The 55,481-nt window shown below is 65.1% G+C and carries 54 protein-coding genes and 1 pseudogene; 17 read left to right on the forward strand and 38 right to left on the reverse strand.

The window, feature by feature from the left end; genetic code table 11:
• Positions 1-289 precede the first annotated feature (289 nt).
• A complete protein-coding gene (locus AC25MA_RS21595) occupies positions 290-559 on the forward strand; it encodes a DUF3077 domain-containing protein (RefSeq protein WP_011534690.1) in 270 nt (89 codons plus the stop codon).
• Between the two features lie 164 nt (positions 560-723).
• On the opposite strand, the gene AC25MA_RS21600 is transcribed toward AC25MA_RS21595, so the two are convergent.
• The 4 genes from AC25MA_RS21600 to AC25MA_RS21615 form a co-directional block, all read right to left on the reverse strand.
• Positions 724-1,128 carry a DUF7878 domain-containing protein gene (locus AC25MA_RS21600; RefSeq protein ID WP_232853668.1) on the reverse strand — a complete coding sequence of 135 codons (405 nt, stop codon included), beginning with the start codon at positions 1,126-1,128 and terminating at the stop codon, positions 724-726.
• A 26-nt stretch (positions 1,129-1,154) separates the two neighbouring features.
• Positions 1,155-2,318: an AAA family ATPase gene (locus tag AC25MA_RS21605; RefSeq protein WP_232853669.1), complete on the reverse strand. Its 1,164-nt coding sequence runs from the start codon at positions 2,316-2,318 to the stop codon at positions 1,155-1,157.
• Positions 2,319-2,400: 82 nt separating this feature from the next.
• Positions 2,401-3,717 carry an APC family permease gene (locus AC25MA_RS21610; protein WP_486972375.1) on the reverse strand — a complete coding sequence of 439 codons (1,317 nt, stop codon included), beginning with the start codon at positions 3,715-3,717 and terminating at the stop codon, positions 2,401-2,403.
• 281 nt (positions 3,718-3,998) lie between these two features.
• Positions 3,999-4,811, reverse strand: coding sequence for a LuxR C-terminal-related transcriptional regulator (locus AC25MA_RS21615; RefSeq protein WP_062363637.1), 813 nt, complete (start codon positions 4,809-4,811; stop codon positions 3,999-4,001).
• 123 nt (positions 4,812-4,934) lie between these two features.
• Between AC25MA_RS21615 and AC25MA_RS21620 the strand changes: the two genes are divergently transcribed.
• The 3 genes from AC25MA_RS21620 to AC25MA_RS21630 all read left to right on the forward strand — a co-directional run bounded on the left by AC25MA_RS21620 (position 4,935) and on the right by AC25MA_RS21630 (position 6,910).
• A complete protein-coding gene (locus tag AC25MA_RS21620; RefSeq protein WP_028690513.1) occupies positions 4,935-5,750 on the forward strand; it encodes a carbon-nitrogen hydrolase family protein in 816 nt (271 codons plus the stop codon).
• A gap of 124 nt (positions 5,751-5,874) precedes the next feature.
• Positions 5,875-6,534 (forward strand): hypothetical protein, encoded by a 660-nt coding sequence (locus AC25MA_RS21625; RefSeq protein ID WP_051555662.1) that lies wholly within the window; start codon positions 5,875-5,877, stop codon positions 6,532-6,534.
• Complete coding sequence (locus tag AC25MA_RS21630) at positions 6,524-6,910, forward strand: hypothetical protein (protein ID WP_028690512.1); 387 nt, start codon at positions 6,524-6,526, stop codon at positions 6,908-6,910. Before AC25MA_RS21625 ends, AC25MA_RS21630 begins: the two co-directional genes overlap by 11 nt.
• Before the next feature lie 13 nt (positions 6,911-6,923).
• Here the strand turns inward: AC25MA_RS21630 and AC25MA_RS21635 are convergent, their stop codons facing one another.
• The 3 genes from AC25MA_RS21635 to AC25MA_RS21645 form a co-directional block, all read right to left on the reverse strand.
• A complete protein-coding gene (locus tag AC25MA_RS21635) occupies positions 6,924-7,466 on the reverse strand; it encodes a hypothetical protein (RefSeq protein ID WP_062363645.1) in 543 nt (180 codons plus the stop codon).
• Positions 7,467-7,584: 118 nt separating this feature from the next.
• On the reverse strand, positions 7,585-8,457 hold the full coding sequence (locus AC25MA_RS21640; protein ID WP_062363648.1) for a contractile injection system protein, VgrG/Pvc8 family: 873 nt from the start codon (positions 8,455-8,457) through the stop codon (positions 7,585-7,587).
• Positions 8,458-8,644: 187 nt separating this feature from the next.
• On the reverse strand, positions 8,645-9,748 hold the full coding sequence (locus tag AC25MA_RS21645; RefSeq protein ID WP_197866485.1) for a polyamine ABC transporter substrate-binding protein: 1,104 nt from the start codon (positions 9,746-9,748) through the stop codon (positions 8,645-8,647).
• A gap of 138 nt (positions 9,749-9,886) precedes the next feature.
• Between AC25MA_RS21645 and AC25MA_RS21650 the strand changes: the two genes are divergently transcribed.
• Positions 9,887-10,678 carry a helix-turn-helix transcriptional regulator gene (locus AC25MA_RS21650; protein WP_028690508.1) on the forward strand — a complete coding sequence of 264 codons (792 nt, stop codon included), beginning with the start codon at positions 9,887-9,889 and terminating at the stop codon, positions 10,676-10,678.
• 47 nt (positions 10,679-10,725) lie between these two features.
• Here the strand turns inward: AC25MA_RS21650 and AC25MA_RS21655 are convergent, their stop codons facing one another.
• Positions 10,726-11,157, reverse strand: a complete 432-nt coding sequence (locus tag AC25MA_RS21655) for an MAPEG family protein (protein ID WP_028690507.1) — start codon at positions 11,155-11,157, stop codon at positions 10,726-10,728.
• Positions 11,154-11,468 carry a hypothetical protein gene (locus AC25MA_RS21660; protein WP_028690506.1) on the reverse strand — a complete coding sequence of 105 codons (315 nt, stop codon included), beginning with the start codon at positions 11,466-11,468 and terminating at the stop codon, positions 11,154-11,156. The genes AC25MA_RS21655 and AC25MA_RS21660 overlap by 4 nt, the downstream gene beginning before the upstream one ends.
• A gap of 112 nt (positions 11,469-11,580) precedes the next feature.
• Here AC25MA_RS21660 and AC25MA_RS21665 point away from each other — a divergent pair, with 112 nt between their 5' ends.
• Positions 11,581-12,402: a helix-turn-helix domain-containing protein gene (locus AC25MA_RS21665; RefSeq protein WP_486972376.1), complete on the forward strand. Its 822-nt coding sequence runs from the start codon at positions 11,581-11,583 to the stop codon at positions 12,400-12,402.
• 85 nt (positions 12,403-12,487) lie between these two features.
• Here the strand turns inward: AC25MA_RS21665 and AC25MA_RS21670 are convergent, their stop codons facing one another.
• The 6 genes from AC25MA_RS21670 to AC25MA_RS21695 all read right to left on the reverse strand — a co-directional run bounded on the left by AC25MA_RS21670 (position 12,488) and on the right by AC25MA_RS21695 (position 19,784).
• Positions 12,488-12,937 carry a hypothetical protein gene (locus tag AC25MA_RS21670; protein WP_486972377.1) on the reverse strand — a complete coding sequence of 150 codons (450 nt, stop codon included), beginning with the start codon at positions 12,935-12,937 and terminating at the stop codon, positions 12,488-12,490.
• A 99-nt stretch (positions 12,938-13,036) separates the two neighbouring features.
• Complete coding sequence (locus AC25MA_RS21675; protein WP_486972378.1) at positions 13,037-14,389, reverse strand: spinster family MFS transporter; 1,353 nt, start codon at positions 14,387-14,389, stop codon at positions 13,037-13,039.
• A 179-nt stretch (positions 14,390-14,568) separates the two neighbouring features.
• A complete protein-coding gene (locus tag AC25MA_RS21680; protein ID WP_280092765.1) occupies positions 14,569-15,822 on the reverse strand; it encodes an OprD family porin in 1,254 nt (417 codons plus the stop codon).
• A 63-nt stretch (positions 15,823-15,885) separates the two neighbouring features.
• Entirely contained in the window at positions 15,886-17,190 is a 1,305-nt protein-coding gene (locus tag AC25MA_RS21685; protein ID WP_028690502.1) for a CitMHS family transporter, read from the reverse strand.
• Between the two features lie 124 nt (positions 17,191-17,314).
• A complete protein-coding gene (gene dctA / locus AC25MA_RS21690; protein ID WP_088851577.1) occupies positions 17,315-18,628 on the reverse strand; it encodes a C4-dicarboxylate transporter DctA in 1,314 nt (437 codons plus the stop codon).
• Between the two features lie 76 nt (positions 18,629-18,704).
• Positions 18,705-19,784 carry a 4-oxalomesaconate tautomerase gene (locus tag AC25MA_RS21695; RefSeq protein WP_028690500.1) on the reverse strand — a complete coding sequence of 360 codons (1,080 nt, stop codon included), beginning with the start codon at positions 19,782-19,784 and terminating at the stop codon, positions 18,705-18,707.
• Positions 19,785-19,930: 146 nt separating this feature from the next.
• Between AC25MA_RS21695 and AC25MA_RS21700 the strand changes: the two genes are divergently transcribed.
• The 3 genes from AC25MA_RS21700 to AC25MA_RS21710 all read left to right on the forward strand — a co-directional run bounded on the left by AC25MA_RS21700 (position 19,931) and on the right by AC25MA_RS21710 (position 23,482).
• A complete protein-coding gene (locus AC25MA_RS21700; RefSeq protein WP_028690499.1) occupies positions 19,931-20,824 on the forward strand; it encodes a LysR family transcriptional regulator in 894 nt (297 codons plus the stop codon).
• A gap of 142 nt (positions 20,825-20,966) precedes the next feature.
• Positions 20,967-22,220: an MFS transporter gene (locus tag AC25MA_RS21705; RefSeq protein ID WP_028690498.1), complete on the forward strand. Its 1,254-nt coding sequence runs from the start codon at positions 20,967-20,969 to the stop codon at positions 22,218-22,220.
• Positions 22,221-22,228: 8 nt separating this feature from the next.
• Positions 22,229-23,482 carry an arsenic transporter gene (locus AC25MA_RS21710; RefSeq protein WP_062363662.1) on the forward strand — a complete coding sequence of 418 codons (1,254 nt, stop codon included), beginning with the start codon at positions 22,229-22,231 and terminating at the stop codon, positions 23,480-23,482.
• A 9-nt stretch (positions 23,483-23,491) separates the two neighbouring features.
• Here AC25MA_RS21710 and AC25MA_RS21715 read toward each other — a convergent pair whose 3' ends face one another.
• The 3 genes from AC25MA_RS21715 to AC25MA_RS21725 all read right to left on the reverse strand — a co-directional run bounded on the left by AC25MA_RS21715 (position 23,492) and on the right by AC25MA_RS21725 (position 25,959).
• Positions 23,492-24,715, reverse strand: coding sequence for an amidohydrolase family protein (locus tag AC25MA_RS21715; RefSeq protein ID WP_236179935.1), 1,224 nt, complete (start codon positions 24,713-24,715; stop codon positions 23,492-23,494).
• Between the two features lie 84 nt (positions 24,716-24,799).
• On the reverse strand, positions 24,800-25,270 hold the full coding sequence (gene cynS, locus AC25MA_RS21720) for a cyanase (protein ID WP_028690495.1): 471 nt from the start codon (positions 25,268-25,270) through the stop codon (positions 24,800-24,802).
• 29 nt (positions 25,271-25,299) lie between these two features.
• The gene (locus AC25MA_RS21725; protein WP_088851574.1) at positions 25,300-25,959 is read right to left on the reverse strand and encodes a carbonic anhydrase; all 660 of its coding nucleotides are present in this window, start codon (positions 25,957-25,959) and stop codon (positions 25,300-25,302) included.
• A gap of 110 nt (positions 25,960-26,069) precedes the next feature.
• Between AC25MA_RS21725 and cynR the strand changes: the two genes are divergently transcribed.
• Positions 26,070-26,960, forward strand: a complete 891-nt coding sequence (gene cynR / locus AC25MA_RS21730) for a transcriptional regulator CynR (RefSeq protein WP_486972379.1) — start codon at positions 26,070-26,072, stop codon at positions 26,958-26,960.
• 3 nt (positions 26,961-26,963) lie between these two features.
• On the opposite strand, the gene AC25MA_RS21735 is transcribed toward cynR, so the two are convergent.
• Together AC25MA_RS21735 and AC25MA_RS21740 are read right to left on the reverse strand one after the other, a co-directional pair.
• Complete coding sequence (locus tag AC25MA_RS21735; protein ID WP_062363673.1) at positions 26,964-27,302, reverse strand: hypothetical protein; 339 nt, start codon at positions 27,300-27,302, stop codon at positions 26,964-26,966.
• Positions 27,303-27,381: 79 nt separating this feature from the next.
• On the reverse strand, positions 27,382-28,296 hold the full coding sequence (locus tag AC25MA_RS21740; protein WP_236248530.1) for a LysR family transcriptional regulator: 915 nt from the start codon (positions 28,294-28,296) through the stop codon (positions 27,382-27,384).
• 125 nt (positions 28,297-28,421) lie between these two features.
• Between AC25MA_RS21740 and lysA the strand changes: the two genes are divergently transcribed.
• Positions 28,422-29,651, forward strand: a complete 1,230-nt coding sequence (gene lysA, locus AC25MA_RS21745) for a diaminopimelate decarboxylase (protein ID WP_069016228.1) — start codon at positions 28,422-28,424, stop codon at positions 29,649-29,651.
• Between the two features lie 9 nt (positions 29,652-29,660).
• On the opposite strand, the gene AC25MA_RS21750 is transcribed toward lysA, so the two are convergent.
• The 14 genes from AC25MA_RS21750 to AC25MA_RS21815 form a co-directional block, all read right to left on the reverse strand.
• The gene (locus tag AC25MA_RS21750; RefSeq protein WP_062363681.1) at positions 29,661-30,356 is read right to left on the reverse strand and encodes a response regulator; all 696 of its coding nucleotides are present in this window, start codon (positions 30,354-30,356) and stop codon (positions 29,661-29,663) included.
• Entirely contained in the window at positions 30,353-33,007 is a 2,655-nt protein-coding gene (locus AC25MA_RS21755) for a DUF4118 domain-containing protein (RefSeq protein ID WP_280092762.1), read from the reverse strand. The genes AC25MA_RS21750 and AC25MA_RS21755 overlap by 4 nt, the downstream gene beginning before the upstream one ends.
• A 150-nt stretch (positions 33,008-33,157) precedes the next feature.
• Positions 33,158-33,721, reverse strand: a complete 564-nt coding sequence (gene kdpC, locus AC25MA_RS21760) for a potassium-transporting ATPase subunit KdpC (protein ID WP_069016226.1) — start codon at positions 33,719-33,721, stop codon at positions 33,158-33,160.
• A gap of 12 nt (positions 33,722-33,733) precedes the next feature.
• Entirely contained in the window at positions 33,734-35,788 is a 2,055-nt protein-coding gene (kdpB, locus tag AC25MA_RS21765) for a potassium-transporting ATPase subunit KdpB (protein ID WP_028690486.1), read from the reverse strand.
• Between the two features lie 10 nt (positions 35,789-35,798).
• On the reverse strand, positions 35,799-37,493 hold the full coding sequence (gene kdpA / locus AC25MA_RS21770; RefSeq protein ID WP_062363689.1) for a potassium-transporting ATPase subunit KdpA: 1,695 nt from the start codon (positions 37,491-37,493) through the stop codon (positions 35,799-35,801).
• Positions 37,494-37,502: 9 nt separating this feature from the next.
• The gene (gene kdpF / locus AC25MA_RS21775) at positions 37,503-37,592 is read right to left on the reverse strand and encodes a K(+)-transporting ATPase subunit F (RefSeq protein ID WP_011534724.1); all 90 of its coding nucleotides are present in this window, start codon (positions 37,590-37,592) and stop codon (positions 37,503-37,505) included.
• Positions 37,593-37,768: 176 nt separating this feature from the next.
• Positions 37,769-38,821, reverse strand: coding sequence for an AI-2E family transporter (locus AC25MA_RS21780; protein WP_028690484.1), 1,053 nt, complete (start codon positions 38,819-38,821; stop codon positions 37,769-37,771).
• Positions 38,822-38,833: 12 nt separating this feature from the next.
• Positions 38,834-39,628: a DUF4892 domain-containing protein gene (locus AC25MA_RS21785; protein ID WP_028690483.1), complete on the reverse strand. Its 795-nt coding sequence runs from the start codon at positions 39,626-39,628 to the stop codon at positions 38,834-38,836.
• Positions 39,629-39,730: 102 nt separating this feature from the next.
• Complete coding sequence (locus AC25MA_RS21790; RefSeq protein ID WP_241411870.1) at positions 39,731-40,585, reverse strand: alpha/beta hydrolase; 855 nt, start codon at positions 40,583-40,585, stop codon at positions 39,731-39,733.
• Positions 40,582-41,370 carry an alpha/beta fold hydrolase gene (locus AC25MA_RS21795; protein ID WP_028690481.1) on the reverse strand — a complete coding sequence of 263 codons (789 nt, stop codon included), beginning with the start codon at positions 41,368-41,370 and terminating at the stop codon, positions 40,582-40,584. The genes AC25MA_RS21790 and AC25MA_RS21795 overlap by 4 nt, the downstream gene beginning before the upstream one ends.
• A gap of 89 nt (positions 41,371-41,459) precedes the next feature.
• Entirely contained in the window at positions 41,460-41,816 is a 357-nt protein-coding gene (locus AC25MA_RS21800) for a hypothetical protein (RefSeq protein ID WP_486972380.1), read from the reverse strand.
• Positions 41,817-41,919: 103 nt separating this feature from the next.
• Positions 41,920-42,378: a phosphohistidine phosphatase SixA gene (sixA, locus tag AC25MA_RS21805; protein WP_062363695.1), complete on the reverse strand. Its 459-nt coding sequence runs from the start codon at positions 42,376-42,378 to the stop codon at positions 41,920-41,922.
• Entirely contained in the window at positions 42,375-42,722 is a 348-nt protein-coding gene (locus AC25MA_RS21810) for a DUF4389 domain-containing protein (protein ID WP_028690478.1), read from the reverse strand. Before AC25MA_RS21810 ends, sixA begins: the two co-directional genes overlap by 4 nt.
• Before the next feature lie 10 nt (positions 42,723-42,732).
• Positions 42,733-43,758: an NAD(P)H-dependent glycerol-3-phosphate dehydrogenase gene (locus tag AC25MA_RS21815; protein WP_028690477.1), complete on the reverse strand. Its 1,026-nt coding sequence runs from the start codon at positions 43,756-43,758 to the stop codon at positions 42,733-42,735.
• Between the two features lie 192 nt (positions 43,759-43,950).
• Between AC25MA_RS21815 and AC25MA_RS21820 the strand changes: the two genes are divergently transcribed.
• From AC25MA_RS21820 to fabB, 5 genes are all read left to right on the forward strand, one after another.
• On the forward strand, positions 43,951-46,098 hold the full coding sequence (locus tag AC25MA_RS21820) for a TonB-dependent receptor plug domain-containing protein (RefSeq protein WP_175406160.1): 2,148 nt from the start codon (positions 43,951-43,953) through the stop codon (positions 46,096-46,098).
• Complete coding sequence (locus AC25MA_RS21825; protein ID WP_069016225.1) at positions 46,098-46,988, forward strand: ABC transporter substrate-binding protein; 891 nt, start codon at positions 46,098-46,100, stop codon at positions 46,986-46,988. Before AC25MA_RS21820 ends, AC25MA_RS21825 begins: the two co-directional genes overlap by 1 nt.
• Positions 46,985-48,910, forward strand: coding sequence for a response regulator (locus AC25MA_RS21830; RefSeq protein WP_247284254.1), 1,926 nt, complete (start codon positions 46,985-46,987; stop codon positions 48,908-48,910). Before AC25MA_RS21825 ends, AC25MA_RS21830 begins: the two co-directional genes overlap by 4 nt.
• Before the next feature lie 206 nt (positions 48,911-49,116).
• Entirely contained in the window at positions 49,117-49,632 is a 516-nt protein-coding gene (gene fabA, locus AC25MA_RS21835; protein WP_028690473.1) for a 3-hydroxyacyl-[acyl-carrier-protein] dehydratase FabA, read from the forward strand.
• Between the two features lie 11 nt (positions 49,633-49,643).
• Positions 49,644-50,864 (forward strand): beta-ketoacyl-ACP synthase I, encoded by a 1,221-nt coding sequence (fabB, locus tag AC25MA_RS21840; protein ID WP_028690472.1) that lies wholly within the window; start codon positions 49,644-49,646, stop codon positions 50,862-50,864.
• Between the two features lie 70 nt (positions 50,865-50,934).
• On the opposite strand, the gene AC25MA_RS21845 is transcribed toward fabB, so the two are convergent.
• The 3 genes and pseudogenes from AC25MA_RS21845 to AC25MA_RS21855 all read right to left on the reverse strand — a co-directional run bounded on the left by AC25MA_RS21845 (position 50,935) and on the right by AC25MA_RS21855 (position 53,682).
• On the reverse strand, positions 50,935-51,798 hold the full coding sequence (locus AC25MA_RS21845; RefSeq protein ID WP_486972384.1) for a methyl-accepting chemotaxis protein: 864 nt from the start codon (positions 51,796-51,798) through the stop codon (positions 50,935-50,937).
• Positions 51,790-52,560 (reverse strand): annotated as a pseudogene (locus AC25MA_RS21850) (MCP four helix bundle domain-containing protein); the annotation flags it as partial. The gene AC25MA_RS21845 and the pseudogene AC25MA_RS21850, both read right to left, overlap by 9 nt.
• Before the next feature lie 114 nt (positions 52,561-52,674).
• Positions 52,675-53,682 carry an amidohydrolase family protein gene (locus AC25MA_RS21855; RefSeq protein WP_028690470.1) on the reverse strand — a complete coding sequence of 336 codons (1,008 nt, stop codon included), beginning with the start codon at positions 53,680-53,682 and terminating at the stop codon, positions 52,675-52,677.
• Positions 53,683-53,792: 110 nt separating this feature from the next.
• On the opposite strand from AC25MA_RS21855, the gene AC25MA_RS21860 reads away from it, so the two are divergent.
• A complete protein-coding gene (locus AC25MA_RS21860) occupies positions 53,793-54,656 on the forward strand; it encodes a pirin family protein (RefSeq protein WP_028690469.1) in 864 nt (287 codons plus the stop codon).
• A 29-nt stretch (positions 54,657-54,685) separates the two neighbouring features.
• On the opposite strand, the gene AC25MA_RS21865 is transcribed toward AC25MA_RS21860, so the two are convergent.
• A complete protein-coding gene (locus tag AC25MA_RS21865) occupies positions 54,686-55,411 on the reverse strand; it encodes a dienelactone hydrolase family protein (protein WP_028690468.1) in 726 nt (241 codons plus the stop codon).
• Between the last annotated feature and the right edge of the window lie 70 nt (positions 55,412-55,481).

Here is a 55,481-nt window from a genome sequence, read left to right on the forward strand (position 1 = left end):
GCAGACTATGAAGCGCTACTGCCGTGGAACTGCTCGCCGGAGATGCCACGATAACTGCGACTTCCTATTCTCGGTAGGTGGGGTTCATGGATCGCTTACCGTTGATTCAGGTGCAGATGCCGCAGGTGGAGCCTCGGACGTTGCATTAAGCCGGTATGTCATGAGTTGCCTGGACGGGCCCTGTTCGCCAGCAAGCTGGCTCCTACGAGGGGCGCGATTTGCCTGTAGGAGCCGGCGTTGCCGGCGAATGGGCCAGGCCTGGCACCGAAGATTTCAGGGAGATTGAGCCATGAGCACAGACGACACCACGCCCCACACCACCGTGGGCAAGACCAAGTTCTACCAGGGTGAGAAGCATACCGACCCGCTGTTCTGCATCGAACCCGGCATCCCTTGCCAGCACGCACGGGAACAAGCTTCGGAGTTGATGGGCTGCGTGTGCGACCTGACCATCACCGGGATCATGGAGGAGAAGCCTCAGCTGATCTGGGCGTCGTATTACCTGAGCGCGCTGGCCAAGGCGCTGATGGATGATGCGGAGTTGGGGATGAAACACTGACGCCACAGGTAAACGCGGGCCCTGTGGGAGCGGCCTTGTGTCGCGAAAGGGGTGCGTAGCAGCCCCGGCAATCTTCGCAACACATCAGAAACCGGGGGCCGCTTTGCGGCCTTTTCGCGACACAAGGCCGCTCCTACAGGTTGCGCGTAGGCTTGAATGGGTTGTCAGGGCAAAACGGCCTGCAGACGCTGGTCGATTGCCTGCCTCAAGTCATGAACATACCGCTCGAAACATTCGATAGCCTGCTCCAGCGTCACTTCGGGACCATGCTCGCACACCGCCCAACAGGACCATAGTGAGAAGACCGATCTTGCGTGGCAGTAGCGCAGCGCGAGGATCGGTTCCTCTTCTTCGTCCATCGAGGCGTAGTAGAAATCCTGAGCCCCACGGGTGGCCACGGCTTTCAACCAGTGCGTCACCATGTTCGCCAATTCGAGCAGCAGGCAGAACTCCACCTGCAAGAACACCTGCCCCTGCACTTCAATGCTTAGGCGGCCTTCGGTAAAAGCCGCCGCGTTGTAGCCCGACATGTCGTCCGGCAATGTGAGCAATTCAAAGTCGATCTTCATCGGTGTTCGCCTGCCCTGAACATCTATCAGCGCTTGCCCAGCATCGCCTGGCGCTCCCGCCAGATCTCCTGCACGAACGGATCGGTCACGCCATACAGGCCATGCCCCCGGCGAATGATCAGGTTCGCCGCCAGCAACTCATTGGCCACCGGCTGGATCTCCTCCACCCGCACTTCACGCCCCACGAACGTCGAATACTCGCCCGCCGCCTCGCTGGAAAACACGCCCCGCGTCTCGCCATCCACGGAGGCGATCCGGGCGAAAATGGCCTGGGCCAGCACGCCCAGTTCCTCGACCTTCATCAGCTCCAGGTCGGCCGCCGCCGAGCGCAGCGTGGCCGCTATCACCGGCAGCACCACATCCGCCCCGGAACCGAGGCTGGGCGAGTGAATCAACTGACGCAGGGCACGGATGAACTCTTCAGGCCGGCTGCCCAGTGTCTTGAACGCCTCGGTCGCCACTTCCAGCGAAGGCAGGTTATCGAGGCCGTCCGCGGCGAGCCGCTGGAGCCAGAACGCGACATAGCCCTCGTCCAGCACCGGATAGGCCACGTTGGTGGCGCCGGCAAACGCCTGGTTACGCCGGGCGGTCAGCTCGTTGACCATGGCCCGGTGCGAGCCGGTGCCGATGAACAGGAAATGCCCAGGCGTCGCGGGTCTTGGGTTGATGGCGTCACGCGCGGCCTTCAGGGCCAGCATCATCTGCTGCCCGTCCTCTGTGGTGATGGCATGCTGCACTTCGTCGACGATCAGCACGACAGTCGCCTTGGCCTGGTCCACCGCTTCGGTCAGCGCTTCGGCGAGTGTCACGCCGCCTGCATCACCCAGGGTATCGAGGTTGAAACCGAACTTGAAACCGGCCAGCTCCACCTCGGCGCCACGCACGCGCTTGAGACGCTGCATGAACGACGAGGTCGGTGTCTGCAGTTCGAGCAGGGCTTGGCGCACGGCAGCCAGCACCAGTTTCACCGGGCTTGTCTGGGTGTCGCTCCACAGGTCGACGTAGATCACCAGTGCGCCCTGTGCCTCCAGGGCCGGGATCAGATCGTTCTTGAGAAAGGTTGTCTTGCCCGTCCGGCGCAGGCCGGACAGGAACAACCCGGAACGCAGGCCGATATCCAGTGCCGAGGGCTTGAGCAGTTGCCTGGCCATATCGGCTGCCAGTTCCGGGCGCAGGAAAATGTCAGCCATGGGTTTATCCTGAATTATGAGATACCAATAATTATTGGCCTGGAATAATTCCATGTAAAGCCGAAGTGGCTTGCTCAACACCTCAAGACTCAACCTCCATCAACCCCGGCGTAGGCTTGCTGAACCCCGCCGTCAGCCACATCAGGTACACCCCGCCACACACCAGCCAAGCCACCCCGGCCAGTATCACCACCGTGCTCAGCAGCGACAGCAGATACAGGTTCACCCCAATCGCCAGCAGCGGAAACACCACGAACCCCACCCCACTCAACCGCTGCTTGCGCCGCTCACGCCGGTAGTACGCAATCACGCAGACATTCACCGCCGCAAACGCCAGGAACGCGCCGAAGTTGATCAGCGAAGCGGCCGAGCTCACATCCGCGCCGATCCCGATCAACCCCAGCCCGGCGATCAGCAGCAGGTTGAACACCGGCGTGCGCGCCGTGCCCTGCAGCTTGGCGAAACAACGCGGTGGCAGCACGCCTTCGCGGCCCATGAAGTACAGCAAGCGGCTGGCGCTGACCTGCACCGCCAGGCACGAGGCGAAGCCGGCGACGATGCCGCCGAGGTTGACGAAGTCGGCGAAGAACTGCCCGCCCACCTCGATCGACAGCGCGTAGGTCGCGGTCTCTGGGTCGGCGAACTGGCCGCCGGGATGGCTCAGTTGCATCAGGTAGGCCACCGCCGTGAACAGCAGCCCGCCCACGCTGATCACCAGCAGCACCGCCCGGGGGATGTCGCGCTTGGGCTGCTCGGCCTCCTCGGCCAGGGTGGTCACGGCGTCGAAACCGAGGAACGAATAGGCGGCAATGGCGGCGGCGGCAGTGAGGCCGGTCAAGGTGCTGTGTTCGTTCCACACGGGGTGGGTGAAGCCGACCTGGGGCTGCCCGGCCACATAGCGCAGGCAGTAGCCAATGAACAACAGCACCAGGGCCACGCTCAGGACCGTGAGCACTTTGTTCAGGCGGTCGGTCAGGGTCATGCCGCTGACGGTCACCGCCGTGGTCAGGCCGATATTGATCAGCAGCCAGCCCCAGGTGGGCACCTGCGGGAACTGGGCGTTGAGGAACACCGACTGCAGCAGCCAGGCGACCATGGGCATGAACAGGTAGGCCAGCAGTACCGCCCAGCCGACCACGAAGCCGCAGCCGGGACCGAGCAGGCGCTTGGCGTAGTAGTAGGCCGAGCCGGACACCGGGAACAGGCGCGACAGCTTGGCGTAGCTCAGGGCCGACAGCAGCATGGCACCGGTGGCCAGCAGGAAGGCGCTGGGGGCGATGCCGTCGCTGCGTTCGGAGATCACGCCGAAGATCACCATGGCCAGGCTCGGGCACATGTAGGCCAGACCGAAGACGGTCAGGGAAGTCAGGGAAAGTTTTGCAGGGGTGGCGTCAGGCATGGGTGGCCTCCTGGCGCGCAGGGGCGATGCCACGGGCCGGGCCGTGAGCGAAATGAGCCATGGGTCATCCTCTTGTGATTGTTCTAGGAAATTGCCCAGCCGGTCTGGCTGCATAGGGGCGCAGGGACGGCGTGCACAGCAAGTTACTCGGGGGATGGCACCGGCTTTGCCGGTGATCGCGGGGCTAGCCCGCGCCTACAAGGTGCAGGGCCAGTATGCGGATCCCCGTGCGGATTCCTATAACGTCGAAGGATTAACCTGGGGGTAATGGCGCGGGGGAATCACGGCGCCGGTTGCAGGCTGGCGAGGTCTTCGCCGGCCAAAAACAGCAGCGAGAACAGCTCGCTCTGGGAGTTCACGTCCAGCTTGCGGTACACGTTGCGGCGATGGACCTTCACCGTCTCGGCCGACAGTTTGAGCTTGATGGCCGTCTCCTTGTTCGAATGGCCCGACAGGATCAGCCGCACCACGTCCAGCTCCCGCGCCGTGAGCACCGACTCCAGCTGCCGCCGTGCTTCGTCGCGCCCCTGGGCCAGGCCCAGCGCGGGCTTGGCCGGTGCGCGCTCGGGCAATTGCTCGAAGTGCAGCCGCTGGCGCAGCAGGCCGATCAGCCAGGGGCGCACCAGCTCCAGCTGGGCGATGGCCTGGGCGTCGAAACGTGAGCGCCCGCCCAGCGACAGGCACAGCGTGCGCCCATCGCCCAGGGCCAGGTTGAACTGCACCTCGTCGGCGACCACGTTGTGGGTGAAGTACAGGCGGTAGTAGTCGGTCTGCTGGAACTGCTCCGGGGCCACGTCGGCCAGGCGCACCAGGCCGGTCAGCGGCCGCTCGCGGCTGCTGATGTAAAACGGGTCGAGCAGGTACAGGCCGTTGGCGTACTCGCTCACCAGCGGGTCGATGCCCTCGCGCTCGTAGGGGCTCTGGTCGAAGATCAGCGGCTTGTCGTGGCTGAACAGCAGCGCCACCCAGGTGTCCACCTCGACGAAGTCGCCGAGCAGCGTGGCCAGTGTGCGCCAGAAGCTCGGGCGGTCGAGGTGCTCGATGCATTGGCCAACACCCTGGTGCCACGAAAGATCCTGCAGGCTCAAGCTCATGCCCTACCCCCGGGTTAACCCGTCGAAGTGATTGTTTTGCCAGTGATTGTTTTCATACTTGCACCACCCTTCGCAAATGTCACTCGCCCGCGGAAGGGTCGGGCCCAGCGAGACGGATTGCCCATGAAGATCGAAGTGGTACAGACGACAACCCGCGACGGCGACACCGCCCACAACCTGCGCGGCATCCTCGAGGCCCTGGCCCAGTGCGCGCCGGACACCGATATCCTGCTGTTCCCCGAGTCGCACCTGACCGGTTTTCTCACAGCAGATGACGTCGGCATGCTGTCCGAAGCCATCGACGGCGATGCCGTGCAGGCAGTGGTCGCGGCGGCGCGCCAGCACAATGTCGCGGTGGTGCTGGGGCTGTACGAGAACGACGGCGGCACCTTCTACAACACCACCCTGTTCATCGCCCCCGAAGGCATCCTGCTCACCTACCGCAAGACCCACCTGTGGTTGCCGGAGCACGGCATCGTCGTGCCGGGCGACCGCTTCGCCACCGTCGAATGGCGCGGCGTGCGCCTGGGCCTGTTGATCTGCTACGACAGCGAATTCCCCGAGACAGCGCGGGCACTGAAGGCCCTGGGCGCGCAGTTGATGCTGATCACCGATGGCCTGGCCGAACCGGAGGATCACGTGCACCGGGTGTCGGTGATGGCCCGGGCGATGGAGAACCAGGTGTTCGCTGTGGTTGCCAACCGCGTGGGCGAAGGGCCGGATGGCTGCGTGTTCGTGGGGGCGAGCCTGGCGGTGGACCCGTATGGCCACACGCTGTTCGAGGCCGGGCGTGGCGAGTCGCGGCATAGCGTGACCCTGGACCTGTCGCTGATCGGCAAGGCCCGCGCCTTCCATGACTACAGCGCCAACCAACGCATCCGGTTGCCGGGTGAGCGGATCGAGCATGCCAGTGGCGTATGGGAGCTGGTTATCGATTAAAGGAGGACACTCCCGTAACCGACAGGAGTGGTCCATTCAACGAGGCCCGAACCCGGCGCTCGTTCCCTGGCGCAACAACCGAAGCGCGATGCACAATGCCCGCGCCCATAACCAAGGAAGCCGAATGGACACCTCCCTGCTGGATGATTGGCGCGCCTTGGTCGAAGGCCACAGCGATATCGATAAATCCCAGTTCATCGCGCTGTTCAAGGAGCATGGCCAGCCCCACGAGGTGGCCACCATCCTCGAAGGCTTCAAGCACGCCCCCGAACTGGCCAGGCGCACGTTGGAAGTGCTGGCTGCCGGCACGCTTCCCTACCTGTACCTGCTCCCCACGCAACGAGGCACGCCAGAACAACTGGCAGCCGCTACCCGGCGATGGATGGATGTGCAGGCCGACTTTTTCGAGCGGACGGGCGATTCAGAGCTGATGACCCTGACCCGCAATGCGCGGGTGATCTGCAAGCCCATGGCCGACCTCAAGGCTATCGACAACTTCGATATACCGGGCACCTGGGCCAGCGAAGCATTAGGGGATGCGGTTCGCGAAGCCGCCGACTGCCATACCGCCGCCGACTACGCATTGTTCGAGGCCTGGTACGGCATCGCGGCGGACTATGGGCTGGCTTGGTACATCGCCGCCCCGCTCATTGCACTGGACATCGACTTTACCGCCTACTTCGAGCTATGGCGGCTGGGTGGAGCCTTTCTGCACCTGGGGGAAGAATGCTGGGTCGCCCAGCGCTTCGAAGCGTCGACCGAGGGTAACGTCATTGAGCCTTGATCTGTTCCTGGAAGCTGACGCATCGCTTGACGCAGCAGCACTGGCAAACGCCCTGCAAGCAGCTGGCGCGATTGAAGTCACGCGTACAAGCGACAGCCTGGAAGCCTACTTCCCGTCATGGCTGACGCTGACCGCCGACCTCGTCATCACCGACCACACCCTCTATGCAGAGGACACCAAACAGCTCGACTTCAGTGTCGCCACGCGCGCCAGCATCAGGATCAAAGGGCCTGGGCCGCAGGAACATTCACCCATGGCGGATCTGGACAAGATTGCCAATGCCATTGCGCGGACAGGCTCACGCTTCGTGATCAGTTTTCAATTCGAGCGAACCCTGTACTGGCAGGACGCAGAAGGATTGCATCGCGACGTTTAACCGGCTCCATGCATCAACTGCCTTTCAATGCCTCCCCCGTCACCACATCAAAACGGTAGACGGTGTCGTAGAAATCCACGACTTCCACATGGTCAGGCGCCAGCTGAAAGCGTCCGGTGAAGATGTCGGCGCCCATGGCCTTCCAGATAACGTCGCCCTCAAGGGACAAACCTGTGATTTCCAACTCGCCGTGCGAAATCAGTGCACGCTGCCGCGCTGCCCAATAGAGACCGAAACAGGTCGCCAGATCCACCTTGCGCGACCAAAGCAGGTCATGGGGAGCGGTCAGCGACACGCAGGCAACCTGGTTGCCCACGGCCAATAGCAGCTTGTCGTCGATCACCAGCGCCGACTGTGCATGTACTCCTGTCCCGCCTCCGCCGGCACCGACCACCAGCAGGCCGAAGTCGTCCAGCATTACGCCATGAACCGATGACACGCCATCGTCGCCCAGGATGATTTCCCGCGCATAACACCGGATATTGTCTGTGGAGTCGAACGTGTAGGTCGGCTCGTCAACGACGGCAATCACACCATATCGAGAGTCGATATTCATCGGTGCGCACCACCGGGGGGCAGGGAATCGTCAACCATGAGTTTATTCGCAATTATGGGATGCCAATAATTATCAACCTGGAATAATTTCGGATAAAGCTGCCGTGGCCAGAATGAGGCTATCGGCAGCACAGGCACCCACTGACCCGCGGCTGATCGGGATCGTTTCCGAGAAATGAGACCATCACCTCCATGCCCGTTCGCGGAGGCGTGACCGCGCAAGGCCAATCGGACGCCACCGACAGCCAACAACAACTCTTGTCATCAAACCTGTCCTCAGGATCCCAGGGAAACTTCACCTGAATCCGGACAAGCCTCTGATCACACGGGCTCTCGTCATCCTCCACGGCAATGACCACGGCGGTCTGGTTCCCCGCCACCCGTGGTTTGGCATGAACCAGCGGCGGACGATAGAGCACGCCCCACGGCAGCACCGCCTGGCCATCGGCAAACACCAGCACATGCCCCTGGGCACTGTGCTGGAAGTGAAAACGGATGCCCTCCTCTTCACACAAGCGCTGGACGAAGTGCAGGTCCGTTTCGCCATACTGGGTGCAGTAGTCGCGCTCGGGGTAGCTCGCACTCAGCTCGAAGCGGTAAGCGTCGCCCACAATCCCATGCTCTTCCAGGATCAGGGCAACGATCCTGGGCACCGAGAACTGTTGAAAGATCCGCTGGTTGATGCGGTGACGCAGGTAGGACAAGTGCGGCACCAGGGTCAACCTGTAACGCGCCGAACACGGGGCCTGCCTCATCGGCGCGATGTGGTAGATCCGCCCATGGATGCCATTGCCGTTCATGTCGAAGCTGAAGAACGCCTCGAGGTCGAGGAAGCGTTCAAGGTCCAGGTCGGGCCATTCGCTGGCCAGTTCCACGTTGAAAAAGAAAGGCCTGTTGGCCACCGCTTCCCCGGTGTAGCCGAGCACCTGGAAATCGTGCTCCACACCTTTGATCGTCAAGTTCAAATATGTCTTCTGGGCTGGGCTGAACATCCGCTGTTCTCCTCCGGCTCAAGATGAAATCAGGTACGCAAGACCATCACCCGCCTCGGCTGAGCAGCCGGATACCGGGAGACGATGGTGTTCGCTGGTGCTTGGAGCAATGGGCCGCAGGCAACCTTGGTCAACGCGCTGTCCGGTACTCCCTTGCACCGGGCAGCTGCCGACACGTCAACTCAAGTCAGACGCCACTCTTCACCTTGATCCAGACCCGCGTGCGGATCCGCTCCAGCTTCAACGGCAGCGGCTCAAGCGGAATCAACGTGGCAACCGTCTTCTTGTCGGGGTAGATCCACGGGTTGTCCCGCAGCGCCTGTTCGACGAACTGGGTGGCGTCCTTGTTGGCGTTGGGGTACAGGGTGTGGTTCGAGGTCTTGGCGATCACTTCCGGGCGCATCATGTAGTTGATGAACGCCATGCCTGCCTTGGGATGGGGCGCATCCTTGAGCAGCACCAGGTTTTCCGACCACACCAGCGCGCCTTCGCGCGGCAGGCTGTAGTTGATCCTGCGCCCGGTGTTGTTCTTCTCGTTGAGGGCCTGGGCGGCCAGGGCGCCGTTGGCCCAGCCGACCACCGCGCAGATATTGCCGTCGGCCATGTCGGTGTCGATGCGCGACGAGTCGAAATACAGCACGTAGGGGCGGATCTTCATCAGCAGGTCTTGCGCCTTCTGGTAATCCGCAGGATTGCTGCTGTTGCTGGGCAGGCCCAGGTAGTTCAGGGCAATCGAGATGATCTCGCTGGGCGAGTCGAGCATCGCCACGCCGCAGGATTTGAGCTTGCTGATGTTCTCTTCCTTGAAGATCAGGTCCCAGCTGTCCACCGGCGCCTGATCGCCCAGCGCGGCCTTGACCTTGTCGACGTCGTAGCCGATGCCGGTGGTGCCCCACAGGTAAGGCACCGCGTAGCGGTTGCCGGGGTCGTTGACCGCCAACTGGGCGAGGATATCGGGGTCGATGTGCGACAGGTTGCCCAGTTGCGCGCGGTCCAGCGGCTGGAGCACGCCCGCCGCGATCAGGCTGGGCAGCACGTTGGAGGTCGCCACCACCACGTCATACCCGGTGCGCCCGGCCATGACCTTGCTCTGCATGATGTCGGCGCTGTCGAACGCGTCCATGTGCACGCGGGTGCCGGTTTCCTGCTCGAACGCCTTGGGCGTCTCCGGCGCGAGCAGCCCGAACCAGTTGTACAGGTGCATCCCGGGCTGGGCGGCCAGCACCGAGGTGCTGATCCCTGCGCAGAGCAGCGAGGCCGAAAAAAGGGTTCGCAAACGTGACCTTCTCATGCAACATCCTTATCGAATCGATGTATCTTCACGGCCATCCTAGGCCCAGTGAGCGACTATACCGGGCAGGACCGGATAGTAAATACCTCGGAATACTTACCTCTGACCTGCGAGTTCCTAACCCAAAAGGGGTAGATAATGCCGTTCGACCTGCAAAGCCTGGCCTGGCACCGATCGATCGGCAAGCTGATCATGCAGCTGGACCGTCCGGCGTTCTGGAGTTCGCTGGTTCGGGTATTGAACGAGTACGTGCAGATCGACAACTGGGTGGTATTGATCTTCGCCAGCCAGCAAGTGGAAGTGGTGAGCCTGCCCGAGGTGGCGGATGCCGAAGAGGTCAACGCGTTCATCCATCGTTATGTAAAGGGGCTCTACCTGCTGGACCCGTTCTACATCGCCAACCGGGAAAACCCGCAGAGCGGGTTCTTCCACCTGCTGGATATCGCGCCGGAGTACTTTCTCGAAACCGAGTACTACCACCAGTACTTCGCGCACTACATCTCGGCCGATGAGGCGCAGTACAACGTTCAGCTCGACGCTGACCGCACGCTGTGCATCTCCATTGGCAGCAAGGCGCGCTTCAGCCAGGAACAGATCACCATCCTCGACCTGATCAAGCCCTGGGTGACGGCCTTGATGCACCAGCGCATGGCCTTCGAGGTGGATGTCGAGAAGGACCTTGTCGAGGTACCGCCCTGGCAGGAAACACTGACCCAGCTGGGCGCGCAGATCACCACCCGTGAAAGCGATGTACTGAGACTGCTGCTGAGCGGTTTCTCCAACAAAGAGATTGCCGGAAAGCTTTCACTCTCGGCGGAAACGGTGAAAGTGCACCGCCGGAACATTTACGCCAAGTTGAACATCAAGTCGCAGTCGGAATTGTTTGCTCGCTTCTTTGTGCCGAAGTCGGATGCTTTCTGTACCAGTTGAATTCAGGCATCTTGCCTGCCGCCGGCTGCTGCACGCCTGGCAGACCTTCAAGGCGTCGATGCCAGCGCCTCGATGACCAAGGTCGCCAACCCGATCAAACAGATTACCCCCACGCCATAACTCACCGTCCGCCACGGCTGGATACCCGCCAGGTAAGTCACCGTATGCGACACCCTGGCCACGGTGAATACCCCGCTCAGCCAAGCCGTCATGGCAACCGGCGCCTCCAGTACGACCGCCAGGCCGCCCAGCGCGAGGAACATCGGGATGTTCTCCAGATCGTTGCGCCAGGCCTGCATGGCCCGCGTGACCTGCGGCAGTTCCGCAGGGCAAGCCGCGCGCTTGAACACCGCCGCATCCTCGCGGTTGATGAAGGCCAGGAAACGCAGGCGGAAGTAACCTTGGTAGCAGGAAATCGCCAGCATCTTGAAGAACAGCACCACTACGCAGCAGGCGTAGACCGCCAGGGCGCCGCTCATGCCCCTGGCCTCTGCGCCAAGCCCTTGACCACGATGTACAGCAGCGGCCCCAGGGAGACAAACAGCGCCGTCAGCACCAGATAGGGCAAGACACCAAGCAACGACCCGCCCCGCTGGCGCTGGTCGTTTGCCATCCAGATACAGCCCAGACCGGCCATTACATACAGGTCGATAACGACCTGGGCCGTATCGGGTCGGGACAGCAGATCGAGGCCAAAGGCAAGAAGTGATTGCTCGGCACTCATCAATGTCCAACCGGTGTACAGGGTGAACAGCAACAACACTGGCAGCGCGATCCATCGTGCGTTCATTCGTCGATTCCTTCAGGGGCGATGTTGCCGTCACGGTAGTGATAGAGTCGTCCCCGCCTCAATGACCTCACAGGTCATGGAGGCTTCAGCCAAGGACAGCCAGAGTCGACGCATGAGCCTTTCTCCCTTTCACCCGATGCACACACCTGCCATCACCGATGCCGGAGAGCACCTGCGCCGCCTACGCCGCCAGGCCGGGCTCAGCCAGCTCGACTTGGCGCTGGTGGCCGGCCTGTCGCAACGCCACCTGAGCTGCGTCGAAACCGGCCGCGCCAAGGCCAGCCCGAGCACCCTGCATGCCCTGCTCAGCGCGCTGGAAGTGCCGCTCGAACACTGCAACGAGGTGTTCCTCGCGGCAGGTTACGCACCACGCTATACGGCCTCGGCACCGGACGCCCCAGCCATGAAGATGGTGCATGACGCAGTGGAGCACATCCTGCAGGCCAACAACCCCGCACCGGCCATCGTCATCGCCAGCAACTGGGACATCACGGCGGCCAATGCCAGTGCCGGGCTGTTGTTCACCATGGTTGGCGTACCGACGAGCAGCACCTCGGGCCTGAACCTGCTGGACACACTGCTGCGCCCGGGCGGACTGGGTGATCATCTGGTCAATGCCGATGAGATACGGACGATCGCCTGGCAGCGGGCGGCCAGGGAGGCGCTGGGCAATCCAGAATTGGCTCGGCGGCTGCAAAGCTTGCCCGTGCCACCCGCACTGGCGCCGGACACGCCGCCGTCACCGCTGGTGCTGACCCGGGTGCGTGCTGCCGAGGGCGAACTTAGGTTCCTGTCCACCTTCACCACCTTCGGCATGCCGCAGGACATCACGGTGGCATCGCTACGTATTGAACATCTGGTGCCGGCCGACGATGAAACATGGCAAACCATGACGGCAGCCTATCAACGGGGAATCCGCAACGCCAAGACTTGAGTAACCGGCGCGGCGTCAGGTCTCGATGAACCTCAGTGCCAACCTTCACGACGACAAGCAAGTACTGAGAAACCAAGCTATCCGCTCAATCACTCGCGCTGCTCATCAGTATCCACCGCTGCCCCTGGTTTTGAATGTCGAAGGCAAAATCCCACCACACGGGATACGCAGGGTGCCCTTCGGCAAGCCAGAACCTGCGGATGATGTCGGCCCGGTCAAGACGGACCTGGCCGAGCAGCACCTCTACCAACCTGAGCACTTCGGGACGTTTGGCCGGCAGGTCCAACGGCCCGTAGCCGCCGTCCCCTGGGTGCAGCAGGTGTTCGATGATTTCGCCGCGAGCATCGCTTGCACAGATCGGTGAATCACCACCCACGGTACAACCTTTGCCCACCGAATGACGCAACTGCGCTTCGAGTGGTCTGTCCAGTGCAAAGGGACCATACGCGTTCAACCAGAGCGTATAGTTCATCCCATCCAACAAATGCTCCAGTCGAAGTATTTCGTCTGTCCGGGTATCCATCACCACGCGCATTGACTGTTGCTCTCCTGCTCTTGCGCAAAGATGGGTAGTCTGCGAGAAAACCAAGGGACATGCCAGCAAGTGCTGGCGACCAGGCCGATACACTTGGACTCAAGCCTGCGCGGCTTGCCCCGCCACCGCTGCGCCATCCAGCACCATGCCCTCGCGCATCCGCTGCGCATCCCGGCTGAAACACCGCGAGGCCGCCAGCAGGAACACCATGGTCAGCAACAGGGCCACGGGGATCAGGTACATCGCGTCATGCAGCCCCTGGGCCTTGAACGCTTCGCTCATCGCCACCTCGCCCGCCGCCGCCATGGCCGACACGGCAAAATGATCCGACAGTCCACCGACCACCACCGGCCCCAGGCCGCCACCCAGCAGGTACAGCCCAGCGAAGAACAGCGCCATGGCCGTGGCCCGCAGGCGCGGTTGCACCACGTCCTGGATGGCGGTGTACACGCAGGTGTAGAAGTTGTAGGAGAACAGCCAGCCGACCCCGAACACCGCCACGAACACCCCCAGTTCGATGCGCCCGGCATGCAGCGCCCAGGCGGTAAACAAGGTGGCCACCAGCATGCTCAACGCGGCGAACACCAGACGGCCGTTGGCGAAGCGCTGGTGCACCTTGTCGGCCATCCAGCCGCCAAGGGTCAGGCCCACCAGGCCGCTCAGGCCGACGATCATCCCGGTGGCCACCGCAGCGTCGTGCAGCGGCAACGCGAAGTAGCGCTGCAGCATCGGCACCATGAACGAGTTGCAAGCATACGAGGCGAAGTTGAAGGTCAGCCCCGCCAGCACCAGCCAGGCGAAGGTGGGCACGCTCAACACCCGGCGCAGGGGGCGGTCCAGCGGGGCCTGGGCGGTGGCCACCGTCTCCGCCGCGCCGCGCGCGGGCTCGCGGATCATGAAGATGAACAGCGCCAGCAGCACGCCAGGCACGGCGGCGATGAAGAACGGCGCGCGCCAGCTGTCGAAGGCCTGGACCATCGCACCGATGGTGAAGAATGCCAGCAGCAGGCCCAGCGGCAGGCCAAGCATGAAGATGCCCATCACCCTCGCCCGCCGTCCGGCGGGGAACAGGTCGCCGATCAGCGAGTTGGCGGCCGGCGCGTAGCTGGCCTCGCCGATGCCCACGCCCATGCGTACCAGCAAAAAACTCCAGAAACTGCCGACCATGCCGTTGACCGCCGTCAGCCCGCTCCAGACCAGCAGGCCCCAGCCCATCAGCCGGCTGCGCGAGCCGGTGTCGGCGATACGCGCCAGCGGCAGGCCGGCGATGGCGTAGACCAGGGTGAAGGCGGTGCCGATGATGCCGATCTGGAAGTCGCTCAGGTGCCACTCCAGACGGATCGGCTCGATGACGATGGCGGGGATGGTGCGGTCGAAGAAGTTGAACAGGTTGGCCAGGAACAGCAGGAACAGGATGCGCCAGGCGTTGGACGCTTGGGTGGCGGTGGGCATAGTCGGGTCCCTCGTTATTGTTGTTCGGGGCTTCCAGCACGCCTTTGCAATCTAGAGGGACATCAGGTCATCGTCTGCCAACATTGATCGCGTTGATACCAGCCGATGGGACGCCGCAAGCCCGCCATCAATGCCCACAACCGACGCCTGGACGCGCACCGGCCACCCAGGATGGACACTCACCAAAGCGCGATGTCGTAGGTCAGGTACACACGGTTGCTGTCGCGACCGCGGGCGAAGTCGGAACGATAGACATAGTTGCGCAACCTCACCCCCAGGCCTTTGAGCGGGCCACCCTGGACCACGTAGGCCAGCTCGGCGTCACGCTCCCATTCCTTGATACCCGCCTCCCCGGCGCGACCGTTGGCGCCGCTGAGGTAACGCGTCATGAAGGTCAGCCCGGGCACCCCTGCGGCGGCGAAGTTGTAGGCATAGCTGGCCATCCAGGTTTTTTCCTGCTCCTCGATGAACTTGCCGATACCGACGTTGCTGAACGAATACACCGTTGCGCCGCTGATATAGGGCAGCCCCGCCTCGCCATCAAGCACCTGGTAGCCGGCACCGACCGTATGCCCGGAATGCGCATACGCCAGTTGCCCGCTGTACAGGTCGTTGTCGATGGCGCCGCCATGGGCGGCACCGCTGTCGCGGCTCCTGAAGTAGCGCAGGTCGGTGGTCAGCACCCCGCCGGCCAGCGGCAGGTCATGCACCAGGCCGGCGAAGTCCTGGCGATAGAAGCCGTCGAGCCGGGCGTGGAAGTAGCTCAGGCGCAGCGGCTTGCCCACCGCATAATCGGCACCGACGTAGGAGAAATCACCGGACGCGTTGCCGCTGTAGCCATCCAGGTACAAGCCGGTGCTGTCCGAGGAGTCGCGCAACTTGAACTTGTCCAGGTGACCGGCGGTGAGGCTCAACCCATCGATGTCGGTGCTGGTCAGCTGCGTGCCCTGGTAAGTCTGCGGCAACAACCGCGCGTCGTTGTAGACCAGCACCGGGGTCTTGGGCAGCAAGGTGCCGTGCTTGATCACGGTCTGGCCCAGGCGCGCCTTGGCGGTCAGGCCGGCGCTGCTGAATTCGTCCGCGGCCCGACCGTCGTCGTGCACCGGCAACAGGCCGCTGCCGCTGCGACCGCGTCCGGAGTCCAACCGCACGCCCACCAGGGCCAGGGCATCGAGCCCAACGCCCAAGGTGCCTTGGGTGAACCCGGACTGGTAGTCGAGCAAAAAGCCCTGCGCCCACTCGGTCCGCTCATGCTTGGCGGAGGCCGCCGCGCGTGGGGACAGGCCCTGCTCGTCACGGAAGTTCTCGTTGAAATAGACGTTGCGCAGCTGCAGCTTGAGCTTGCCGTCGTCGACGAATCCGCCAGCGCCGGCAACGGGCAACCAGCCGCAGAGCAGGCCACAGGTGGCCCCACGGAAAACACTTCGGAACATGATCGGTACTCTGTTGTTGTTCTTGGATGAGCGGTGGGTGGGCGCCGCGCGGCGCCCGGTGATTCACACGAAGAAGGACAAGGCACCTGTGAGCAGCGCCAGCGCGGTGATCACCAGCGAGGTAAGCACCGCCCACTTGACGGTGGCTTTCTGGAAGTCGCCGATATCGCGGTCGACCATCCCCACCAGCAACAGGGTCGAGGCTACCAACGGGCTCATCAGGTGCACCGGCTGCCCCAGTACCGAGGCCCGGGCGATTTCCACCGGGTCGATGCCATAGGCCGCGGCCGCGTTGGCCAGGATCGGCACCACCCCGAAGTAGTAGGCGTCATTGGACAGTACGAAGGTCAGCGGCATGCTGGTCAGCGCCACCACCAGCGGGAACCAGTGGCTCCAGGCGTCGGGGATCCAGTCCACCAAGGTCTGGGCGAGGGCGTCGACCATTTTGGTGCCGGAGAAGATGCCGGCGAATATGCCGGCGGCGAACACCAGCAGCACGACGGTCATGGCATTGCCCGAATGGGCGAGAATGCGCTCCTTCTGCAGCTCCAGTTGCGGATAGTTGATCATCAACGCGGCGACGAAACCGATCATGAACAGCAGCGCGGAATGCATCACGCCCATCACCAGCGCGGTCATCACGGCGATCACCAGCATCAGGTTCACATAGGCCAGGCGCGGACGCTTGTGTGGGTTGTCGCCGAGGATCTCCTTGATGTAGCAATTGCCGCCCCCTGACGCCAGGGTGACATTGCCGATGCGCCGACGCTCGGCGCGCCCCAACAGATAGGCGGTGAACACCACCCAGACCGCGCCGCCGATCACGGTGGGCAGCATCGGGATGAAGTATTCGGTCGCATCCAGGCCAAGGGCGGCGATCGCGCGGGTGGCAGGCCCGCCCCAGGGGCTCATGCCGCTCATGATGCTCAGCGATAGCATCGACACCGTGGCCAAAATCATCGGGTTCATGCCGATGCGTTTATACAGCGGCAGCATCGCCGCGCAGGTGATCATGTAGGTGGTGGTGCCGTCGCCGTCGAGGGCAACCAGCAACGACAGCAGCGCGGTGCCTATGGCGATCTTGATCGGATCGCCGTTCACCCGCTTGAGAATCTTGCGGATCAAAGGGTCGAACAGGCCGGCATCGATCATCAGGCCGAAGAACAGGATGGCGAACAGCAGCAACGCCGCCGAGGGTGCCACCATCTTCAGGCCATCGAGCATCATCTTGCCGAGCTCGGGAGCGAAACCGCCGATCACGGCGAAAACGATGGGTACCACTGTGAGCGCGACGATCGGCGACAGGCGTTTGCTCATGATCAGGTAGGTGAACGTCACCACCATGATCAGGCCCAGGAGTGCGAGCATGGTTTTTTCTCTTGTTTTTATTCTGTGTTTGGCCGCCCGACGCGCAGGCGGCCCCCTGCCCCACCCGGCATCGCAGGGATGCTGGGGGGAAGTCTACTGCAACATGGGAGCGATAACCGGTTGGTCAGCCGTGCCGGGGAGGCTGCGCGGACCACTCGGGGTGAGCGTCGACGGCTTCGTCGGCCGCCGATGGCGCGCCGTCGAGGCGGCGCAGCAAGGTTTCGCGATCGCAGGCATGCTCCGACAGCGAGATGACCACGGTGGCCACGGCGTTGCTGGCCAGGCTGGTCAGGGCCCGCGCCTCGGACATGAAGCGATCGATACCGATCAACAAGGCAAGCCCGGCCAGCGGTATGTCGTGGATGACCGTGAGGGTCGAGGCCAACGCCACGAAGCCGCTGCCGGTCACGCCGGCGGCCCCCTTGGACGACAGCAGCATGATTGCCAGCATGGTCACCGTCTGCCCGAGGGTCAGGTCGATGTTGCAGGCCTGCGCGATGAACACGGCCGCCAGCGACAGGTAGATGGCGGTGCCATCGAGGTTGAAGGAATACCCGGTTGGCAGTACCAGCCCTACCACGCCTTTGCGACAACCGAGCCGCTCGAGCTTTTCGAGCATGCGCGGCAGCACCGGCTCGGTGGACGAGGTACCCAGCACCACCAGAAATTCTTCGCGGAAATAGCGCAGCAGCTTCCACAGGCTGAAGCCATGGGCGCGACAGATGCCGCCCAGCACAACCAGGACGAAGAAGGCGCAAGCGATGTACAGCGTGCCCACCAGCTTGGCCAGGGCGCCGAGGGAGGTAACGCCGTATTGCCCGACGGTGAAGGCCAGCGCACCGAACGCACCGACCGGGGCGAAACGCATCAGGTAACCGAAGATACGGAACACCATGATCGAGACCGACTCCAGCACCGCAAGGACGGGCCGGCCCTTCTCGCCCATGGACGACAGGGCGAAGCCGCTGAGTACGGCGATGAACAGCACCGGCAGCACCTCACCCTTGTTGAAGGCACCGACGAATGTCTCCGGAATGATGTGCATGAAGAAGTCGACCACGCCCAGTTTCGCCGCCGAGGCGGCGTACTGGCCCAGGCCTTCTGTACTCAGGGTGGCAGGATCGATGTTCATGCCGGCGCCGGGCCGGAACAGGTACACCGCCGCCAGGCCGATCACCAGGCTGATCACGGTCAGCAGCAGGAACAACAGCAAGGTCTTGCTCATCAGGCGCCCCAGGGAGCGCTTGTCGGTCATGCCGGCAATGCCGGTGACGATGGTGCAGAACACCACTGGCGCGATCATCATCTTGATCAACTTGATGAAGGCGTCGCCCAGGGGTTTAAGGGCAACGGCCTGTTGCGCCCAGAAGTGGCCGACCACCACGCCCAGCAGGACGGCGCAGAGGATCTGGAAATACAGGGATCTGGCAAGTTTCATGAGGCATCACCCATTGTTGAAATTGTGCGGATGCGCTTGTTGCTGAAGCCGCGCTGATGGTGGCGGCGGCCTGGGTCTATCCCGCCAGCCTGCGCGAGGACGGGGCATAGACGAACCCTGAGAAGAGCCGACGGGCGGTACGCACCACCGATGCCTGCAGGGTCTTGCCATCGACGCCGCTACGCGACAGCGCCACGTCGATGCCACCACTGGGATGTTCGATGCGCACCTGCTCCAAGTGTTGTGCCCCCTCGCCGAGCAGGTCGCCGACCACCGTACCGGCGCTGACGCAAGCCGTGGCCAATCCGACGGCGCCGGTGATCGCCAGGGCCCGGTGGCAATTGTGCGGCATGAAATAGCGCACCTGCACCGTACCGTCATGCCGAGGTGGCGCGACCAGCACCGGCTTGGGGATCACCATGCCGCTGACATCACCCAGGCCCATGGCCTTGCCAGCCTTCAGGCGCAAGGCTTCCAGGCGCTGCAGCAAGGCATTGTCGGCATCCAGCTCGGCCGGGGTTTCCGAGCCGGTCACGCCCAGTTGCCGGGCGTCGACGATCATCATGGGCATCGCCATGTCGATGCAGGTGACCGGCACGCCGTCGATCACATCCTGAGGTTTGCCCGTAGGGAACAGCTTGCCGGTCTTGCTGCCCACTGCATCGAGGAACGTCAGGTGCACCGGGGCCGCCGTGCCAGGGACGCCGTCGATCGCCGTGCGCCCTTCGTAGCGCACGATGCCGCCAGGCGTTTGCACCAGTGAATCGACGAAGGTTCCGGTATTGAGGTTGCGGATGCGTACCAGGGTCTTGCCGTCGTTGGCCTTGACCAGCCCTTGCTCGATGGCGAACGGCCCCACGGCGCACAGCATGTTGCCGCAGTTGGGCGCGGTGTCGACGCGCCGCTGGGCGACCATCACCTGGACGAACAGGTAGTCGACATCGGCATCGGCGTGCAACGACGGGCTGATGATCGCCACTTTGCTAGTCTGCGGGCTGCCGCCACCGATGCCGTCGATTTCCAGCTCGTGTCCGGAGCCCATCAGGTTGATCAGCAACTCGTCGCGCTCGACCACGTTTGCAGGCAGGTCCCAGGCGTGGAAGAACGGCCCTTTGGAGGTACCGCCGCGCATGAGTACGCAAGGAATTCGTTGCATGATTTCGCACTCTTGTTGATCAATGGACATCATTGATGTTGTGAGCAAAAGAGTGACAGGGATGGATAAATCAATCCAATGCAAATATCGTAGTCATTATTGCGATACAAGCATCAATAATCGAACGGCCCACTGAGCGATGCCTGATGGAATATGAACTGCAAGATATAAGATCTTTCGTTAAAATCGCCGAACTTGGCAGCTTTCACGAAGCTGCAGAAGCGCTGCACTTGTCCCAACCCGCCCTGAGCCGACGAATCAAGAAGCTCGAGGAAGGGCTCGGTACTTCGTTACTCGAACGCACTACGCGCCGGGTCAGCCTGACGAGCGTGGGTCGGGATTTCCTGCCCAAGGCCAGGCGCCTGCTGGATGATTTCGAGGATTCGATCCTGAGCATCCGTGAACTGGCCGAGCGCCAGACGGGGCAGGTCACCCTCGCTTGCATTCCCACGGCAGCGTTCTACTTTCTGCCCTCGGTGATCCGCGACTACAACGCGCAGTACCCGAAGATCCGCATCCGCCTGCTGGACCTCAGTGCCAACGATGGGCTGGAAGCCGTACTGCGCGCAGAGGCCGATTTTGGCATCAACATGATGAGTGGCCAGCATCCGGACATCGAGTTCGTCTCGCTGGTACAGGAGCATTTTGTGCTCGCTTGCCGCCGGGACCACCCGTTGGCCAAGCGCGAGTCGGTGACCTGGGCCGAACTGGCCGACTACCGCTTGATCGGAGTCGGTCGCCTGAGCGGCAACCGCATGTTGCTCGATCATGCGCTGGCCGGTCTGAACCTTCGTCCTCAATGGTTCTACGAGGTCCAGCACCTGTCGACCTCGCTGGGCATGGTCGAGGCCGGGCTGGGGGTCTCGGCCATGCCTAGCCTGGCCATGCCCAGCGCCGACCATCCGACGTTGGTCAGCGTGCCGCTGGGCGAGCCGCAGGTCAGCCGCACGCTGGGCTTGGTGTTTCGTCGCGGTGCGTCGCTGTCGCCGGCGGCCGAAAAGTTCGTATCGATCCTGTTGCAGCAATGGCCCAATCGCTGACCCCTGGCGCCCCCAGGGCCGATGGCATGCCGGATCCGCGCAAAGTTCATCAGCACCTGCGCCGCGGAGTGCTAACGTATGCGGCTATTGACCGCCTTTGAAATCCAGGGCGCTCTGTTCACTTGTCCCTGCGGAGTATTCCTTGGCCTCGCCTGCTCATGAACGTTCGCTCGATGGGTTGAATTTCTTCCTGGCCGATGTCCGTGATGGGCTTGGGCCCTACCTGGCGATCTACCTGCTGGCGGTGCACCATTGGGAGCCCGGCAGTATCGGCCTGGTCATGACCTTGGCCAGCGTCACGGCATTGCTGACCCAGACGCCAGCTGGCGCGCTGATCGACAGGACCACGGCCAAGCGCGCCGTGATGGCCATCGCCGCGCTGCTGGTGACCGGCAGTTGCCTGGTGCTGCCCTGGGTCACCAGCGTCGCGCTGGTGACGTTGACCCAAGCCATCAGCGCGCTCGCCGGTTCCGTGTTCGCGCCGGCCATCGCTGCCATTTCACTGGGCCTGACCGGGCCGCGGGCATTCACCCGGCGCATGGGCCGCAACGAAACCTTCAACCATGCCGGCAATGCCTGCTCGGCGGTGCTCGCCGGCGGGCTGGCCTACCTGTTCGGACCGGTGGCGGTGTTCTACCTGATGGCGGCGATGACTGTGGCCAGCCTGATCGCCATCAGCCGAGTGCCGGCGACAGCCATCGACCATGACCTCGCGCGCGGCCTTGACCCGCGGCCGCCGGGCCAGCACGCCCACCCCGCCGGCCTTGCCGTACTGTTGCACAATCGCCCCTTGCTGCTGTTCGCCGTGTGCTGCGCGTTGTTCCATCTGGCCAACGCGGCAATGCTTCCGCTGGTGGGCCAGAAACTGGCTCAGGCCAACCTGCAGTTGGCCACGCCGCTGACCTCGGCGTGCATCGTCGCGGCGCAGCTGGTGATGGTGCCCATGGCGCTGCTGGCCGGCGCCAGGGCCGACCGCTGGGGACGCAAGCCGCTGTTGCTCGCCGGCTTTCTGATCCTGCCGCTGCGTGGCGTGCTGTACGTGATGTCGGACGATCCGTTCTGGCTGGTGGCCGTGCAATTGCTCGATGGCATAGGCGCCGGACTGTTCGGCGCATTGTTCCCGGTAGTGGTCAAGGACCTCACCCAAGGCAGCGGGCGCTTCAATGTCAGCCTTGGCGCATTGTCCACGGCCTTCGGCCTGGGCGCGGCGCTAAGTCCCGGTGTCGCGGGGCTGGTGGTACAGTCCGCAGGCTACGACGCGGCATTCCTGACATTGGCGGGCATCGCGACTGCAGCGTTGCTTCTGCTTTGGCTGGCGATGCCGGAGACCCGCCGACCGGCCAGCGATGCCAACGCCGAGCAAGCCCCTCCCCTTCACTCCCCTTCCGGAAACTGAGTCCTCGCATGCCTGTCGCTGAGTCATCCCTGATCATCTGGTCGGTTGCGGCCGCGGCCACCGCCCTGGTCATCCTTCGGCCGGGACGCGTGCCCGAATATGTCTGGGCGATGGGCGCCGCCTTAGGGCTGACGGCCTGCGGCCTGATCCCATGGCGCCTGGCCTTGGCGGCAATCGCCGAAGGAGGCGATGTCTACCTGTTCCTGACCGGCATGATGGTGCTGGCCGAGCTGGCTCGCCAGGAAGGCTTGTTCGACTGGCTGGCCAGGTACGCGGTGCAGCATGCCAGGGGCTCGGGCCAACGCCTGTTCGACCTGGTATTCCTGGTCGGTACACTGGTCACCGTGTTCCTGTCCAATGACGCCACCGCTGTGGTGTTGACGCCGGCCGTGTATGCGGCGTGCAAGGCGGCCAAGGCCGAGCCGCTGCCCTACCTGTTCATCTGCGCCTTCATCGCCAATGCCGCCAGCTTCGTGCTGCCCATCTCCAACCCGGCCAACCTGGTAGTCTTCGGCAGCCAGATGCCGCCGCTGCTGGAATGGCTGCGCCAGTTCACCCTGCCCTCGCTGGGCGCCATCGCCATGACCTACCTGGTGCTGCGCCTGACCCAGCGCAAGCGCATCCGTCAGCCGCTGGCCGTGGCCATCGAGATGCGCCCCTTGTCGGCCGGCGCGCGGCTTTGCGCGCTGGGCCTGATGTTCACCGGCACCCTGCTGTTGACGGTATCGGCACTGGACATGCCGCTAGGGCTGCCGACATTTTGCGCAGGCATGGCCACCACCGGGTTGATCCACCTGCGTCAGCGGCGCAACCCGGCGCCGTTGCTGCGCCACGTGGCCTGGGGGGTCCTGCCCTTGGTCGCAGGACTGTTCGTGCTGGTGGAAGCCGTGGCCCACACCGGCGTGATCGACCGTCTTGCCCAATCGTTGGCCGCCCTGGCGCAACAGTCGGCAGGCACGGCAAGCTGGACGGCGGGGGTGACTGCGGCCGTGGCCAGCAACCTGATGAACAATCTGCCCACCGGCCTGATCGCCGGTTCCATCGGCCACCTCGTCGAACTGCCCCGGCAGACCACCGCCGCCTTGCTTATCGGCGTCGACCTGGGACCGAACCTGTCGATCACCGGCTCCCTGGCCACGCTGCTGTGGCTGGTGGCGATCCGCCGCGAGGGCGAGCATGTCGGCGCATTGAGTTTCTTGCGTCTGGGCGTGCTGGTAATGCCCCCGGCACTGCTGGCGGCACTGTTGCTGCTGGCCGTATGAGCCCGGCCTTCAGAACACCACCGAGCGCCGCTGCTCCGCTGTCGCCACCACCCTGCCGCGCTTGAGCACCATCAGCCGCGCGGGCAGGTCGAGGATCACGTCGCTGATACGGTGGGTGTCCATCAGCACCAGGTCCGCGTCGTTGCCCACCGCCAAGCCATGGCTCTGCAACCCCAGGGCCTTGGCCGGGTTGCTGGTGAGCATCGGCAGCACCGTGGCCTGGTCGTCCGCCCCGCCCAGGTGACAGGCGGGGATGGCCAGCTGCGCGATATGCAGCAGGTCGCCGGTGCCGTAGGGAGTGAAGGCATTGCGGATGTTGTTGGTGGCCAGGCACACGTTCACTCCGCCATCGCGCAAGGCCCGCACCGGGGTCAGGGTGCGCCGCACATTGTGGCTGTCGCCACGGGCGCCCAGGTGCAGGTCGGTGGCGGGCAGGCACATCACGCTGATGTCGGCTTCGCGCAGAAGCGCGATGATACGCGACTGGCGCGCTGGTTCGACGGCCGCCAGGCTGGTCAGGTGGCCGACGCTGACGCGCCCTTGGTAGCCTGCCGCGAGGGTCCGGCGGGCCACGTATTCGATGGTCATGTGCTCGGCGTCGTCGGCGAAGTCCTGGTGCAGGTCGATGTCCTTGCCATAGCGCTGGGCCAGGTCGAAGACGAAATCGATGTGCTCCAGGGGCGAGGCGTCGTTGTAGGGAATGCCGCCGACCACATCGGCGCCCCTCTCCATGGCCTCGACCATCATCGCTTTCATGCCGGGCAACTTGAGGATGCCTTCCTGGGGAAAAGCGACCACCTGGATATCGATGACATCGCGGAATGTTTCCCGTAGTTCCAGCACCACATCAAGGCCGGTGAAACCCTGGGCGGGGTCGAACTCGGCGTGGGCACGGACATGGGTGGTGCCGGCCTGCACCAGCGCGCGCAACACCTGGGTCGAGCGCTCGCGGATGTCTTCGCGGGTGAGCGTGGGCTTGAGCTCGGCGGTGACGGCGATCGCTTCCGTCAAGGTGCCGGAGCGGTTGGCCTTGCGCTGCATGACGTTGGCTTTTTCCAGGTGCAGGTGGCCTTCGACGAAGCCTGGGATCAGGACATTGCCGTTGCCTTGGATTTCCTGGGTTGCCGTTGCGGTGATCGTTTGGGCGATTTCAGTGATCTTGCCGTTGCGCACGGCCACATCCATCAAGGGTTTTGCATCATCGATGCGGACATTTCTGAAGATCAGGTCCATGCCGTCGCTCCTGTAGGGGCTCATTAGCGCGCGTGGAAAAAGCCCGGGCGTCGTTCGGCGCCCGAGCCATTGCCTATGAGCGAATCAGAACGGCTTGGTCGGCAGGTACTTGCCATCCAGGGTGATCACAGCGCGCGAACCCCCTTCCGGATCGTCGACCTTCTTCACGTCCAGCTTGAAGTTGATGGCGCTGATGATGCCGTCGCCAAACTTCTCGTGGACCAGTGCCTTGAGGGTGGTGCCGTACACCTGCAGCATCTCGTAGAAGCGGTAGATGGTCGGGTCGGTCGGCACGCCGCCGGGGATGCTGCCGCGCAATGGCACGGTCTGCAGCAGGGCGATGCCGTCGGCGTCCAGGCCCAGCTTGTCGCCCACCACCTGGGCGGCGCTGGCCGGCAGCGGGTGCTGGCCCAGCAGCGCGGCGGTGACGAAGGCTTCGGACAGGCCGGTGCCGTCGGTGATCTGGGCGAACGACAGGTCCTTGCGGGCCTTGGCCAGGAGGATGGCTTCGCTCAGGGCAAGGCGGGCATTCTGGCTGATTTGCGACTGGATCATGAGGTGTCTCCTTGGGTTGAAAAACGGGTTCAGGCAACGTGCCGGGAGGCGTGGGAAACAGCGCGGACTGCTGGGTTGTCCGCCAGGGATACGAACTGGCCGGTGCGCCCGTCGAAGGCGTCGATGCGACCGCTCTCGATGTCGTAGATCCAGCCGTGCAGGGCCACGCGGCCCTCTTCCAGGGCCAGGCGCACCGAGGGGTGGGTCTGGATGTTGGCCAGCTGGGCGATCACGTTCTCACGCACCATGGCCTCGACCTTGGCGTGGGGGTTTTGATGCTGGCGGGCTTCATTCACCACCCGGGCCGAGTCGGCGTAGCGCAGCCAGCCGGCCACGGCGGGCATATGGTCCAGGCACTTGCAGGTGGCGATGGCGGTCATGGCGCCGCAGTCGGAGTGGCCGCAGATGACGATGTCGGCCACTTGCAGGGCGGCGACGGCATACTCGACCGAGGCCGACACCCCACCGGGTTCAGGGCCGTAGGACGGCACGATGTTGCCGGCGTTGCGGATGACGAACAGGTCGCCGGGTTCACGCTGGGTGACCAGTTCGGGCACCAGGCGGCTGTCGGAACAGGAGATGAACAGCGCCCGAGGGCTTTGCTGGGTGGCCAGGTCCTTGAACAGCTTGACCCGCTCGGGGAAGGCGTCGCGCTGGAACTTCAGAAATCCGTCGATGATGTCTTGCATGGCTGATGCCTCAGTGTCGCGGTGTGTGAGGCAAAGGTTAGGTGGTACGTTACATAAGGTAAAAGTCTCATTTATGATGAATATCATCAGATTATCTTATGGAGAGAAGCATGCTCGCCCGGCATATCCAGTACTTCCTCGCGGTCGCGCAACACCACAGTTTCACTCGGGCGGCGGCAGCCCTGCACGTCTCCCAGCCCGCGCTTTCGCAGCAGGTCAGGCAACTGGAGGAAAGCCTGGGCGCGCAGTTGTTCGATCGCTCGGGGCGCACCACGCGGCTGACCGATGCCGGCGAGGTTTACCTGCGCTATGCGAAACGGGCGTCGCAGGAACTGCAGGAGGCCAGGCGCGCGATCCATGACGTGGGCGACCTCAGCCGAGGCTCATTGCGGGTGGCGGTGACGCCCACCTTTACCAGCTACCTGGTCGGTCCCCTGGTCGAGGCCTTTCATGGCCGGTACCCCAACATCACCCTGAACCTGAGCGAAATCGCCCAGGAGCGTATGGAACAGATGCTGCAGTTGGACGAACTGGATGTCGGTATCGCCTTCGATGAACGCCATGCCCAGGACATCGACACCTCCCCCTTACTGGTCGAGACCCTGGCGCTGGTGGTCGGCAGCCAACACCCGCTAGCCCAGGCAAGTGCTATCGGACCACAGGCGCTGAATGACGAATCGATGATCCTGCTCAGTGCCGAGTTTGCCACCCGTGAGCAGATCGAGCGCTACTGCAGGCGGCATGGTATCCGCCCGCAGGTAATGATGGAGGCCAACGCCATCGGCGCGGTCATCGAAGTGGTGCGCAGGACAACGCTGTCGACACTGCTCCCGGCCAACATCGTCCTGGCGCATGACGACCTGGCCGCCATCGCCCTCGACCCCTTGCGCCTGCAACGCACGGCCGTGCTCATGCAGCGCAGGGGTGTCTACCAGACGGCGGCGGCGCGGGCCTTCCTGGCGCTGGCCAGTGAGGTGGCCGCACAGCTGGAGCGCGGCTGAGGCTCAGCTCAATTGCGCAATCAGCACCGCGTTGGTGTAGATCAGGCTGCCATCGCTGGCCCGATGCCCGACCAAGTGAAACTGGCCACGTTCGTCGTTGCTCAGGTAGACGCGCAGGCGGCAGTCGGCCAGCGGGCCGTAGCCTTCGGGCAAGACCAGGTTCAGCGTGTCCATGTCGACATCAACCATCGCTTCGGGCTCATGGCTCTGCTGTAGACGCTCCTCGGCCTGCTCCAGCGCCGTGTGGGTCGGGCCCTGGATGTCGAAGTGGATATCACCCACCGGGGAAGATCGGCGGTCGCCGTCACTTTTGCACCAGCCTTCGATTGTCAGGGTACTCATGGCGAGTCCTCGTTTGAACACTGTCGAAAGGGTTGACTGCGCCACGTTCCGAATCGTTCCAACAGGTGACACGGCGTGCTCAAGCGCCCTTTGCCAATGCCCGCTCCATCTCCCCGGCCTGCAGCCGAAGCGCCTGGCAGAACGGCTCCAGCACCGCCGACGCCGGGCGCAGCTCTGGTCGGATCAGCATTACCTGATACGGTACCGAGAGACTCAAACGGCGCATGGGCAGCCCACCCTGCCCTGCCTCCAACCCGCTCAGCGGGTTGATGATCGCCACGCCCAGCCCTTGCCGGACCATGGCGCATACCGAGGCGGCGCTGGTGGTTTCGATCACCGTGCGCCTGTTTACTCCAGCCTCGCGGAAGTGGCGGTCCAGCTGTTGCCGATAGCTGTCCAGGCTGGCCAGGTTGATGAAGTCGACCTCATGGAAGTCGTGCAACTCAAGCAGTGGCTTGGCGAGCAACGGATGATGCTCGGGCAACACGCAGACCATGTCGGCGCTGAATAGCAGTTCCCCGACCGCGCCCCTGGGCACCTGCGCGGTTTCGGTCAAGCCGAGGTCGTGCTGTTGGGCGACCAATGATTCTTCCAGCAACGGCGACTCCTGCGCGGTAATGCTCACGCTGACCCCCGGGTGTTGCTGGTGGAACGCCTTGCAGGCCTTGGGCAGCAGAGTCTGCGAGAACAGTGGCAGGCAGGTGATGGCCAGCCGGCCCTGCTCGAAGTTGCGGATGGCCTGGGCGAAGCGGTCGATGCGCTCCAGGCCGACGAAGGCGCGCTCGACCTCCTCGATCAGTAGCAAGGCCTGGGCCGTGGGCGTCAGGCGCCCGCCTTCGCGCTCGAACAGGTTCAAACCGGTGACCTGCTCCATGCGCGCCAGCTCACGGCTGACAGTGGGTTGCGAGGTGAACAGCAGGCGGGCGGCGCCGGTGACGCTGCCGGCGGCCATGATGGCGCGGAACACTTCGATGTGGCGGATGGTGAGTTTCATGGTGATGCCAAGACCCGTGAGATTGACGCATACATATCAAATATGAATCGAGCCAGCATAAATAGCTATTTTTCTGGATCTATCAACTGACTCAAGATCGGTGCATCCATTACAAGGAACACCCCATGACCACCACCCTCCTGGCCCAGGCCGTCCGCCAGCACGGCTCCCCACTGTGGGCCTACGACGCCCAGACCATCCACCAGCGCATCGATCAGTTGCAGCAGCACTTCGACACGGTCCGCTTCGCGCAGAAGGCCAACCCCAACCTGCACGTCCTGCGCCTGATGCGCGAACGTGGCCTGGTGCTCGATGCCGTGTCGCTGGGCGAAATGGAGCGGGCGTTCGCGGCCGGGGCGACAGTGGACGGCGAGCCGGCCGGCGTGGTGCTGACCTGCGACGTGCTCGACCAGCCCACCCTGGCTCGAGTGGTCGAGACAAAGATCGAGGTGAACGCCGGTTCCATCGACATGCTCCGCCAGCTGGGCGAGCACGCCTGCGGGCACCGGGTATGGCTGCGCATCAACCCGGGGTTCGGCCACGGCCACAGCCGCAAGACCAACACCGGCGGCGAGAACAGCAAGCACGGTATCTGGCACGAGCAGTTGCCCGAGGCGCTGGCCTGCGTGAAACAGTACGGATTGCACCTGGTGGGCGTGCACATGCACATCGGCTCGGGGGTGGACTACGAACACCTGGAACAGGTAGCCGGTGCCATGGTCGGGCTGGTCGGCAAGCTGGGCATGGACATCGAGGCCTTCTCCATCGGCGGCGGGTTGTCCACGCCGTACCGCACCGACGACCAACCGGTGGACCTGCAGCGCTACGCCCGGACCTGGGCGGTGGCGCGGGCGGAGATCGAAACCATGCTCGGCCACCCCGTGCGCATGGAGATCGAACCGGGCCGCTTCCTGGTGGCGGAGTCGGGTTGCCTGGTGGCCGAGGTACGCGCCGTCAAGCAGATGGGTGACCGGCACTACATCCTGGTCGATGCCGGTTTCAACGACCTGATGCGCCCGGCGATGTACGGCGCCTACCACCGCATGAGCCTGTTCGATGCGGTGGGCCGACCGGTGAGCCGTCCGCTGCAACCGACCGTGGTGGCCGGGCCGCTGTGCGAGTCGGGGGATGTATTCACCCAGAACGATGAGGAACTGACGCCACAGCAACTGCCCCAGGCCAAAGTGGGTGACCTGCTGGTGATCCACGATGCCGGGGCTTACGGGGCTTCGATGTCGTCGAACTACAACAGTCGCCCCCTGCTGCCTGAATTTCTGATCGAACAGGGCAACTTGCGCATGATCCGCCGGCGCCAGACCGTGCAGGAGCTTCTGGCACTGGAGCTGGGTATATAAAGCCCGCCCCTACTGGGCCGGCGTGACCAATCGATACCCCACCCCCGCCTCGGTGACGATGAACCGCGGCGCCGTGGGGTCATCCCCCAGTTTCTGCCGCAGGTGCCCTACCACGATGCGCAGGTAGTGGGTATCGTCCACATGGGTCGGCCCCCAGATGTCTTTCAACAACTGCTGCTGGGTGATCACCCGTCCCGGGTGCCCGGCCAACTGCGCCAACAACGCGTACTCCTTGCGCGTCAACGCCACCTCGACGCCGTCCAGGGTCACCTTGCGAAAGGCGAAGTCCACCACCAGCGCCCCGAAGCTCGCCGCCGACGGCCCGTTGCCTACCTGCGGCGCCTGGCGCAGCAGTGCCCGCACCCGGGCGAGGAACTCCTGGATGCCGAACGGCTTGGTCACGTAGTCGTTGGCCCCGCCATCCAACGCATCGACCTTCTGCACTTCGCTGGCGCGCACCGACAGCACCATCACCGGTACCGCGCTCCACTCGCGCAGCTCGCGCAGTACCTGCTGGCCGTCCATGTCCGGCAGGCCCAGGTCGAGCACCACCAGGTCGGGCTTGTTCAGCGCGGCCTGGGCCAGGCCCTCGCCGCCGGTGGCGGCTTCGAGCACCTTGTAGCCCTGGGACGCCAGGCTGATGCGCAGGAACTTGCGGATCTGTGGCTCGTCGTCGATGACCAGCAGAGTGGCGGCTTGGCTCATGGGGCTTCACTTTCAGTATCGGGTTGGGTCGGCAGCGGCAAGCATAGAGTGATGCAGGTGCCGTGGCCATCGATGCCATCATCGACCAGGATGCGGCCACCATGGGCGCCGATCATGCCCTGGCAGATCGCCAGGCCCAGGCCGGTGCCCTGCCCGCCGCGGTCGCCACGGGCGGCGGTGTAGAACATGTCGAAGATCTTCTCGCGCTCGTCCTGGGGGATGCCGGGACCTTCGTCGGCCACCGCGAAGCACAGCTGCTCGTCACGCACCGAAACCTGCAGCGCCAGGCGGCCCTGCGGCGGGGAAAAACGGGCGGCGTTCTCCAGCACGTTGATCAGCGCCTGCTCGATCAGCGCCGCATGCACGAACAACAGCGGCAGCTCGGGCGGTACTTCGGTGTGCACGCGCAAGGGCGCCAGCACCACGCGCAGGCGATTGAGGGCACTGCCGACGATGTCGGCCGGGGCCACCCAGTCGCGGGCCAGCTTGAGGGTGCCGTGGCCCAGGCGGGTCATGTCCAGCAGGTTCTGGATATAGCGGTCCAGGCGCTCGGCTTCGTTGCGGGTGCCTTCGAGCAGTTCGCGGCGATCGTCCGGGGGAATCGCGTCGCCCAGGGCCAGCAGGCTGTCGATGCTGCCGCGCATGGACGTCAGCGGGGTGCGCAGGTCGTGGGAGACCGAGGCGAGCAAGGCGCTGCGCAGTTGCTCGGTTTCACCGTGCAGGCGCGCGGCTTCCAGTTGCTCGCCAAGGCGTGCGCGGGCCAGGGCCTGGGCCAGGGGTTGCGCCAGGGCCTTCAGCAGGCGGCGGCGCTGGGCGCTCAGCGGCTCGCCATCGCGGGGGCGAATGCCGAGCAGCGCCAGGGGTTGCTCTTCCACGGCCAACGGCCACCACCACCAACGCCCGTGAGGCAAGGTGTCGCTGCCAAAGCCTGCAGCCTGGCCATGCTGCCAGGCCCACTCGGCGGCGGCGCGTTCGTTGTCGGTGAAGGCATGGTTGTCGCCACTGGCGACCTGCAACAAGCCATCGGCGCTGCGTTCAAGCAGGCACACCTGCACGTCCTGCCAGCCATCCATATGCTGGCCGGCGGCGCTGAACACGGCCTGGCGGTCGGTGGCCACGGTCAGGCGGCGCGACAGGTCGAGCAACTGGTTGGTCTGCGCCTGGGTCTCGCGCAAGGCCTGCAGTTGGCGACGCTGGCGAGCGGCCAGGTTGCCGGTGAGCGCGGCCATCAGCAGGAAGAACACCAGGGTCAGCACGTCCTCCTCACGCTGGATGGCGAAGGAGAAGTTCGGCGGGATGAACAGGAAGTCGTAGGTCAGGAACGACAACGCCGCGCAGGCCAACGCCGGACCCAGGCTGCTGCGCACCGCCACCAACAGCACGGCGGCGAGGAACACCAGGGAGATGTTGGGCAGCGCCAGCAGGCTCGACACGGCCCAGGCCAGGCCGGTGGCCAGCATCGTGGCGAACAGCGCCAGCAGGTAGTGGCGCCATACCCACACGCGTTTGACCGCCGCGCGCGCCGGTTGCGGCTGGGTGTCGCGGTCGAGCACGTTGATCTCCAGGCCGTGGCTCTCGCGCAACAGGCGCGCGGCGACACCGGCGCCGAAGAAGCGCCGACGCAGCAGATCGCGGGACTGGCCCACCAGCACCAGGCTGGCGCGGCGCTCGTCGGCGTGCTGGATCAGCGTACGGGCCACCTCGCCGGCGCGCAGCAGCACGACTTCACCGCCCAGGCGCTCGGCCAGTTGCTGGGCGGCCTGCAAGCGATGGCGGGCGGTCTCGTCACGCAGTCGGCCATTGTCGACATGGACCACGCTCCACGGCAGATGGCGACGCTGGGCCACGCGACAGGCATGACGCACCAGGCGCTCGGCCTGGTCGTCGCCGTCAATGCCCACCAGCAGGCGACCGCGCAGGGCCGGTGCTTCCTGGCCACGCTGGCGGTAGCCGCTGGCCAGGTCCGCATCGACCTGGGCGGCGGCAGTCTGCATGGCCAGCTCGCGCAGGGCGGTGAGGTTGGTCTGGGAGAAATAGGCCTCGATGGCTGCCCGCGCCTGCTCGGGGACGTAGACCTTGCCCTCGCGCAGACGCTCGAGCAGCTCGCGCGGCGGCAAGTCGATCAACACCAGTTCGAAGGCCTCCTGCAGCACCCAGTCGGGCAGGGTCTCGCGCACCTGCACGCCGGTAATGTCGCGGACCTTGTCGTTGAGGCTTTCCAGGTGCTGGACGTTGACCGTGGTGTACACGTCGATGCCGGCGGCGAGCAGTTCCTGCACGTCCTGCCAGCGCTTGGCGTGGCGGCTGCCGGGGGCGTTGGTGTGGGCCAGTTCGTCGACCAGCACCAAGGGGGGCGCGGCCTTGAGCAGGCCGTCGAGGTCCATTTCCTCGAGCATCACGCCACGGTACTCGCTGCGCAGCAGCGGTTGCTGGGTCAGGCCCCCGAGCAGGGCCTCGGTCTCGGCGCGGCCGTGGGTCTCGACCACCCCGGCCACCACGCGCACGCCCTGGCGTTGCTGGGCGTGGGCGGCCTGCAGCATTGAAAAGGTCTTGCCGACCCCGGGCGCGGCGCCGAGAAATACCTTGAGCCTGCCCCGACCTTCCCGGGGCAGGCCCGCCAACAGCGCGTCGGCGCGGGCGGAGTCACTCATGTTTTATCCTTTGCTTGTTCACGGTCACTGTGGGAGCGGCCTTGTGTCGCGAAAGGGCCGCAAAGCGGCCCCGGCGATCTTTGTATAAACACTTGAACCCTGGGGGCCGCTGCGCAGCCCTTTCGCGACACAAGGCCGCTCCTACAAGGGTCAGTGCACGGCCACAGGCGCCAGGCGCTCAAGCGCCTGGTTCAGCGCCAGCACATTGACCACGGGCGGCCCGACCAGTGGACGCAGGGTGGCCTCATTCACCAACGCTTGCAAGCGTTCCACCGGCACCTGCCGCGCCGCCGCCACACGCGGCAGCTGGTAGGCGACCGCCTCGGGCGGCAGGTGCGGGTCCAGCCCGCTGCCCGAGGTGGTCAGCAGCGCCTGCGGCACCGGCCCCTGTTGCACCTGGTACTGCGCGGCGGCATCAGTCTTCACGCGCTCGGCCAGCGCCGGGTTGCTCGGCGCCAGGTTGCTGGCGCCGCTGGCCACGGTGGCATAGGCCCCCGCCGAAGGCCGCGACTGGAACCAGGCGTCACCCTTGAATTCCTGGGCGATCAACGCCGAACCGCGCACCTCGCCCCGATCATCGCGCACCAGGCTGCCATTGGCCTGGTCAGGGAAGGCGACCTGGGCGATGCCGGTCACCGCCAGGGGATACAGCGCGCCGGTGACCACGGTCATCAGCAGGATCAGGCTCAGGGCCGGGCGTACATAGGCGGTCATGTCAGTCTCTCCTCAAACCAAGTGCAGTGCAGTGAGCAGCATGTCGATCAGCTTGATCCCGGCGAACGGCACGATGATGCCGCCCACGCCGTAGATCAGCAGGTTGCGCCGCAGCAGGTGGGCGGCGCTGGCGGCCTGCACCCGCACCCCGCGCAGCGCCAGGGGGATCAGCACGATGATGATCAGCGCGTTGAACACGATGGCCGAGAGGATCGCGCTCTGCGGGCTGGCCAGGTGCATCAGGTTGAGCACGCCCAGCTGCGGGTAGATGGCGGCGAACAGCGCCGGCAGAATGGCGAAGTACTTGGCCACATCGTTGGCGATGGAGAAGGTGGTCAGCGCGCCGCGGGTGACCAGCAGTTCCTTGCCCACCTGCACCACGTCCAGCAGCTTGGTCGGGTCGCTGTCCAGGTCGACCATGTTGGCCGCCTCGCGGGCAGCCTGGGTGCCGTCGTTCATGGCCATGCCCACGTCGGCCTGGGCCAGGGCCGGGGCGTCGTTGGCGCCGTCGCCGCACATGGCCACCAGGCGTCCGTCGTTCTGCTCCTGGCGGATGCGCGCCAGCTTCTTCTCGGGGGTAGCTTCGGCGAGCACGTCGTCCACGCCGGCCTCGGCGGCGATGGCGGCGGCGGTCAGCGGGTTGTCGCCGGTGACCATCACGGTGCGGATACCGAGCTTGCGCAGTTCGGCGAAACGCTCGCGGATACCGGGCTTGACCACGTCCTTGAGGTGGATCACGCCGAGCAGGTGCGTGTCGACACACACCAGCAGCGGCGTGCCGCCGCTCTGGGCGATGCGCTCCACTTCACGGGCCAGGGCGGCGGGCAGCTCCAGGCGTTGCAGACCACAGAAGGCCAGCACCGCGTCGACGGCGCCCTTGCGGTAGCGGCGCTGCTGGAAATCGATGCCCGACAGCCGGGTCTCGGCGCTGAAAGCGATGGCTTCATATTGCGTGCTCGAGGGCTCGTCGAAATCGTGCAGTTGACGCAGGTACTCGACGATCGACTTGCCTTCGGCCGTGTCGTCGGCCAGCGAAGCGAGCAAGGCGCCCTCCCCCAACTCCTTGGCGGTCACCCCGGAGGCGGCGTGCAGCGCGCTGCAACGACGGTTGCCGAAGGTGATGGTGCCAGTCTTGTCGAGCATCAAGGTGTGCACGTCGCCAGCTGCCTCCACCGCCCGACCGGAGCGGGCGATCACGTTCAGGCGCACCAGGCGGTCCATGCCGGCGATGCCGATGGCCGACAGCAGGCCGCCGATGGTGGTGGGGATCAAGGTCACCAGCAGCGCGGCGAGGAAGATCAGCGGCAGCTCGCCGCCGGCGAAACGGGCGAACGGCTGCAAGGTAACCACCACGATCAGGAAGATCAGGGTCAGGCCGATCAGCAAGATGTCCAGGGCGATCTCGTTGGGGGTTTTCTGGCGTTTCGCGCCTTCGACCAGGGCGATCATACGGTCCAGGGTCGACTCACCCGGGTTGCTGGTGATGCGGATCAGCAGCCAGTCGGAGACCAGGCGGGTGTTGCCGGTGACCGCCGAGCGGTCGCCGCCGGACTCGCGGATCACCGGGGCGGACTCGCCAGTGATCGCCGACTCGTTGACCGCGGCGATGCCTTCGAGCACCTCGCCGTCGCCGGGGATCATCTCGCCGGCCACGACGCGCACCACATCGTCCTTGCGAAGCTGGGTGGCGGCGACACTCTCGAAACTGCCGTCGCTCTTGCGGCGCTTGGCGGTCAGGCCCTGGCTGCCGGCCTTGAGGCTGTCGGCGCGGGCCTTGCCACGGCCTTCGGCGAGGGCTTCGGCAAAGTTGGCGAACAGCACGGTGAACCACAGCCAGACGGCGATCTGCACCGCCACGCCGGTGCTCACGCCGCTGCCGGGCACCAAGCACAACACGGTGGTGAGCACGGCGGTGAGGGCCACCACCAGCATCACCGGGGCGCGCTTGAGCTGGCGCGGATCAAGCTTGACGAAAGCCTGGACCAGGGCCGGGCGCCACAACGCGCTGAAGCGGGTCTGGTCCTTGGCGCCTTGATGCGCCTTCACTTCGGGAATGGGCATGTTCATTGTGTATTCCTCAGAAACCCAGGCTCAGGTGTTCGGCAATCGGCCCCAGGGCCAGGGCCGGCAGGAAGGTCAGGCCGCCGACCAAAAGGATGGTCACCAGCAGCAGCGTGGTGAACAGCGGGCCGTGGGTGGGGAAGCTGTTGAGGCCTTGCGGCGCGCTCTTCTTCGCCGCCAGGCCGCCGGCCAGGGCCAACACCGGCAGGATGTAGCCGAAGCGACCGATCAGCATGGCCAAGCCGATCATCACGTTGTGGTACACCGTGTTGGCGCCGAAACCGGCGAAGGCCGAACCGTTGTTGGCAGCGCCGGAGGTGTAGGCGTACAACAGCTGGCTGAAACCGTGGGCGCCGGGGTTGGTCACCGCGCCGGCCGGCCCGGGCAGGCTGGCGGCGATGGCACCGAGGATCAGCACGCCCACCGGCATCACCAGCAGGCTCGCCACCAGCAGTTGCACTTCACGGGCCTGCAGCTTCTTGCCCAGGTACTCCGGGGTGCGGCCGATCATCAGGCCGGCCAGGAACACCGCGATCAACACGAACAGCAGCATGCCGTAGAGGCCGGCGCCGACGCCGCCGAAGATCACTTCGCCAAGCATCATGTTGACCATCGCCACCATGCCGGTAATCGGGTTGAGGCTGTCGTGCATGGCGTTGACCGAGCCGTTGGAGGCGGAGGTGGTGGTCACCGTCCACAGCACGGAACCGGTGGTACCGAAGCGGCTCTCCTTGCCTTCCAGTGGCGCGCTCTGCTGAACCTGGGCGCTTTCCAGGGCCGGGTTGGGCTGATGCTCCGACCACAGCGCGGTGCTGCCGCCGATCAGGAACAGCGCCAGCATGCAGGCGATGATCGCGCGGCTCTGGCGCAGGTCCTTGACGTAATGGCCGAAGGTGAACACCAGGGCCACCGGGATCAGGATGATCGAAGCCACCTCGAACAGGTTGCTCCAGGCCGTCGGGTTCTCGAACGGGTGCGCCGAGTTGACGCCGAAGAAGCCGCCGCCGTTGGTGCCCAGTTGCTTGATGGCGATCTGGCTGGCGGCCGGGCCCAGCGGGATGGTCTGGTCGGTGCCTTGCAGGGTCACGGCGTGGACGTAGTCGGCAAAGGTCTGCGGCACGCCCTGCCAGACCAGCAGCAGCGCCAGCACCAGGCACAGCGGCAGCAGGCCGTAGAGGGTGGCGCGGGTCAGGTCGACCCAGAAGTTGCCCAGGGTGCTGGCCGAGCGCCGGGCGATACCCCTGCACAAGGCGACCAGCACGGCAAGGCCGGTGGCGGCGCTGACGAAGTTCTGCACGGTCAGGCCGATCATCTGGCTCAGGTAGCTGACCGAGGCTTCACCGCTGTAGGCCTGCCAGTTGGTGTTGGTCATGAAGCTGACCGCGGTGTTGAACGCCAGCGACCATTCCTGGCCCGGCAGGTGCTGCGGGTTGAGCGGCAGGCTGCCCTGCAGTTGCAGGACGCCGAACACCATCAAGAAACCGACCAGGTTGAAGGCCAGCAGGGCCAGGGTGTACTGCTTCCAGCTCTGCTCCTGGTCTGCACGCACGCCGGCCACGCGGTAGCAGCCCCGCTCCACTGGACCGAGGAGCGGCGACAGCCAGGTGCGCTGGCCTTCCATCACCTTGTAGTAGAAACGCCCGAGCCAGGGCGCCGGCAGCAGCACGATGGCGAAGAACGCCAGCAGCAGCAGGTAATCGTAACTGTGCATGGTCGCCCCTTAGCCGCGGTCGGCGCGCAGCAGCGCCACCAGCAGGTAAACCGCCAACGCCACCGCCAGAAGCAGTGACAGTCCGTCAAGCATGTACATGAGTGAATCTCCCCTGGTTGCGGCGTGAAGGCCGCTTTGGGGAAATTGTCCGAGGGAGGGGCGTAAAGGGGCGAGATCGGGGGTGGGGTCAGGGCATAAAGAAAGCGTAAAGATCAGGTCCACCGGATCGCTGCACGGGCCTCTTCGCGGCTTTACCCGCGAAGAGGCCCGAAAGATCAACGTTGCGGCGTGTGCTGCGCGGAATTGCGGCTCCAGTCCAGCAGCAGGCTGTACCCCACCGCCAGCAGGGTCGGCCCGATGAACAGGCCGATGAAGCCGAACGCGATCAGGCCACCGAACACCCCCAGCAGCACGATCACCAGCGGCAGGTTGCCGCCCCGGCTGATCAGGTACGGTTTGAGCACGTTGTCCACGCCACTGATGACGAAGGTGCCCCAGATGCCGAGGAACACCGCCATGCCATAGTCGCCTTTGGACACCAGCCAAGCAGTGGCGGGGATCCAGGCCAGCGGCGGGCCCATGGGGATCAGGCTGAGCATGAAGGTCACCAGGCCAAGCACGATCGCCCCCGGCACACCGGCGATCAGGAAGCCGATCAGCGCCAGCAGGGCCTGGGCCGCGGCGGTACCGATCACGCCATTGACCACCCGCTGCACGGTGCCGGCCACCAGGTCGACGTAGTACTCGGCGCGATCACCCACCAGCCGTTGCAGCAGGCGGTGGACGAAGGCCGCCAGGCGCGGCCCGTCGCGGTAGAAGAAGAACACGAACACCAAGCTCAGGGTCAGCTCCAGCACCCCGCCGCCGATCTGCGCGCTGCGCGCCAGCAACCAGTTGCCGACCTGGCCCAGATACGGCTTGGCCGAGGCCAGCAAGGCCGCGCCCTGCTGGTCGAACGACTCCCACCAGCTCACCAGGCGTTCGCCCACGAACGGAATGCCCGCCACCCAGGCGGGCGCGTCCGGCAGGCCATCGACCTGCACGTCGCGAATGAACGCGGTGGCATCGCGCACATGGTCGGCCAGGTTGAAACCCAGCCACACCAGCGGCAGCGCCACCAGCAGAATCCACACCGTGGTCAGCAGGCTCGCGGCGAGGGTTTCGCGCCCACCGAGCACGCGGGTCAGCAGGCGCATCAGCGGCCAGCTGGCAAACGCCAGGATGGCGCCCCACAGCAGCGCCGAGATGAACGGCGCCATCACCCACAGCGCGGCGCCCAGCAGGGTCAGCAGCAGGATCTGGATCAACAGGCGGTCATTGTTGGCCATGGTGGCGCTCACTCAACGGATCAGTTCCAGGTGCAGGCCTTCGGTCGGGGCGTCGCCAACCTCGAGCCGGGCGCTGCGCACCCCGGCCTTGACCAGTTGCTCGCGCCAGGCCTCGGCGCCCTTGCCGCTGAGGCTGACGCGCAGGGTGCTGTCGAGGTTCAGGCTGCGCGCCAGCAACGTTGCCCAGGTGGCCTGGGGCTCGGCCAGATCAGGGTAGTCGAGCTTGCCGGTGTCGCGCAGTTCGCGCAGCACCGTGGCGGCGGTGGGCAGCAGCTCGCCCAGCGGGCTGCCGGCGACGAACTCCTCGACATGCAGGTAGGCGCGGCGGTTGCCGCGGGTCACGCTGTACAGCGCCACCAAGGTGTCGGCTTCCTCGGCGGAACGGCGCAGCAGGATGAACGCCTGCTGCTCGTCACCGCCATTGAGCCGGGCATTGGCGAACACGTCGTTGGCCCACAGGCTGGCTTCGCCGCAATCGCGGCCCTGGCACCAGAACAACGGATAGCCGCCCTCCTGCTGCAGGGCCTCGCGGGCGCTGGTGAAGGCTTCGCGGGCGCTGCGCTCGACCGGCAATTCGTAGGTCACGGAACTGACCTGGCCACGGCTCTCGACCTTGTCGTCGACCCGCAGGCGACCGCTGATCTTGCGCAGCGGCCCCAGGGGGTAGACCCGCTCCTGTTCCACCGCTGGGCGCTGGTCGACCACCTTGGCGTCAGGCGGGACCGGTAGGCTGCCGGCCCATAGCAAGGGGCTGGCGATGGCGAGGCAGGCGGCGATGGCGCCGCGAACGAAAACAGGTGCGCTCATCGACCACCCTCGCAGGTGGCGGGGCAAGGCGCCTGGATGTCTGGCATGTACATGGTTGTCTCCCTTTCAACCCGCCAAGCCTCGACAGTTGTCCGGTGCAAGTCAAGGAATGCCAAAGAAGCGATTGAAACAGTCTGCGACAAGGGCCGCGCCCTCGGCGTCGTTCAGGTGCAGGTGGTGGCCGCCCGGCAGGGTCACCTGCTCGAAGGGTAGCTGCTCCAGCAGCTGCGTGTGGCGCGCCAGCATGCCATCGGCGGCCACCACCAGGCAGGCCGGGCAGGCAATGCGTTTGACGAAGGCCATGGCCTGGTCCTGGTTCAGGCGGGTTGGCGAGGGCAAGGTCAGGCGGCTGTCGCTGCGCCAGCTGTAGCCGCCGGGCACCGGCATCAGCCCACGCTGGGCCAGCAGTTCGGCGGCTTCACGGCTGACCGCGACCATGCCTTTCATGCGCGCCTCGACGCCCTCCTCCAGGGTCGCGTACACCGACTTGCGCTTGCCTTCCAGGCGCAGTTGCGCCTGCAACGCCAGCCCCAAGCGCTCGGCGGCGTCCTGTTCGCTGAGCGTCGGCGGAATCACCCCGTCGATCAGCGCCAGGTGGCTGACCCGCTCGGGCAAGGCCCCGGCCAGTTGCACCGAGATGATCGCCCCCAGCGAATGGCCGAGCAGGCCGAAGCGCGCCCAGCCCAGCTGCTCGGCAACCCGCAGCACGTCATGAGCGTAGTCGGCCAGCGCATAACCAGCGCCGACTGGACGATGCTCGGAGTAGCCATGTCCGGCCAGGTCCAGGGCGACGATGCGCAGCCCCTTCAGGTGCGGCGCCAGGCGGGCGAAGCTGTTGGCGTTGTCCAGCCAGCCATGCAGGGCGATCACCGGCAGGCCGTCGGCCGGGCCAAACAGGTGCGCGGCCAGCTCGATATGGCCAAGCGTCAGGCGAATCTCCTCGACCTGGGCGCTCATGCCTGGCTCCAGCGGTCGAACAGGCCCTTGATCAGGCCGGCGGTGTCGGTGGGCCGTTCCAGCGGGAACATGTGCCCACCGGGCAAGCTATGGTACTCGCCCTTGGCCATGGCGCGCACGGCCAGGGCATGGTGCTTGCGGATCACCCGGCTCTGGGCGCCGCGCACCATCGCCAACGGCACCTGCAACTGGCGTGGCCGGGCCGGACTGACATGGGGAATGCTGCGGTAGATGCCGATCTCCGTGGCCGGGTCGAAGCGCAGGCGCAGGCCTTCCTCGCCCTGCTCCAGGCCATGCTCCAGGTAGGCTTCAAGGCAGTCCGGATCGAAGTGGCGGAACAGGGACTTGCCGGCAAAATAGGTGCGGGCGCTGTCGCGATCGGGAAATGCCTCGCGCCGGCCCAGGGTGCGCCCGGCCGGGGTGATGCGGTCGATGAAGCCCAGGCGCTTGGCGGCCTGGATCAGCCACTCGTCCGCGCGGGTCAACACCGGCGAGTCGAGCATCACCACCCCGCGGTAGAACTCCGGTCGGCGCAACGCCGCATGCAGGTGCAGCACGCCGCCCAGCGAATGGCCGACACCCCAGACCGGCGCGTTCTGCTGCTCGAGGTGATGCAGCAATTCGTCCACCAGGTTCTGCCAGTTGTCGTTGACCGGAAAGCGCGGGTCGTGGGCATGCTGCGCCAGGTGACATACCTCGTAGTCCGGCCTCAGGGCGGCGAACAGCTTGCCGTAGGTGGCCGAGGGAAAGCCGTTGGCGTGGGCGAAGAAGATCTGCTGCGACATGGCCGCCTGCTCTGCACGGGGATGGATGGCCCATTGTCGGTAAGCCGATCCCTGCCGGCAACGTTCGGAAAGGTCATCGCCGGTGGCGATCAGGTAATTCGGCTGCGCTCGAGACTGGCCAGCGAACGGTGCAGGCAGGCGCGCATGTAGCCCAATTGCCAATCCAGCGCTTCGCGGGCCAGGCTGCGGTCCGCTTCATTGTCGGCCAACCGGCGCAGGGCCAGGCAACTGGTCTGCAGCAAATGGGCCATGCGAATGCTGGCCTGGCGCAACTGCTCGAGTTCGTACTGGCCTTCGAAGCGGCGCATTAGCTCGTCGAGCTTGGCGTCGGCGCAGTCCTGCAACAGGCGGTATTCCGCAAAGTCCAGGGCACGCGCATCACTGAGCTTGTCGAGCAGCGATTGCGGGTTCACGGAGCGCACCAGCTCCAGTCGATAACGGCTCATTTGCCTCTCCCTGTGCCTGCGCGGCTGCATGACTCAGCCACGGCGCCACGCTACTTGACCAGACGACAGGCCGGCAACTGACAGAAATGCCAGTTGCCAGGGCTCAGCCGGAATGACGCAGGCCACGCAGGGTCATCAGCCCCGCCAATGGCCAGTCCCCTTCCAGTTCGGCCAGGCTCGCGGTGCTCAACGGCGCCGGTTGCTGGCCATGGCCATGCTCGAGCAGACCAACCAGGCTGCCCACCAGCGGCTGGTGGCTGACCAGCAGCACATGCTCGAGCCCCAGGCGCTCGACTTCGCCGATCACCTGCTGCACGTCGCTGTCCGGCGTCAGCCAGGGCACCGTGCGTACCGGCTCGGCAAAGCCCAGCGCGCCGTGCACCAGGGCGGCGGTCTGCTGGGCGCGTACGTAGGGGCTGGCGATGATCGCCTGCAGCGGCTGGCCGAGCAGGTGCGCGGCGCTGCGCAGCACCTGCTCGCGACCGTGGGCGGTCAGGCGTCGCTCGGCGTCACTGTTGGCCCGGGGTTCCGCCTCGCCGTGGCGCAGCACCCAGAGTTTCACAGCTTGGGCTCCTCGTCGCGCACTGGGTGCGCTGCCGGTGCGACGGCGTGCGGCGCCTCGCCCTCCGGCGCACGCGGCGTCGGCCAGTCGGCGAACGGCCAGGGCTTCTGGTCGCAGTGGAAGGTGCCGAAGCGGCCGATCTGCGCCAGGTACTGGCTGAGGCTGTCGCCGAAGTTCATCAGGCTGGCGCTGGGCGCGCCATAGACCAGCCGGTAGATCAGTTGCACCAGCACAAGGCCGCCGAGCAGCAGCTCGGCCAGTTGCCAGGCCACCAGGAATACCAGCATCCACAGCACTCGCAGGATGATCGACTCGCGCTCGGCGCGCTCGGGGGTATCGTTCATGGTCGCTCCCTCAATTGAAACCGCTGGTGGAAATGAAATCGACATCGGTCTTGGGCTCAGCGCGCATCAGGTGCTCGATCACCTGGTTGAGCGTGCGCCCTTCGAACAGGATCGCGTGCAGGCCCGCCACCAGCGGCATGTACACACCCACTTCCTGGGATTTGGCCTTGAGCACCTTGAGCGTGTTGACGCCCTCGGCCACCTCGCCCAGACGGCTGACCGCCTGTTCCAGGCTCAGGCCCTGGCCAAGGGCATGGCCGACCTGGTAGTTGCGGCTCTTGGGCGACGAGCAGGTGACGATCAGGTCGCCGACCCCAGCCAACCCCAGGAAGGTCATGGGATTGGCGCCCTGGCTCACGGCGAAGCGGGTCATCTCGGCCAGGGCGCGGGTGATCAGCATGCTCTTGGTGTTCTCGCCCATCCCCAGGGCCACGGCCATGCCGGCGATAATGGCGTAGACGTTCTTCAGCGCGCCGCCCAGTTCGACGCCGAAGCGGTCGGCACTGGCGTAGACGCGGAAGGTACGGCCATGCAGCACGGCCTGTACCTGCTGGCACAACGCCTCGTCCTCGCTGGCGACCACGGTGGCGGTCAGCGCATGCTCGGCGATCTCGCGGGCCAGGTTGGGGCCCGACAGCACGCCGATGCGCGCCTGGGGGGCGATCTCTTCGAGGATCTGGCTCATCAGCTTGAAGGTGTGCGCCTCGATGCCCTTGGTCAGGCTGACCAGCCCCTTGCCACGCAGCAGCTCGGCGTGGGGAGCAAGCACGCTGCGCAAGGCACTCGACGGCAAGGCGACGAAGATCAACGCGCTGCCCTGCAAGGTGGCAAGCAGGTCGTTGACCGGCTCGACGCCGTCATGCAGGCGGATGCCCTTGAGGTAGCGCGGGTTCTCGCGATCGACGCGCATCGCCTCGGCCTGCGCCGGGTCGCGCATCCACTGCCGCACCGGATGGCCATTCTCGGCCAGGAGATTCGCCACGGCGGTGCCGAAGCTGCCGCCTCCAAGAACCGCAACAGGTTGCTGTTCAGTCATATCCAATCCGTTAACCAATAAAGTAAGTGGCGACCCGGGCATTATACGGTGCCGATGCGACAGAACCAGTGCGTATGCATCGTGGGGCCAGCCCACGCCCACGCACCCGAACACAATAGAGAAAGTTCAGGGGGGGCGATGCGGCAATAGGCCATCCGCCGATCACTGGCAAAAGCCGTAGGGTCGGTTAACATGCCTGATTCATTTCTGAAACAAGGCCGTTTCGTGTTCCCTGGCACGCCCCCGTATCCTCGCCTGCTGTTGCTGACCGCCCTGCTGGGCGGGCCGGCCTTGGCAGACGACCTGTTCATCGACAACCAGGACCTGCCGCAGGTTCTGACCGCCACGCGCCTGAAACAATCCCCGGCGGCGGTGCCTGGCAGCATGACCGTGCTGGACAGCGAGCTGATCCGCGCCAGCGGCGCCCGCGATATTCCCGAATTGCTGCGCCTGGTGCCGGGGATGATGATCGGCTACGGCGCCGGCAATCAGTCGACGGTGAACTACCATGGCAGCAATGTCAGCGATGCCCGGCGCATGCAGGTGCTGATCGATGGCCGCTCGGTATACCGCGCGGGCCTGGCCACGGTGGACTGGAGCGATATCCCGGTGGCGATCGAGGATATCGAGCGCATCGAGGTGTTCCGCGGTCCCAACACCGTCAGCTACGGTGCCAACGCGCTGATGGCGGTGGTCAACATCCTCACCCGCAACCCGGCCGACAGCCATGGCACCCGGGTCAAGCTGAGCCGCGGCCAGGATGGCATCAACGATTACTACGCGAGCCAGGGCTTTGGCTGGGACAGCGGCGACCTGCGCCTGTCGCTCTCCGGCCAGCAGGACGATGGCTTCGACCACGACCAGTTCGGCCGCGACTACCGCGACAGCCGCCGGCTCAACCGCGTCAACCTCAACGCCAGCCACACCCTGGCGCCGAACCAGACCCTGGAATGGCAACTGGCGGCCAAGGAGGGCAGCAACCAGCGGCCCTATACCTACCAGCCGGTGTTCGGCAACTACCGGGCCGGCGACAATGCCGATGTCAACGCCAAGGACTACGCAGGTTCGGTGCGCTGGAACATCGACCTGAACCCCGAACACAGCCTGTATGTGCAGGGCTCGGCCCAGCACTTCGACCGCCAGCAGGTATGGCGTGCCTGCGACGCGGCAATCGCCTTCAGCCCGGAGTTGACCCGCCTGTGGCAGCTCGACCCGAACTTCGCCGAGAAGGTCGCGCGCAACCTGTTTACCGGCAACCTGCCCAGCACCACCAACCCTGAGCTCGGCTCGCTGATGAGCCAGGTACAGAACCAGTGGGTCAACGGTGGCCGCAACACGATCTGCGGCGACGTCGACCAGAGCACCCGCGAGACCCGCTACGACCTGGAAATCCAGGACACCCTGAGCCTGACCGACAGCCTGCGCCTGGTCACCGGCATGAACTACCGCTACGACAAGGCCGACTCGCAGACCTACTTCAACGGCAGCATCGATGACCAGACCTGGCGCCTGTTCGGCCAGCTCGAGTGGCGCATCGACGAACACTGGATCGTCCAGGGCGGGGCGATGCACGAGCACTCGCAACTGTCTGGCAACTCGCTCACGCCACGGGTGGCGGTGAACTACCTGATCACCCCGCGCCACGGCCTGCGCGCCGTGTATTCCGAGGCGATCCGCTCGCCGGACATGTTCGAGAACAACGTCAACTGGAGCTACACGGTCAAGAACCTCACGCCCAACCGCTACGGCCTGCAGAACGGCGAATATTTCGTCAAGACCCGCGGCCCGGGCAACCTCGACCAGGAACGCATGCGCTCGCGTGAGCTCGGCTACAACGGCTATTTCACCGACATCGACCTGAGCATGGACGTGAAACTGTTCTATGACGAGATCACCGGGATGATCAGTGAGCCGTTGAGGAACAACCAGTACATCGCCAGCAACGCCAACAAGGCGCGCTTCAGCGGCAGCGAGGCGCAGTTCGACTGGCGCGCCACCCAGCGCGATCGCCTGCGCCTGACCTACGCCTACGTCGACGCCTGGGCCAGCAACCCCAACGACCGGCGCCTGAGCGCACGCAACAGCGGTTCGGCCGGCTGGCTGCGCGACTGGGGCGAAGGCTGGTCCAGCGCCCTTTTCTACTACGGTGACGACGCCCTCAATGGTTACCGTTACGAACGGGTCGACCTGCGCCTGGCCAAGCGTTTCAAGGTGCACGGCAGCAACCTGGAGCTGGCCGCGCTGTGGCAGCAGCGCCTGGACGACGAACCGGTCACCCTGGAGCAGAACCGCTACGACAGCCGCCACCGCCTGAGCGTCAGCGCGGAGCTGGAATTCTGATGGTCCGTCTGCTGCGCCTGTTGCTGCTGTGCCTATGGCCCCTGGGATCGCTGTCCGCCAGCGAAATCCTGCTGGTGGGCGCCGAGGACCAGCCCGGCATTCGCAGCTTCGTCACGGCCCTGGAAAAACGTCGCCCCAACGACCAGGTACGGTTCCAGACTGTCGAGCAACTGCCGAGCCCGGGCAAGCTCAAGGCAGACACCCGGCTGATCCTGCTCGACACCCCAGCCCTTGAATGGCGCCTGGGCGAGGCCGCAGGACCGGCAGCGCTGGCGCTGCGGGTCAGTCGGGTCCAGGCCGAGCAGCGCCTGGGCGCCTCGCGCCCCGCCTACCTGACCCTGCTCTGGAGCGACCCGCCCCTGGCCCGGCAACTGCGCCTGACCCGATACCTGTTGCCGCAGGCACGGCGCATCGGCGTGCTGTACGGCGAACACAGCCGTTTCTTGCTCGACGAGCTGCGCCAGGCCGCCAGTTCATTGGGCCTGGAAATCGTCGCCCAGGACTGGCCCGACCTTCGCGACAGCCGTCCCCTGCAGGCCCTGCTGGGCAACAGCGACGTGCTGCTCGGCCTGGACGATCCCGACCTGTACAACTCCAAGTCGGCCAAGAACGTGCTGCTCAGCAGCTATGGCCGACAGATGGCGCTGATCGGGCCGAACGTCGGCTTCGTCCGTGCCGGCGCCCTGGCCAGCACCTACAGCGACCAGGACGACTGGCTGGCGGTGCTCGGGCAACTGCTCGACCTGCCTCCAGGCCGCTGGCCGCGCAGCCTCTACCCCGCGCACTTCGGTGTCAGCGGCAACCAGCAGGTAGCTCGCGCCCTTGGCCTGGAGGCGATCGACCCGGTCGCCGCCGCCCTGGCCCTCGCCGAAGGAGCCCCCACCCCATGAGCAAGCGCCTGAGCTGGGACATCCATACCCGTACCCAGATCATCAGCCTGGGCCCCGCCCTGTTGCTGACCCTGCTGCTGATCAGCTTCTTCACCTTCGTGCGGATCCAGGACCTGCGCCAGGAACTCAACCACACCGGGCAACTGATCGCCAACCAGTTGGCGCCAGCCTCGGAGTACGGGGTGATCTCGGGCAACAACGAAGTCCTCGAGAGCCTGATGCGCGCCACTCTGAGCATTCCCCACGTGCGTTTCCTCGAGGTGCAGGACAGCCGCAACCATATCCTGGTGTACGTCGAGCAACCCAACGAAAGCCAAAGCCGCGCCCAGCGTGTCGAGGTGTTCCAGGCGCCGATCCGCCTGCAGCAGATCCGCCTGGACAATGACTTCCTGCAGGGCAAGGCGCCAGCGCCGAACATCGGCGACGACTATCTCGGCCGGGTGATCGTCGGCATGTCCGACGACGCCTTCAGCCAGCGCCAGCAGGAGATCGTGATCAAGGCTGCGATCCTCGCCCTGTTCGCCCTGCTGTTCACCTTCCTGCTGGCGCGGCGCCTGGCCACCAGCCTGTCCAAGCCGATCAGCGACATGGGCCACGCGGTCCGGGCGATCCAGCAAGGCGACTTCAACGCGCCTTTGCCGGTGGTCGACGACAGTGAGCTGGGCCACCTGGCCCGGCACATCAACAACCTGGCCAGCGCCCTTGACCAGGCCGCCCACGAACAGCAACAGGCCATGGGCCAGCTGATCCAGGCCCGCGAAGAAGCCGAGCAGGCCAACCGCGCCAAGTCGGACTTCCTGGCGATGATGAGCCACGAGTTGCGCACCCCCATGAACGGCGTGCTGGGCATGCTGCAGTTGCTCGAGACGACCGAGCTGACCGGCGAACAGGCCGACTACACCGCCGTGGCCAGCGAATCCACCGGCCACCTGCTCAAGGTGATCAACGATATCCTCGACTTCTCGCGGATCGAGCGCACCACCCTGGAGCTGGAACATATCGACTTCAACCTCGGCGAGCTGATCACCAGCAGCGTGCAGTCGTTCCAGCACAGCGCCCAGCAGCGCAACCTGGACCTGCGCCTGCAACTGCCGCCGGGCATGAACTCGCTGCAGGTGGTGGGCGATCCGACGCGCATTCGCCAGATCCTGCTGAACCTGGTGGGTAACGCACTGAAGTTCACCGAGCGCGGCGAGGTGGCCATCGAGGCCCGCTGGCAGGTGCTCGATCGCCAGTTGATCTGGCTGACCTGCACCGTGCGCGACACCGGCATCGGCATCGACAGCAACCGCCTGGAGATGATGTTCGTGGCCTTCCAGCAAGCCGACAACACCATCTCCCGGCGCTATGGCGGCACCGGGCTGGGCCTGTCGATCGCCCGCACCCTGGCCGAGCGCATGGGCGGCCAGCTGCGCGGCGAGAGCCGCGAGGGGCTGGGCTCGACCTTCACCCTGGAAATGCCACTGGCCCTGGCCAGCACCCCCGCCACCCTGCCCGTTGCGCCCCAGGACAGCGCGACAGGCAAAGGCGGCGGGCGAGTGCTGCTGGTGGAGGACAACCCGGTCAACCAGAGCGTCATCGAGGCGATGCTGCGCAGCCTCGGTTTCGAGGTGAGCCTGGCGATGGACGGCGCCCAGGCCGTCGACCTGGTCGGCCAGCAACGCTTTGCCGCCGTGCTGATGGATTGCCGCCTGCCGCATGTCGACGGCTACGAGGCCACCCGGCGCATCCGCCAGCTGCCGGGCAGCGCGGGCCTGCCGATCATCGCCCTGACCGCCAGCGCGTTGCAGGGCGACCGCGAACGCTGCCTGGCCGCCGGAATGAACGATTACCTGAGCAAGCCGTTCAAACGCACCGATCTGCAACGCATCCTGCAACGCTGGTTGCCGGGTCGGACAGCCGCGACTGGCGATAAATGCTAAAGTGCGGCAGTCTTAAGGACTGGACAGGACCGCCGCAGGGCCGGAAAATAACATTTCAGTGCACACCTGTACTTCTTTTGCCAGGTGCGCTGTGACTTTCACCACAACGCAATAGTCTACCTGTAGGCTGCCGCCTCGAATGCCAAGCGCTTCGGGCCGGCCGGGAAGATTCATCCCCTGCCGCAGGGGGTTATTGAGGAGCTCGCATGACCAAACAACACGCCTTTACTCGGGAAGACCTGCTGCGCTGCAGTCGCGGTGAGCTGTTCGGCCCCGGTAATGCGCAACTGCCCGCCCCGAACATGCTGATGGTCGATCGCATCACCCATATCAGCGAGGAAGGCGGCAAGTTCGGCAAAGGTGAATTGGTCGCCGAGCTGGATATCAATCCGGACCTGTGGTTCTTCGCCTGCCACTTCGAAGGCGATCCGGTGATGCCGGGCTGCCTGGGCCTGGACGCCATGTGGCAGCTGGTCGGCTTCTTCCTCGGCTGGCAGGGCCTGCCGGGCCGTGGCCGCGCCCTGGGTTCGGGCGAAGTGAAATTCTTTGGCCAGGTCCTGCCGGAAGCCAAGAAAGTCACCTACAACATTCATATCAAGCGCGTCCTGAAGGGCAAGCTGAACATGGCCATCGCCGATGGCTCGGTCAGCGTCGACGGTCGCGAGATCTACACCGCCGAAGGCCTGCGGGTCGGCGTGTTCACCTCCACTGACAATTTCTAAGGGTTATTCGCATGCGCCGCGTCGTGATCACTGGTCTGGGCATCGTATCGTGCCTGGGCAATGACAAAGCTACCGTCACCGAAAACCTGCGCAACAGCCGTCCGGGTATCCGTTACAACCCGGAATACAAGGAAATGGGGCTGCGTAGCCAGGTTTCCGGTTCCATCGACCTCAACCTCGAAGAGCTGATCGACCGCAAGGTCTATCGCTTCGTCGGCCACGCCGCCGCCTATGCGTACCTCGCCATGCAGGACGCGATCAAGGACGCCGGCCTGACCGAAGAGCAGGTTTCCAACCCGCGCACCGGCCTGGTTGCCGGCTCCGGCGGTGCTTCCACCCTGAACCAGATGGAAGCCCTGGATACCCTGCGCGAAAAAGGCGTCAAGCGCGTCGGCCCCTACCGTGTCACCCGCACCATGGGCAGCACCGTGTCGGCGTGCCTGGCCACCCCGTTCAAGATCAAGGGCATCAACTACTCGATCTCGTCGGCCTGCGCCACTTCCGCACACTGCATCGGCACCGCCCTGGAGCAGATCCAGTGGGGCAAGCAGGACATCGTCTTCGCCGGTGGCGGTGAAGAAGAGCACTGGAGCCAGTCGTTCCTGTTCGACGCCATGGGCGCCCTGTCGACCAAGCGCAACGAAACCCCGGAACTGGCCTCGCGCGCCTACGACGCCGACCGTGACGGCTTCGTCATCGCCGGCGGCGGTGGCATGGTGGTGGTCGAGGAACTGGAACATGCCCTGGCCCGTGGCGCCAAGATCTATGCCGAGATCGTCGGCTACGGCGCGACTTCCGACGGCTACGACATGGTCGCCCCGAGCGGCGAAGGCGCGATCCGCTGCATGCAGCAGGCGCTGTCCACCGTCGACACCCCGATCGACTACCTGAACACCCACGGCACCTCCACCCCGGTCGGCGACGTCGCCGAGATGAAGGGCGTGCGTGAAGTGTTCGGCGACAAGGCACCGAAGATCAGCTCGACCAAGAGCCTGTCGGGCCACTCGCTGGGCGCCGCGGGCGTGCACGAGGCGATCTACTGCCTGCTGATGATGGAGAACAACTTCATCGCCGGCTCCGCCAACATCGACGAGCTGGACCCGGAAGTCGCCGACCTGCCGGTGCTGCGCAAGACCGAAGAGAACGCCAAGATCGACACGGTCATGAGCAACAGCTTCGGCTTCGGCGGCACCAACGCCACCCTGGTGCTCAAGCGCTGGACTGGCAAGTGATCGGCTGATCCGCTGAACGAGAACGCCCGGACCAAAGTCCGGGCGTTTTTTTTGTGCCCCGCGATGGCCCTTATACCGAAAACCGCTGTACCAGGGTGTTCAGGTCCACCGCCAGCCGCGACAGCGCCTGGCTCGCGGCGGACGTTTCTTCGGCCCCGGCCGAGGACTGGTGCGCCAGGTCGCGAATGGTGGTCAGGTTGCGGTCCACCTCCCGCGCCACCTGGGCCTGCTGCTCCGAGGCACTGGCGATCACCAGGTTGCGCTCATTGATCTGGCCGATGGCCGCTGCGATCGCTTCCAGCGCCTGGCCGGCGGCATGGGCGCCGTCCAAGGTCGAACGGGCCTGGGCGTCGCTGTGCTGCATGCCCTGCACGGCCCGCTCGGCGCCGCTGCGAATAGCCACGATCATCTGCTCGATCTCCTGGGTCGAGGTCTGCGTGCGGTGGGCCAGCGCCCGCACCTCGTCAGCGACCACGGCGAACCCACGCCCGGCCTCGCCGGCCCGCGCCGCCTCGATAGCAGCGTTTAGCGCCAGCAGGTTGGTCTGCTCGGCGATCGAGCCGATCACATCCAGCACCTTGCTGATGTCGTGCACCTGCTGGGCCAGTTGCCCCACCTCTTCGGCGTTGCCCGCCACGCCATTGGCCAGCGCCTCGATGGCAGTGACCGTGGCCTGCACCTGCTCGCGCCCACGGCGGGCGATCTGGTCGGACTCGCGGGAAGCCTCCGAGGTGGCCACCGCATTGCTCGCCACCTCCTCCACCGCCGCCGTCATCTGGTTCACCGCGGTCGCGGCCTGCTCGATCTCCATGCTCTGCTGCTGCAGGCCGCGGGTGGCGTCTTCGGTGACCGCGCTCAGCTCTTCGGACGCCGAGGCCAGCTGGTTGGCTGAATCGGAAATCCGCCCGATGGTCTCGCGCAGGCTCTGCTGCATGCTCTTGAGCGCCGCCAGCAGGCGCGCCGGCTCATCGTCGCCCTGCACGGTGATCTGCGGCGTGAGGTCGCCCGTGGCGACCGTCTCGGCCACCTTCAGCGACTGCCCGAGCGGTCGCACGATGCTGCGGGTCAGGGCCAGGGCGAGCACCACGGTGAGGCTCAGGGCGATCACCAGCAGCACGCCGACCCAGACCTTGGCGCCGTTGTACACGGCCTCGGCCAGGTCTGTGGCGGAGTTGGCCTGGTGGTTGTTCAGCTCGATAAGCTCGTTGAGCGTGGCGGTCATCTGGTCGGCCAGCTGGTTCATCTCGCCGTTGACCAGCACCGCTGCGTCCTGAACATGCCCATCGGTGGCCAACTGCACCACCTGCCCCTGCAAGGTCATGTACTGGCGCTCCAGGACCTGGTAGCGGTCGAACAAGGTCCGCTCCTCTGGCAGCACGATCAACCCATCGTAATGGTTCTGAGCCTTGCTCAGGCCGCCCTTGATTTCTTCGATGCGGGCACGGTTCTGCTGCTGGGCGGCCGGGTCGGTGTTGACCAGCAGACGCAGGGTCAAGGCGCGGATGCGCAGCATGTCCTGGGTCATGCTGCCCACCGAGATCACGCTCGGCAGCCAATTGTTGTCGACCTGCTCGGACTGCTGGCGCATGCTGGTCATCTGCTGCAGCGCGAAGCCGCCCAGCGCCACCACCAGCAGCGCCATGATGCCGAAGCCCAGGCCCGCGCGCGGGGCGATATTCAAGCGTCTCAGGCTCATTTCCAGGATCCCTCCCAAAAGCGTTGTTCCGTCGCTTAATGAAGGTATCGGGCCGCCTGGAAATTGCGTAAGACGAAAACGCGATATCAAAAAGCTATCCACTGCTATAACGCGCTACTTCGCTGCTTTTGGCAGCAGATTGACAAAATTCGTCCGACTCACCTGCTCCGCAACCGCTGCCGGCAAGGCATCAAGGAAGGGGTCGAAACCGTGCATCTGTTCACCCAGGCTGTCGAACTGCCCCACCAGGTCGGAGCCGAGCACGAAACGCTGAGGGAAGCGTTCGACCAGCGCCACCCAGTCCTGGCGCGGCACACCCTGCGGATCAAGCAGGTAGGGCTTGAGCACGCTCCAGGACAGGTCGACATACAGGTTCGGGTAGTCCTCCAACAGCCGCGTCAGCACCGGCAGGAGAAAATCCATCTGTTCCTGATGTCGATGGATCTCCAGACTGCTGCCGGCGTGGGCCCAGATGAAGCGAGTATGCGGATGGTTGCGCAGTGGTTCTTCGATCTCGGCCAGGTAAAGCGGGTTGCGCTCGCGCTTGGAGGTGATGTTCGAATGCAGTAGCACCGGCAGGTCGCGCTCGGCAGCCAGGTGATAGATGCGGGTCATGGCTTCGTTGTTGGCCCGCGGCGTGTCGCCGCTGGTCAGGGCGGTGAGGTCGTCGTGGCGGGTGAACACTTCGCCAATGCCCTGCCACAACCCCGGATAGAGGTCGAGCATGCGCTCGATATGATTGACAGCGTTCTTGTCCACCGGATTGAAGCCGGTGAGGAACGGGTGAAAGCGACGGCGTTGCTGCGCTGGCAGCTTCTGCAACGCGGCGGCGACATACAGGTCGGTGGCGCTGTACCAGTAGGCGTCTGCGTCATCCCCGGCGTAATAACGCGGGCGCTTGGGCTCGTCCTCGTGCCATTTCTTCGCCACCGCAATGCCGGAGATCATCGACTGCTCCACACCGGCCGCGTCCATGGCCTTGAGCAACGCCGGCATGCCCTCGGTCTCCTGGAAAAAGTCCACGTAGTGCAGGTGCGCGTCGCTGTAGCGGTAGTCGCGGGCCTGCGCGGAATCGAACAGGCCTGCGCTCAACAGCAGGCAAGCCAGTGTGCGGGCGATCATTGGAGCCTCCTTTTGCCATCCCCGCCAGAGTAGACCGGGCAGCGCCCGCGACGGTTCAGCCACGGACGGCGAAACGCTATGCTTGCAGGCATCCCTCAAGGAGTGTCGCCATGAGCAGTCCCCTGGTCATCCGCCCACGTGCCGAATCGGTCGAGGGCCAGCCGATCCTGCGCCCGCTGCCATCGGCGCAGTGCCGCAGCGTCGGCCCCTTCGTGTTCTTCGACCATATGCTGGAAACCGACTACGCGCCGGGCCATGGCATGGACATTCGCCAGCATCCGCATATCGGCCTGTCCACCCTCACCTACCTGTTCGAGGGTGAAATCCAGCACAAGGACAGCCTGGGCTCGGACCAGCGCGTACAGCCGGGCGATGTCAGTTGGATGACCGCCGGCGCCGGCGTGGCGCACGTCGAGCGAACGCCGGCAGAAGCATTTCGCAAAGGCTCGCGCCTGCATGGGCTGCAGGTATGGCTGGCTTCCCCGCAAAGCGCCGAACAAGGGCCGGCAAGCTACAGCCATCACCCGGCGGCCAGCCTGCCGCTCAGCGACAGCCTGGGCGTGCAGATCCGCATGATTGCCGGCAAGGGTTTCTGCCTGGAATCCCCCGTGCCAGTGCTCTCCCCGACACTTTATGCCCATGTGCGCATGCAGCCGGCCACCACCCTGATCGTGCCGACGGAACACGCACAGCGCGCGCTGTATCTGCTCGAAGGTGAGTTGCTGCTGGATGGCGAGGACGTCGAGCCATGCAGCCTGGTCGTGCTGCCTGAGGGCGAAGCGGTGAGCTTGTATGCCGAGGAGGAGTGCCAGCTGGTGCTGATCGGCGGCGCGCCGCTGGATGGTCCGCGGCGGATGAACTGGAATTTCGTGGCCAGTGATCCGGCCTTGATCGAGTCGGCGCGGGCGCGCTGGGCGGCTGGGGATTGGCCGGTGGTGCCGGGGGAAAGCGGGCGGATCGAACTACCGCGCTAAACTGGGGCCGCTTTGCGGCCCCTGAGCGTTCAGCCTGCGAACACTTCCTTGAGCAAGTTATGCATCGAGCGGAACGCCCGCTCCGACGTACGCCGGTCATACTGCATCTTGCCCGGCACATTGGCGTTCGGATCGGTGAACGAATGCACCGCGCCGCCATAGCTGAGCAATTGCCAGTCGACCTTGGCCGCGTTCATCTCGGCCTCGAAAGCCGGTAGCTGTTCCTTGGGCACCAGCGGATCGGAAGCGCCATGCAGCACCAGCACCGAACCCTTGATGCGCTTGGCATCCTCGGGGCTTGGCGTGTCCAGGGTGCCATGGAAGGAAACGGCGGCCTTCAGGTCGGCGCCGGAGCGGGCCAGCTCCAACGCGCAGCAGCCACCGAAGCAGAAGCCGAAGGTGGCCACCTTGCCAGGCTCCAACAAGGCCCTAGACTGCCCCAGCAGCTGCGCCAGCGCCTCCTGCATACGCTTGCGCAGCTCGGCGCGATCATTTTTCAGCGGCATCATCGCCGCGCCCGCCTCGTCGGCATTGGACGGGCGCACCGACTGGCCGTACAGGTCGGCGATCAACACCACATAGCCTTGCTCGGCCACTTCCTTGGCGATACGTTCGGCGCCCTCGCCGATACCCATCCAGTTCGGCGCCATCACCAGGCCCGGCTGGGGCAGCGCGCCCTGGGTGTAGACCAGGCGGCTTTCGTAGGCTTTGCCTGACAGGTGATAGACCAGCGATTCGACGATGACCTTGCTCATTCAGCTCTCCTTGGGCTTCACGGGTCAGCACATGATAGATGCATTCCCAGCGCCCCCCATTCTCACCAGA

The sequence above is a fragment of the Pseudomonas sp. P65(2024) genome, assembly GCF_057480955.1.

Excerpts from the sequence above, each read along its gene's own strand:
- AC25MA_RS21595 (WP_011534690.1), top strand. The coding sequence starts at position 290 with ATGAGCACAGACGACACCACGCCCCACACCACCGTGGGCAAGACCAAG.
- AC25MA_RS21600 (WP_232853668.1), bottom strand. The coding sequence starts at position 1,128 with ATGAAGATCGACTTTGAATTGCTCACATTGCCGGACGACATGTCGGGC.
- AC25MA_RS21605 (WP_232853669.1), bottom strand. The coding sequence starts at position 2,318 with ATGGCTGACATTTTCCTGCGCCCGGAACTGGCAGCCGATATGGCCAGG.
- AC25MA_RS21610 (WP_486972375.1), bottom strand. The coding sequence starts at position 3,717 with ATGCCTGACGCCACCCCTGCAAAACTTTCCCTGACTTCCCTGACCGTC.
- AC25MA_RS21615 (WP_062363637.1), bottom strand. The coding sequence starts at position 4,811 with ATGAGCTTGAGCCTGCAGGATCTTTCGTGGCACCAGGGTGTTGGCCAA.
- AC25MA_RS21620 (WP_028690513.1), top strand. The coding sequence starts at position 4,935 with ATGAAGATCGAAGTGGTACAGACGACAACCCGCGACGGCGACACCGCC.
- AC25MA_RS21625 (WP_051555662.1), top strand. The coding sequence starts at position 5,875 with ATGGACACCTCCCTGCTGGATGATTGGCGCGCCTTGGTCGAAGGCCAC.
- AC25MA_RS21635 (WP_062363645.1), bottom strand. The coding sequence starts at position 7,466 with ATGAATATCGACTCTCGATATGGTGTGATTGCCGTCGTTGACGAGCCG.
- AC25MA_RS21640 (WP_062363648.1), bottom strand. The coding sequence starts at position 8,457 with ATGTTCAGCCCAGCCCAGAAGACATATTTGAACTTGACGATCAAAGGT.
- AC25MA_RS21645 (WP_197866485.1), bottom strand. The coding sequence starts at position 9,748 with ATGAGAAGGTCACGTTTGCGAACCCTTTTTTCGGCCTCGCTGCTCTGC.
- AC25MA_RS21650 (WP_028690508.1), top strand. The coding sequence starts at position 9,887 with ATGCCGTTCGACCTGCAAAGCCTGGCCTGGCACCGATCGATCGGCAAG.
- AC25MA_RS21655 (WP_028690507.1), bottom strand. The coding sequence starts at position 11,157 with ATGAGCGGCGCCCTGGCGGTCTACGCCTGCTGCGTAGTGGTGCTGTTC.
- AC25MA_RS21660 (WP_028690506.1), bottom strand. The coding sequence starts at position 11,468 with ATGAACGCACGATGGATCGCGCTGCCAGTGTTGTTGCTGTTCACCCTG.
- AC25MA_RS21665 (WP_486972376.1), top strand. The coding sequence starts at position 11,581 with ATGAGCCTTTCTCCCTTTCACCCGATGCACACACCTGCCATCACCGAT.
- AC25MA_RS21670 (WP_486972377.1), bottom strand. The coding sequence starts at position 12,937 with ATGCGCGTGGTGATGGATACCCGGACAGACGAAATACTTCGACTGGAG.
- AC25MA_RS21675 (WP_486972378.1), bottom strand. The coding sequence starts at position 14,389 with ATGCCCACCGCCACCCAAGCGTCCAACGCCTGGCGCATCCTGTTCCTG.
- AC25MA_RS21680 (WP_280092765.1), bottom strand. The coding sequence starts at position 15,822 with ATGTTCCGAAGTGTTTTCCGTGGGGCCACCTGTGGCCTGCTCTGCGGC.
- AC25MA_RS21685 (WP_028690502.1), bottom strand. The coding sequence starts at position 17,190 with ATGCTCGCACTCCTGGGCCTGATCATGGTGGTGACGTTCACCTACCTG.
- dctA (WP_088851577.1), bottom strand. The coding sequence starts at position 18,628 with ATGAAACTTGCCAGATCCCTGTATTTCCAGATCCTCTGCGCCGTCCTG.
- AC25MA_RS21695 (WP_028690500.1), bottom strand. The coding sequence starts at position 19,784 with ATGCAACGAATTCCTTGCGTACTCATGCGCGGCGGTACCTCCAAAGGG.
- AC25MA_RS21700 (WP_028690499.1), top strand. The coding sequence starts at position 19,931 with ATGGAATATGAACTGCAAGATATAAGATCTTTCGTTAAAATCGCCGAA.
- AC25MA_RS21710 (WP_062363662.1), top strand. The coding sequence starts at position 22,229 with ATGCCTGTCGCTGAGTCATCCCTGATCATCTGGTCGGTTGCGGCCGCG.
- AC25MA_RS21715 (WP_236179935.1), bottom strand. The coding sequence starts at position 24,715 with ATGGACCTGATCTTCAGAAATGTCCGCATCGATGATGCAAAACCCTTG.
- cynS (WP_028690495.1), bottom strand. The coding sequence starts at position 25,270 with ATGATCCAGTCGCAAATCAGCCAGAATGCCCGCCTTGCCCTGAGCGAA.
- AC25MA_RS21725 (WP_088851574.1), bottom strand. The coding sequence starts at position 25,959 with ATGCAAGACATCATCGACGGATTTCTGAAGTTCCAGCGCGACGCCTTC.
- cynR (WP_486972379.1), top strand. The coding sequence starts at position 26,070 with ATGCTCGCCCGGCATATCCAGTACTTCCTCGCGGTCGCGCAACACCAC.
- AC25MA_RS21735 (WP_062363673.1), bottom strand. The coding sequence starts at position 27,302 with ATGAGTACCCTGACAATCGAAGGCTGGTGCAAAAGTGACGGCGACCGC.
- AC25MA_RS21740 (WP_236248530.1), bottom strand. The coding sequence starts at position 28,296 with ATGAAACTCACCATCCGCCACATCGAAGTGTTCCGCGCCATCATGGCC.
- lysA (WP_069016228.1), top strand. The coding sequence starts at position 28,422 with ATGACCACCACCCTCCTGGCCCAGGCCGTCCGCCAGCACGGCTCCCCA.
- AC25MA_RS21750 (WP_062363681.1), bottom strand. The coding sequence starts at position 30,356 with ATGAGCCAAGCCGCCACTCTGCTGGTCATCGACGACGAGCCACAGATC.
- AC25MA_RS21755 (WP_280092762.1), bottom strand. The coding sequence starts at position 33,007 with ATGAGTGACTCCGCCCGCGCCGACGCGCTGTTGGCGGGCCTGCCCCGG.
- kdpC (WP_069016226.1), bottom strand. The coding sequence starts at position 33,721 with ATGACCGCCTATGTACGCCCGGCCCTGAGCCTGATCCTGCTGATGACC.
- kdpB (WP_028690486.1), bottom strand. The coding sequence starts at position 35,788 with ATGAACATGCCCATTCCCGAAGTGAAGGCGCATCAAGGCGCCAAGGAC.
- kdpA (WP_062363689.1), bottom strand. The coding sequence starts at position 37,493 with ATGCACAGTTACGATTACCTGCTGCTGCTGGCGTTCTTCGCCATCGTG.
- kdpF (WP_011534724.1), bottom strand. The coding sequence starts at position 37,592 with ATGTACATGCTTGACGGACTGTCACTGCTTCTGGCGGTGGCGTTGGCG.
- AC25MA_RS21780 (WP_028690484.1), bottom strand. The coding sequence starts at position 38,821 with ATGGCCAACAATGACCGCCTGTTGATCCAGATCCTGCTGCTGACCCTG.
- AC25MA_RS21785 (WP_028690483.1), bottom strand. The coding sequence starts at position 39,628 with ATGAGCGCACCTGTTTTCGTTCGCGGCGCCATCGCCGCCTGCCTCGCC.
- AC25MA_RS21790 (WP_241411870.1), bottom strand. The coding sequence starts at position 40,585 with ATGAGCGCCCAGGTCGAGGAGATTCGCCTGACGCTTGGCCATATCGAG.
- AC25MA_RS21795 (WP_028690481.1), bottom strand. The coding sequence starts at position 41,370 with ATGTCGCAGCAGATCTTCTTCGCCCACGCCAACGGCTTTCCCTCGGCC.
- AC25MA_RS21800 (WP_486972380.1), bottom strand. The coding sequence starts at position 41,816 with ATGAGCCGTTATCGACTGGAGCTGGTGCGCTCCGTGAACCCGCAATCG.
- AC25MA_RS21810 (WP_028690478.1), bottom strand. The coding sequence starts at position 42,722 with ATGAACGATACCCCCGAGCGCGCCGAGCGCGAGTCGATCATCCTGCGA.
- AC25MA_RS21815 (WP_028690477.1), bottom strand. The coding sequence starts at position 43,758 with ATGACTGAACAGCAACCTGTTGCGGTTCTTGGAGGCGGCAGCTTCGGC.
- AC25MA_RS21820 (WP_175406160.1), top strand. The coding sequence starts at position 43,951 with ATGCCTGATTCATTTCTGAAACAAGGCCGTTTCGTGTTCCCTGGCACG.
- AC25MA_RS21825 (WP_069016225.1), top strand. The coding sequence starts at position 46,098 with ATGGTCCGTCTGCTGCGCCTGTTGCTGCTGTGCCTATGGCCCCTGGGA.
- AC25MA_RS21830 (WP_247284254.1), top strand. The coding sequence starts at position 46,985 with ATGAGCAAGCGCCTGAGCTGGGACATCCATACCCGTACCCAGATCATC.
- fabA (WP_028690473.1), top strand. The coding sequence starts at position 49,117 with ATGACCAAACAACACGCCTTTACTCGGGAAGACCTGCTGCGCTGCAGT.
- fabB (WP_028690472.1), top strand. The coding sequence starts at position 49,644 with ATGCGCCGCGTCGTGATCACTGGTCTGGGCATCGTATCGTGCCTGGGC.
- AC25MA_RS21845 (WP_486972384.1), bottom strand. The coding sequence starts at position 51,798 with ATGCAGCAGAGCCTGCGCGAGACCATCGGGCGGATTTCCGATTCAGCC.
- AC25MA_RS21855 (WP_028690470.1), bottom strand. The coding sequence starts at position 53,682 with ATGATCGCCCGCACACTGGCTTGCCTGCTGTTGAGCGCAGGCCTGTTC.
- AC25MA_RS21860 (WP_028690469.1), top strand. The coding sequence starts at position 53,793 with ATGAGCAGTCCCCTGGTCATCCGCCCACGTGCCGAATCGGTCGAGGGC.
- AC25MA_RS21865 (WP_028690468.1), bottom strand. The coding sequence starts at position 55,411 with ATGAGCAAGGTCATCGTCGAATCGCTGGTCTATCACCTGTCAGGCAAA.